The organism is Kluyvera sichuanensis, assembly GCF_014218705.1.
Classification (GTDB): Bacteria; Pseudomonadota; Gammaproteobacteria; order Enterobacterales; family Enterobacteriaceae; genus Kluyvera; species Kluyvera sichuanensis.
Window position 1 is genome coordinate 1 of sequence record NZ_JABBJF010000026.1, and the last position, 57,671, is coordinate 57,671.

The following is a 57,671-nucleotide window of genomic DNA, read 5'->3' on the forward strand; positions in this document are numbered from 1 at the left end:
GATGGTGGGGCGTGCAGGATTCGAACCTGCGACCAATTGATTAAAAGTCAACTGCTCTACCAACTGAGCTAACGCCCCGAGTGGTGGGTGATGACGGGATCGAACCGCCGACCCCCTCCTTGTAAGGGAGGTGCTCTCCCAGCTGAGCTAATCACCCGATACTGCGCTGGATACTATCTACTGCTTTCACCGTGCCCACCATAAATGATGGTGGGGCGTGCAGGATTCGAACCTGCGACCAATTGATTAAAAGTCAACTGCTCTACCAACTGAGCTAACGCCCCGGTGGTGGGTGATGACGGGATCGAACCGCCGACCCCCTCCTTGTAAGGGAGGTGCTCTCCCAGCTGAGCTAATCACCCGATACTACGCTGGATACTGCTTTAAGTGGTGGGTCGTGCAGGATTCGAACCTGCGACCAATTGATTAAAAGTCAACTGCTCTACCAACTGAGCTAACGACCCACTTTTTTCGCCACTTTCAGGATGTTTGATATCCCTTGGCAACGGCGGCATATATTACTGAATTCAGAATTCAGCGCAACAAATATTTCGACAAAGATCACTTAACTGCTTATGTTTCATGCGGCAAGACCAGAAATAAAACAATTTCTGGTCTTACTTCGCGCATTACAGCCCACTAAGACGTTTTTGCGCCTGTTTTGCACCATCGGTACCTGGGTATTTGCTGACAACCTGCTGGTATACCGCTTTTGCTTTAGCGGTATCACCCTTGTCCTGCATGATGACCCCAACCTTAAACATCGCGTCAGCCGCCTTTGGCGACTTCGGATAGTTTTTCACCACCGACGCAAAATAGTACGCCGCATCATCTTTTTTACCCTTGTTGTAATTCAGCTGCCCCAGCCAATAATTTGCATTCGGCTGGTAGGTTGAATCAGGGTATTTTTTGACGAAGTTCTGAAACGCAGCAATGGCATCATCCTGGCGAGCGTTATCCTTCACCAGCGCGATAGCCGCGTTGTAATCGGTATTGGCATCACCCGTCTGTACCGGCACACCAGAAGCTGCTGCAGGGGCATTACCGCCCGCAGATGCTGCTGGAGCCGCCGCTGCAGGCGCTGCACCGCTCTGGTCGCCCGTCGCTGGAGCTGCACCACCACCGCCGTTCAGGCTGTCAATCTGCAGCATAATCTGCTTTTGACGATCGACGACCTGATTCAGCTGGTACTGACTTTCCTGGATCTGTCCGCGGAGAGCGTCAATATCAGTCTGATTATCGGAGAGTTGCTGCTGGAGTTGGGTTAAAAGCTGACTGTGAGCGTTAGAAATACGCTCGAGTTGGGTGACACGGTCTTCGACCGAGCCTGAGCCGACACTACTGATTGGCGCCTGAGCAAAAGCGGCCCAGGGGGCCGCTATGCCAACCAGTAACGACAGACTCAACATGTGATGTCTGAAGTTACTGCTCATGCAATTCTCTTAGTAAACCAGTACGGCACGACGGTTTTTGGAGTAAGCCGCTTCGTCGTGACCCAGTACTGCAGGTTTTTCTTTACCGTAAGAAACGATGGAGATCTGGTCAGCAGAAACGCCTTTACCTTGCAGGTACATTTTAACAGCGTTTGCACGACGTTCACCCAGGGAGATGTTGTACTCAGGAGTACCACGTTCGTCCGCGTGACCTTCTACGGTGACTTTGTAAGATGGGTTGCTACGCAGGAAGTTAGCGTGAGCATCCAGCATCGCAGCGAAGTCAGAACGGATATCGTACTTGTCCAGATCGAAGTAAACGATGTTGTTCTGCTGCAGCTGCTGCATCTGAAGGCGAGCTTGCTCTTCAGAAGACATGTTGCCGCTACCGTTCGCATCCATACCAGTGCCGGCACCCAGCATGCCTTCGCCGCTCTGGTCATTGCTAGCGTTCTTGTTAGAAGAACATGCCGCGATTGCCATAACAGGCAGAGCGATCATCAGCCCTTTCAGCACTTTGTTCAGTTGCATTTCTATGATTCCTTTAGTAATCAATTAATTATTATTACAGATACGGCGACCAGGCAGGGAATTTGACCTGTCCATCAGTTGCCGGAAGACGCGCTTTGAAACGCCCATCTGTAGAAACCAGATTCAGCACGGATCCCATCCCCTGAGAAGAGCTGTAGATAACCATAGTGCCGTTAGGTGCCAGACTTGGCGTTTCGTCCAGGAACGTTGACGACAGTACTTGTACGCCACCCGCTACCAGATCCTGCTTAGCAATGTGCTGCTGGCCGTTAGCCGAGCTGACCATTACCATAAACTTGCCGTCGCTGCTGACATCAGCATCCTGGTTCTGTGAACCTTCCCAGGTAATACGCTGCGGAGCACCGCCGTTGACGTTAACTTTATACACCTGTGGACGACCGGCCTGGTCAGACGTAAATGCCAGGTTCTGGCTGTCCGGGAACCAGGTTGGTTCAGTGTTGTTGCTGCGACCGTTGGTCACTTGACGAATCTGACCAGAGCCCAGGTCCATCACGTACAGGTTCAGGCTACCGGTTTTCGACAGTGCGAATGCCAGTTTAGAACCATCAGGCGAGAACGCTGGCGCGCCGTTGTGCTGCGGGAACGAGGCAATCTGACGCACTGCGCCGTTAGCCAGGGTCTGCACCACCAACGCTGAGCGACCGCTTTCGAAGGTCACATAAGCCACTTTAGAACCGTCCGGAGACCATGCTGGAGACATCAGCGGCTGCGGAGAACGGTGAACCACGAACTGGTTGTAGCCGTCGTAGTCAGAAACGCGCAACTCATACGGGAACTGGCCGCCGTTGGTCTGAACAACGTAAGCAATACGGGTACGGAACGCGCCTTTGATGCCCGTCAGCTTCTCGAACACTTCGTCACTGGCAGTGTGACCGGCATAACGCAGCCACTGCTTGTTAACTTTGTAGGTGTTCTGTGCCAGCACGGAGCCAGGGGCACCGCCGGTATCCACCAGTTGATAAGAGACATTATAGCTGCCATCAGCGTTAGGGCTCACCTGCCCGACAACAACGGCATCAATGCCCAGCGCAGACCATGCGGCTGGCTGAACTTCCTGAGCGCTGCCCGGCTGCTGCGGCAGACGAGAACGATCTAATGGGTTAAATTTCCCGCTGTTACGCAGGTCGGCGCCCACAATGCCGCCGATATCTTCAGGCGCAGCACCTGGCCCCGCCCACTGGAAAGGAACGACACCAATTGGGCGTGCCGAGTCCACCCCCTGGGTGATCTCGATACGTACTTCTGCGTGCAGCACGGCTGCCCACAGCATCAGAAAACCAAACGCTACTCGTAATGCCTGCTTCATCATTTCTCCCTTATCCAGGCGGAAAGCCCACGATAATTTAGCAGAATGTTAACAAACTAAAATACACAAAACTACCAAAACCCTGCGACGATCTCGCCATTATTTTTCGCGTACTTCCGCGAAAAATAATTACTATGGCTTGAAGTCCAGCGGCGCATTTTTAAAGGTCTGCCAGATCGCTTGTGACGGCGGTTTCGGGAACTTGGTCATCCGGTTTGTCGCTGCCAGCATCTGCTGGCAGAACGCCGGATCGCCGCCTTCCGTCTTCACGCTGAGCACGGTGCCATCTTCAGCCAGGTTCACACGCAACGTACAGGTCTTCCCTTGATAGGTATCCCAGTCATACAGATGACCTTTGATCGCCGCCTGAACCTGAGCAATATAGGACGCAATTTCAGCCTGCGACGCACCGCCCTGCCCTGGCTTATTACCTTTAGCAGGAGAGTTACCACCTGCGCTACCGCTGGTATTGCCTTTCGGCGCATTCTTACCAGAGCTGAGATCACCCAGCAGGTCGTCAACGCCGGAAGAAGCAGCGGCTTTCTCAGCGGCAGCCTTTTTCGCGGCGGCGGCTTTGTCAGCGGCAGCTTTCTTGTCCGCAGCCGCTTTTTCAGCAGCGGCGGCTTTCTTATCTGCAGCCGCTTTGGCAGCAGCAGCGGCCTTATCGGCAGCGGCTTTTTCAGCGGCAGCAGCAGCCTTCTCGGCAGCAGCAGCGGCTTTCTCTTCCGCGGCTTTTTCAGCTGCCGCTTTCTTCGCTGCTTCGGCTGCCGCTTTCTTCTCGGCATCCGCAGCCGCTTTCGCGGCGGCAGCTTCGGCTACCTTTTTAGCATCGGCAGCCGCTTTCGCTGCTTCCGCTTCTGCTTTTTTCTGCGCATCAGCAGCGGCTTTTTTCGCAGCTTCTGCCGCGACTTTAGCCTGAGCATCGGCTTTTGCTTTGGCATCAGCGGCCGCTTTCACCGCCGCATCAGCTGCAGCTTTTGCCTGGGCATCCGCCTTCGCTTTTGCATCGGCCGCTGCTTTTGCCGCCGCTTCTTCAGCCTGCTTCTGCTGCTGCTGTGCTTCTTTGGCCGCTTCCTGAGCCTGCAAACGCTCTTTTTCCAGCGCTTTTAAACGTTCCTGTTCGGCAGCCTGTTTTTCACGTAACTCTTCAGCCTGCTGCTGAGCCTGCTTTTCACGTTGCTCTTGCGCACGTTTCGAGCTGGATTGCTGCTGCTGTTGACGATTATAGTTCTCAACGACCGCGCCGGGATCGACCATGACGGCGTCGATGGACGAACCGCCACCGCCGCCCGCAGAAGCCTCTATATGCTCATCGAACGAGCTCCAGATCAGCGCCGCAAACAGAATGACGTGCAGCACTGCTGAAATAATTATCGCTCGTTTAAGCTTGTCGTTTTGTTCGGTTGCCTTTGACACTCTCGGTTCCCAAAAACTGTTCACCCGTTACTTAATAACGCGCGCAACAGGCCGGAAGCGGCCTGTCACCCTGCGCGTTTGCGCGGCATATCGCAGGTTAAATTGGCTGAGTCATTAACCCGACCGATTTCACCCCGGCGCTGTGTAACAGGTTAAGCGCTTTAATTATTTCATCGTAAGGCACGTCTTTCGCGCCCCCAATTAAGAAGACCGTTTTCGGATTCGCCTGTAAGCGGCGCTGCGCTTCTGCAACAACCTGTTCAGGCGGCAGTTGCGGCATCTTCTCCTGACCGACGTTCACGCTGTATTGTCCAACACCGGACACTTCAACGATAACCGGCGGTTCATCGTTACTGCTTACCGCCTGCGATTCGGTTGCATCAGGAAGATCCACTTCCACGCTCTGCGTAATGATCGGCGCTGTCGCCATAAAGATCAGCAGCAGTACCAACAACACATCCAGCAGCGGAACGATGTTAATTTCGGACTTCAGTTCGCGACGCCCGCGTCCACGTGCTCTGGCCATGGCTTACCCCTTGTTGCTCTCGCTGACGGTAAAAGCCTGACGGTGCAGAATGGCGGTGAACTCTTCCATAAAGTTGTCGTAGTTCAGTTCCAGTTTGTTCACGCGTTGGTTCAGGCGGTTGTACGCCATAACCGCTGGAATTGCCGCAAACAGACCAATAGCGGTGGCGATCAGCGCTTCCGCGATCCCTGGTGCAACCATCTGCAGCGTAGCCTGTTTCACCGCGCCCAGCGCGATAAAGGCGTGCATGATCCCCCATACGGTACCAAACAGGCCGATATAAGGACTGATGGAACCCACGGTGCCGAGGAACGGAATATGCGTTTCCAGCGTTTCCAGTTCGCGGTTCATGGAGATACGCATCGCACGCGAGGCCCCTTCCACAATCGCTTCCGGCGCATGGCTGTTCGCACGGTGTAAGCGCGCAAACTCTTTAAAGCCGCTGTAGAAGATCTGCTCCGATCCCGCGAGGTTTTCGCGACGCCCCTGGCTCTCCTGATACAGGCGAGACAGCTCGATACCGGACCAGAATTTATCTTCAAACGCTTCAGCTTCGCGGCTTGCCGCGTTGAGGATGCGCGTTCTCTGGATGATGATGGCCCAGGAGGCGATTGAAAAACCAATCAAAATCAACATGATAAGTTTAACCAGAAGGCTAGCCTTCAGGAACAAATCAAGGATGTTCATGTCAGTCACTGCTTAAACTCCGCGACAATAGACTTGGGAAGCGCACGAGGCTTCATGATGAGTGGATCAACACAGACAATCAGGACTTCTGCTTCGTTCAGTACCTTATTCTCAGCGTTGACAATTCGCTGCGTGAACACCATGGAGGTACCACGCATTGATGTAATTTCTGTCTGGACTTCGAGCATATCGTCGAGTCGGGCAGCCGCAAAATACTCCAGCGTCATTTTACGCACAACAAAGGCCACCCTCTCCGCCAGCAGAACCTGCTGACTGAAGTGGTGGTGCCGCAGCATCTCTGTGCGTGCTCTTTCATAGAAAGCGACATAGCTAGCGTGGTAAACCACACCACCGGCGTCGGTATCTTCGTAATAGACCCGAACCGGCCATCGAAACAGCGTTGTATTCACTTTACATCCCAGTAATGCAAAAAATTTTTGGGTTTTTGAACTTCGCTACTATACGCGCGGGAAAGATGGTTTGGAATGGGGGGAAGTAAACGGAGAGTAAATTTTTATGGGCTTATGCAAGCCCATTATCATCAGGCGATAATTTTCAACGATAGAAGAAGAAAATCAAACCAGCCAGCAGTACCAGATCGGCGATGAGCGGACAAAAAATCCCCTGCCAGTGAACCGTACGCAGACGGAAGCCTACGCCGTGGATCACCCCTGCACACACTGACCACATCAACAAGAAACCGTGCCAGATTTCCAGTTCGCTGGTCTTCGCCGCGAAACGCGTCGGATCCCAGAAGATGCAGCCTGCCAGCAGCAGGGCCATAACAAGGGAAAGCGCCCGCAAGGGGCGCTTATCCATTATCGCGTATAACATTGCGATAACATTTTTCATCAGTGCTTTTCTTCACCCGCTTTGGTTGCTTCGACGTGCTCTAACGCCAGCGCGGTGATCACGCCGAATGCACAGGCAAGAAGCGTTCCCAAAATCCATGCGAAATACCACATATTCAGCTCCTTACTTAGTACAGAGAGTGGGTGTTGCGTTCGATGTCTTCTTTGGTGATGCGACCGAACATTTTCCAGTAACACCAGGTGGTGTAGGCCAGAATAATCGGCACGAAGACAGCGGCGACATAGGTCATCAGGTTCAGCGTCATCTGGCTAGACGTCGCATCCCACATGGTCAGGCTCGCGTTCATCATTGTGCTGGAAGGCATAATGAACGGGAACATAGCAATACCAGCGGTCAGGATAATGCACGCCAGCGTCAGTGAGGAGAACAGGAACGCCCACGCGCCTTTATCCGCCTTGGTGGTCAGGATAGTCAGCAGCGGCAGCACCACGCCCAGAGCAGGAATCGCCCACAGCGCTGGCATGTTGTTGAAGTTCACCATCCACGCACCGGCTTCACGCGCCACTTCCTTCGTCAGCGGGTTAGACGGGCCGGAGTGATCCAGAACCGATTTCACCACATAGCCATCAATGCCGTAGTAAACCCAGACGCCCGCCAGTGCGAAGCACACCAGGGTTACCAGCGCCGTCACCATAGAGACGTTGCGGGTACGCAGGTGCAGTTCGCCCACGGTACGCATCTGCAGGTAGGTTGCGCCCTGCGTCAGGATCATCGCGACGCTAACAATACCCGCCAGCAAACCAAACGGGTTCAGCAGCTGGAAGAAGTTACCGGTGTAGTACAGACGCATGTATTCATCGACGTGGAACGGTACGCCCTGCAGCAGGTTACCGAACGCGACGCCAATCACCAGCGGCGGCACGAAGCTACCGATGAAGATGCCCCAGTCCCACATGTTGCGCCAGCGGGTGTCTTCAATCTTAGAGCGGTAGTCAAAACCGACCGGACGGAAGAACAAGGACGCCAGCACCAGAATCATCGCCACATAGAAGCCGGAGAAGGCAGCGGCATACACCATCGGCCACGCAGCGAACAGCGCGCCACCGGCGGTGATGAGCCACACCTGGTTACCGTCCCAGTGCGGAGCGATGGAGTTAATCATGATTCGACGCTCGGTGTCGTTACGACCGAGGAAGCGGGTGAGCATGCCCACCCCCATGTCGAAGCCATCGGCGACGGCAAAACCAATCAGCAGAATGCCAATCAGTAGCCACCAGATAAAACGCAATACTTCATAATCGATCATTTGACGACTCCTGTCTTAGCGTGCCGGCTGAGCGGTAGGCTGCTCATAGTGGTAACGACCGGTTTTCAGGCTGCTAGGTCCACGGCGAGCGAATTTGAACATCAGGTACAGCTCCGCCACGAGGAACAGGGTGTACAGGCCGCAAATCAACACCATCGAGAAGATCAGGTCGCCCGCGGTCAGGCTGGAGTTCGCGACTGCCGTCGGCAGCACCTCACCAATCGCCCACGGCTGACGGCCGTATTCCGCCACAAACCAGCCGGATTCGATAGCAATCCACGGCAGCGGAATCGCGTACAGCGCGGTGCGCAGCAGCCATTTTTTCTCGCCAATCTTGTTACGAATGACCGTCCAGAAGGAGGTCGCAATAATCAGCAGCATCAGGATGCCGCAGCCCACCATGATACGGAACGCAAAGTACAGCGGCGCAACGCGTGGGATAGAATCTTTGGTTGCCATCTGGATCTGTGCTTCAGTCGCATCAGATACGTTCGGCGTATAGCGCTTCAGCAGCAAACCGTAGCCCAGGTCTTTCTTCACGTGGTTAAACTCATCGCGAATGGCCTGGTCGGTAGAGCCGCTACGCAGTTGCTCAAGCAGTGCATACGCCTTCATACCGTTACGGATACGCTCTTCGTGCTGCACCATCAGATCTTTCAGACCGGTAACCTGCTTATCAACAGAACGGGTCGCGATGATGCCCAGCGCGTAAGGAATTTGAATGGCGAAGTGGTTTTCCTGCGCATCCTGGTCAGGAATACCAAACAGGGTAAAGGCGGCCGGTGCTGGCTGCGTTTCCCACTCGGCTTCAATCGCAGCCAGTTTGGTTTTCTGTACGTCACCCATTTCGTAACCGGATTCATCACCCAGAACGATAACGGAGAGGATAGCCGCCATGCCGAAGCTGGCTGCAATCGCGAAGGAACGCTTAGCGAAGGCGAAGTCACGGCCGCGCAGCATGTAGTAGGAGCTGATACCGAGAACGAACATCGCGCCGCAGACGTAGCCAGATGCCACGGTATGGACGAATTTCACCTGAGCGACTGGGTTCAGGACCAGCTCGGAGAAGCTGACCATTTCCATACGCATGGTTTCGAAGTTGAAATCAGATGCAATCGGGTTCTGCATCCAGCCGTTCGCCACGAGGATCCACAGTGCAGACAGGTTGGAGCCCAGGGCTACCAGCCAGGTCACCGCCATGTGCTGGACTTTACCCAGACGATCCCAACCGAAGAAGAACAGACCTACAAAGGTAGATTCGAGGAAGAAGGCCATCAGACCTTCGATGGCCAGCGGCGCACCGAAGATATCGCCCACGTAGTGGGAATAGTACGACCAGTTAGTCCCGAACTGGAACTCCATGGTCAGACCGGTAGCCACACCCAGCGCAAAGTTGATACCAAACAACTTGCCCCAGAACTTGGTCATATCTTTATAAATCTGTTTGCCGGAAAGGACGTAAACCGTTTCCATGATTGCCAGCAGGAACGCCATACCGAGCGTTAGCGGAACAAACAGGAAGTGGTACATCGCGGTCAAGGCAAACTGTAAGCGCGACAGTTCGACTATATCTAACATCATGACTCCTTGCTCATCGCATGAAGACTCCGAGAATGAACCCGTAGACCGGGATTCAAACACATGCCCCAATACAAATTGATTTGTCCCCTTCCCTACAACCGCCCCTTGGTGAGCACCGGAAACAGCCATAAGCGAAAGTTACAAACGTGTTAATAAAAAACTCAATTGATCCCTAAAATATATTACGCTGTAAAACCCTTACAATAAACAGGTTTTTATTGGAGAAGTTTTACGTTTTTCGACGGTGATCAATTTATAGCGAATCAAGCATTATCCAGCCAGTTTGATCCACGACAATTTAGCCGTTTTAGCCACCGATAGCCAGTGATTACATATTGATTTAAATCAACTTAACGCGAGATTGTTAATTATGTTTTTAATTGAATATTATGATGAACAAAATGTTAACGATGTGTTTTTAATTTGACTTTGATGGTTATCAAATGAAGTGAAATTAGACGTGGAGGTAATTAGATTTAACCTTGCCAGGTGCGAATAAGCACAATTCCCCCGTATAGTTTAAAGTAGACCGTCCCTCATTTTTTTCCACATCGCACATTGCATTATGATGCAAATAACATTTCATTTACTTTAAATATTAATAAATTAACATTTGTAGATATCAGCGCCGTTTCCACCCTGCTGACAAATGATTTTGTTCGGCTATTGTTTGCACAAAAAAAAGGCGACAGTAACTGACGCAGATAAAATTAACCCACGTGTACAACGTTGCAACAATCTGGGAGGGGGAACGACAAAAAAAAGGCCACCCAAGGGCGGCCAACCATGTCGAAACAAGACATATAAGGCTCCCTCTTCCCTGTATGCAGCGGGAATTCAGTGAGGGAGCAGAGAGGATTACTTAATGACGGACTTCAGCGCTTCACCGATGTCAGCCAGGCTGCGAACGGTCTTCACGCCAGCGGCTTCCAGGGCAGCAAATTTCTCATCAGCGGTACCTTTACCACCGGCAATGATGGCACCTGCGTGGCCCATACGCTTGCCTTTTGGCGCGGTAACGCCTGCGATGTAGCCAACAACCGGCTTGGTGACGTGTTCTTTGATGTAGGCCGCCGCTTCTTCTTCCGCGCTACCACCGATTTCACCGATCATCACGATCGCTTCGGTCTGCGGGTCTTCCTGGAACAGCTTCAGGATATCGATGAAGTTAGAGCCTGGGATCGGGTCGCCGCCGATGCCCACACAGGTAGACTGGCCGAAACCGTAGTCAGTGGTCTGCTTAACCGCTTCGTAAGTCAGGGTGCCGGAACGGGAGACGATACCCACTTTACCTGGCTTGTGAATGTGACCCGGCATGATGCCGATTTTGCATTCGCCCGGGGTGATAACACCTGGGCAGTTCGGGCCAATCATGCGCACGCCGGCTTCATCCAGTTTCACCTTCACGGTCAGCATATCCAGCGTAGGGATACCTTCGGTGATGGTGATGATCAGTTTGATGCCTGCATCGATAGCTTCCAGGATGGAGTCTTTGCAGAATGGTGCTGGAACGTAGATAACGGTGGCGGTTGCGCCCGTTGCTTCTACCGCTTCACGCACGGTATTGAACACTGGCAGGCCCAGATGAGTGGTGCCGCCTTTGCCTGGGGTTACGCCGCCAACCATCTGCGTACCGTAAGCAATCGCTTGTTCGGAGTGGAAAGAACCCTGGCTACCGGTGAAGCCCTGGCAGATAACCTTGGTGTTTTTATCGATTAAAATGGACATTATTTCCCCTCCACTGCGGCAACAACCTGCTGTGCTGCGTCCGTCAGACTTTTCGCTGCAATAATATTCAGGCCGCTGTCAGCCAGTTTCTTCGCGCCGAGTTCGGCGTTGTTGCCTTCCAGACGAACAACAACCGGGACGTTAACGCCCACTTCTGCTACCGCGCCGATGATACCGTCAGCGATCAGGTCGCAACGTACGATACCGCCGAAGATGTTAACCAGAACGGCTTTAACATTGTCATCAGAGAGGATGATTTTAAACGCTTCAGTCACGCGCTCTTTGGTTGCGCCGCCGCCAACGTCCAGGAAGTTCGCTGGTTCGCCGCCGTGCAGTTTAACGATGTCCATGGTGCCCATTGCCAGGCCCGCACCGTTAACCATGCAACCGATGTTGCCATCAAGCGCAACGTAGTTCAGTTCCCACTGTGCAGCCTGCGCTTCACGCGGGTCTTCCTGAGACTGGTCACGCATTTCGCGCAGGTCAGCCTGACGGAACAGTGCGTTGCCGTCAGCGCCCAGTTTGCCGTCGAGGCAGATCAGGTCGCCCTGCTTGGTCACGACCAGCGGGTTGATTTCGATAAGCGCCAGGTCGCGCTCCAGGAAAATCGTTGCCAGACCCATGAAGATCTTGGTGAACTGCTGAACCTGTTTACCTTCCAGACCCAGTTTGAACGCCAGTTCACGACCCTGGTAAGGCATTGGGCCTGCCAGCGGATCCAGCGCAACTTTGTGGATCAGGTGCGGGGTTTCTTCCGCCACTTTTTCAATTTCTACGCCGCCTTCGGTAGAGGCCATAAAGACCACGCGACGGGAGCTACGGTCAACAACCGCGCCCAGGTACAGTTCTTTACCGATGTCGGTCGCGGCTTCAACCAGAATCTGGTTAACCGGCTGGCCGTGTGCATCCGTCTGGTAGGTTACCAGGCGTTTGCCCAGCCAATGTTCTGCAAAAGCGCGAATGTCTTCTTTAGAGTTTACGACCTTCACACCGCCCGCTTTACCGCGGCCACCAGCGTGAACCTGACATTTCACTACCCACGGGCCAGCGCCGATTTTTGAAGCGGCTTCTTCTGCTTCACGCGGAGTAGTACAGGCATAACCCACCGGAGCCGGTAAGCCATAGCGGGCAAAGAGTTGTTTTGCCTGATATTCATGTAAGTTCATGTGTTCTATCCATCCTATAAAATGTTGTTGAGTTGTTGTCTGGAACTCTGGTGGGCCTCCCGGCGTCACTCCGTTCGGCCGGGCTACAATTTCGTAGCCCGGCCGAGCGAAAGCGACGCCGGGGTTATCCCAAACCTACACGTCCAGCAGAAGACGGGTTGGATCTTCTAACAGCTCTTTAATTGCCACCAGGAAGCCTACAGACTCGCGCCCATCGATCAGACGGTGGTCATAGGACAGTGCCAGGTACATCATCGGCAGAATTTCCACTTTGCCATCAACCGCCATAGGACGGTCTTTAATGGCGTGCATACCCAGAATCGCGCTCTGAGGCGGGTTGATAATCGGGGTAGACATCAGGGAACCGAAGACGCCGCCGTTGGTAATAGTGAAGTTACCACCGGTCAGATCTTCGACAGTCAGTTTGCCGTCGCGGCCTTTCAGCGCCAGCTCTTTAATGTTCTTCTCAATGTCAGCCATGCCGAGTGCATCAACGTCACGCAGGACTGGGGTCACCAGGCCACGCGGCGTAGACACCGCCATGCTCACATCGAAGTAGTTGTGGTAAACCACGTCTTCGCCATCGATAGACGCGTTCACTTCTGGGTAGCGTTTCAGCGCTTCAACTACGGCTTTCACGTAGAAGGACATGAAGCCCAGACGGATACCGTGACGTTTTTCAAACGCGTCACCGTACTGCTTACGCAGGTCCATGATTGGTTTCATGTTGACTTCGTTGAAGGTCGTCAGCATCGCGGTAGAGTTTTTCGCTTCCAGCAGACGCTCAGCTACGCGTTTACGCAGACGGGTCATCGGAACACGTTTCTCGGAGCGACCTGCCAGCGGTGCAACCGGCGCTGCAGCAACCGCAGCCGGTGCAGCAGCGGCTTTCGCTGGTGCTTTCGCCAGATGTTTTTCAACGTCTTCACGGGTCAGACGACCGCCAACACCGGTGCCTTTAATTGCGCTGGCATCGAGGCTGTGCTCAGCCAGCAGGCGACGGATCGCCGGGCTCAGCGCATCGTTGTTCTGTTCTTCCAGTGAAGCCTGTTGGCGCTGAGCCGGAGTCGACTCTTTGCTTTCAGATTTCGCGCTGGTTTCTTTACCACCGCTGTTGCCTTCACGCAGGCGACCCAGGATTTGACGGGAGGTGACGGTAGTACCTTCATCTTCCAGAACGGCATCCAGAATGCCATCCGCCGACGCCGGTACTTCCAGTACCACTTTGTCAGTTTCGATTTCTACCAGCACCTCATCACGAACTACCGCATCGCCCGGTTTTTTGTGCCAGGTTGCTACGGTCGCATCTGCTACGGATTCAGGCAGGTCAGGGACCAGAATATCTACGCTACTCATTTTGTATCCTTAATTAATCGACGTTCAGCGCGTCATTGACCAGATCTTGTTGCTGCTTCTGGTGAACGGACATATACCCTACCGCCGGCGAGGCGGAGGCTGGGCGACCTGCGTAACGCAGACCAGCACCAAATGGAATCACATCACGGAAATGATGTTGGCTGCAGTACCATGCGCCCTGGTTAAGCGGCTCTTCCTGGCACCAGACAAAATCATGCACGTGAGCATAAGCTTTCAGCACTTCTTGTACCGCCTGGTGCGGGAACGGATACAGCTGTTCGATACGCACGATAGCGACATCTTTCTGGTCGTTCTTGCGACGCTGTTCCAGCAGGTCGTAGTAAACCTTACCAGAACACAGCACGACGCGTTTCACGACTCTAGGATCCAGCTCATCAATCTCCCCGATGGCCGGCATAAAGGTGCCGTTTGCCAGTTCGTCCAGCGTAGAGACCGCCAGCGGGTGACGCAGCAGAGACTTCGGCGACATGACCACCAGCGGACGGCGCATCCCGCGCAGCGCCTGACGACGCAGCATGTGATAAACCTGTGCCGGGGTGGACGGTACGCAAACCTGCATGTTTTGCTGTGCGCAAAGCTGCAGATAACGTTCCAGACGCGCAGAGGAGTGCTCCGGACCCTGACCTTCATAACCGTGTGGCAGCAGCATAACCAGACCGCACATACGGCCCCATTTCTGCTCGCCGGAGGAGATGAACTGGTCGATAACCACCTGCGCACCGTTGGCGAAGTCGCCGAACTGGGCTTCCCAGATGGTCAGGGTGCGTGGCTCAGCCGTCGCGTAACCATATTCGAATGCCAGGACCGCTTCTTCAGACAGTACGGAGTCCCACACCTTAAATACGCCCTGCCCGTTATGCACGTGCTGCAGCGGGGTGTAGGTGGAACCGTTAGACTGGTTATGGATAACCGCGTGACGGTGGAAGAAGGTGCCGCGACCGGCATCTTCACCGGACAGACGGACTGGAATGCCTTCATCGACCAGCGTGGCGTACGCCAGGTTTTCCGCGCCGCCCCAATCGAACAGCTTCTCGCCCGCCGCCATTGCCTGACGGTCGCCGTAGATTTTCGCTACGCGAGATTGCATTTCAATGGCATCAGGTACGGTACTGATACGGTTAGCCAGCTCCTGCAGGCGCTTCATCTCAACCTTGTTCGGGTAGCTTTCGTCCCACTCATGGTTGAGGTATGGCGACCAGGTAAAGGAGTGCAGGTTCATTGGACGCCACTCTTTCACCACGCATTCGCCCGCGTCCAGCGCATCGCGATACAGGTTAACCATCTCGGTGGCATCTTCCAGCGTCGCGACTTTGTCCGCTTCCAGCTTGTCAGCATAGATTTTACGCGGGGTCGGATGCTTTTTGATTTTCTGGTACATCAGCGGCTGGGTTGCGCTTGGCTCGTCGGCTTCGTTATGGCCGTGACGGCGGTAGCACACCAGGTCGATGAACACATCACGTTTAAAGGTGTTACGGAAATCCAGCGCCAGACGGGTAACGAAAGCCACAGCTTCCGGGTCATCCGCGTTCACGTGGAAGATTGGCGCCATCACCATCTTACCGATATCGGTACAGTATGGCGTTGAACGCGCATCCAGCGGGTTAGACGTGGTGAAGCCCACCTGGTTGTTAATCACGATGCGAACGGTACCGCCCACTTCGTAACCACGCGCTTTGGACATGTTCAGGGTTTCCTGAACCACGCCCTGACCGGTTACCGCGGCGTCGCCGTGGATGGTAATCGGCAGAACTTTATTGCTACTTGGCTCGTCCAGACGGTCAAGGCGCGCACGGACGGAACCGATAACCACTGGGCTTACGATTTCGAGGTGCGACGGGTTAAACGCCAGCGCCAGGTGTACCAGGCCACCTTCGGTTTCGATGTCGGAGGAGAAGCCCATGTGGTACTTCACGTCACCGGTGCCGAGGTGTTCTTTATGCTTGCCGGAGAACTCGTCGAACAGCTCCTGGGACTGTTTACCCAGAACGTTGATCAGCACGTTCAGACGACCGCGGTGCGCCATACCCAGCACCACTTCACGGGTACCGCTCTTGCCCGCATGGCGGATCATCTCTTTGAGCATCGGTACCAACGCATCGCCGCCTTCCAGCGAGAAGCGTTTTGCGCCTGGGAATTTCGCGCCCAGGTAGCGCTCCAGACCTTCTGCCGCAGTCAGTTCACTCAGGAAGCGTTTTTTCTCTTCTGCAGTAAAGGTGGCATGCCCCGCTTCAAAACGCTGTTGGATCCAACGTTTCTCTTCGGTGTTCGTGATGTGCATGTATTCCGCGCCGATGTGGCCGCAGTAGGTCTGTTTGAGAGCATCAATCAGATCGCCGAGCTTCATCGTGTCTTTGCCGATGGCGAAAGAACCTACGTTAAAGCTCTCCTGGAAGTCGGCCTCAGTCAGATCGTGGAAAGCGGGATCTAAATCAGCCACTTTATCCTGCTGCCACAGTCCCAGCGGATCGAGGATCGCGTTCTGGTGACCACGGAAGCGATAAGCGTTGATAAGCTGCAGGACTTTAACCTGCTTCGCATTCGTGTCAGGGTCGGAAATCGAAGAAGAGTAACGTGAGGCATCCTTCGCCAGACGACGGAAATAATCACGTGTTTTGGAATGAAATTGATCCGGTTTGACTCCGGTACCAGGTAACTGCTGGAACATTGAACGCCAGTGAGCGTCGACAGAGTCAGGATCGGTTAAGAAGTCTTCATAGAGCTGTTCTATCCAACTCTGGTTCGCGCCAGAGAGGTAAGAAGAGTCCAGCCAGGCTTTCATTGCGCCGTTCTGCATCGTGATCCCTTAAGCATCTTATGCTTATTTCGCCGTGGATAACTACGACGTACGCCGATATAGCACACGTCCCAGGGTTCACTTGCGAGCTCTTGTATTTGCACTGGCCCGCGAAGGAACCTTTAGAAACTGTCTTAAGCGCTTTGCGCTCACCCTTTCTCATGAGAGAAAGCAGATTTGGCAGTTTTTAAAGGTTTCCTGCATGTTATCCCCTCTCCTTATGGGAGAGGGGAACAGGGTATTACGCACTACGTTGCAGCAGCATCGACTTAATATGGCCGATGGCGCGCGTCGGGTTCAGCCCCTTAGGACATACACTGACGCAGTTCATGATGCTATGGCAGCGGAATACGCTGAAAGCGTCACTTAACCCTTCCAGGCGGCTGTCGGTTTCGGTATCGCGGCTATCAATCAAGAAGCGATACGCAGCCAGCAGGCCTGCCGGGCCGATAAACTTGTCCGGGTTCCACCAGAACGACGGGCAAGAGGTCGAACAGCATGCGCAGAGAATACACTCGTACAGACCATCGAGTTTCTCACGCTGCTCTGGCATCTGCAGATGCTCACGAGCCGGAGGATTTTGCCCATTATTCAACAAGTAAGGCTTAATCTTCTCATACTGTGCGTAGAATTGCCCCATGTCTACCACCAAATCGCGGATAACCGGCAGACCAGGCAGTGGACGGATAACAATTTTCTTGCCCGGCTGATTCAGCGCGGAGATCGGCGTGATGCACGCCAGACCGTTTTTCCCGTTCATGTTCAGGCCGTCAGAACCACATACCCCTTCACGGCAGGAGCGGCGGAACGACAGGCTTGGATCTTTTTCTTTCAGCTGCATCAATGCATCCAGCAGCATCATGTCGCGACCTTCTTCCGCTTCCAGGGTGTAATCCTGCATGCGCGGAGCATCGTCAACGTCCGGGTTATAACGATAAACTGAAAACTCGAGTTTCATAATCCTGTCTCCGCATTAATAAGTACGAATCTTCGGCGGGAATGCCGGACGCAGTTTCGGTTCCATATTGACGCTACGACGCGTCATGGATTCCGACTCTGGCAGATACAGGGAATGGCACAGCCAGTTTTCATCATCACGATCCGGGAAGTCGAAGCGGCTATGTGCGCCACGGCTTTCGGTACGGAAGTTTGCAGACACCGCGGTGGCGTAAGCCGTTTCCATCAGGTTATCCAGCTCCAGACACTCTACGCGCTGGGTGTTGAATTCGCTTGAGGTGTCATCCAGACGGGCATTTTTCAGACGCTCGCGAATCGCTTTCAGCTGCTCAAGACCTTTGGCCATCGCATCGCCTTCACGGAATACCGAGAAGTTATGCTGCATACATTCCTGCAGCGCTTTGCGAATTTCGACCGGGTCTTCACCGTCACGGTTACCGTTCCAGCGATTCAGACGTTCCAGAGAAGCGTCAATCTCTTCTTCGGTCGCGTCGCGCAGTTCGCCCTGTTCAGCGATGGATTCCTGCAGATGCAGGCCAACCGCACGACCGAAGACCACCAGGTCAAGCAGCGAGTTGCCACCCAGACGGTTCGCACCGTGAACGGATACGCAGGCAATTTCACCTACCGCGAACAGACCAGGAATCACCACGTCTTCGCCTTGCTCATTCACGGTCAGTGCCTGGCCGCTCACTTTGGTCGGAATACCGCCCATCATGTAGTGGCAGGTTGGGATAACCGGGATAGGTTCTTTAACCGGGTCAACGTGTGCGAAGGTACGAGACAGTTCCAGGATACCCGGCAGACGGGATTCCAGCACTTCTTTACCCAGGTGATCCAGCTTCAGCTTGGCGTGTGGACCCCATGGGCCGTCACAGCCGCGACCTTCACGGATTTCGATCATGATGGAACGCGCCACCACGTCACGACCCGCGAGGTCTTTCGCGTTCGGCGCATAACGCTCCATGAAGCGCTCGCCGTGTTTGTTCAGCAGATAACCACCTTCACCACGGCAGCCTTCTGTCACCAGAACGCCCGCGCCGGCGATACCGGTTGGGTGGAATTGCCACATTTCCATATCCTGCACCGGAACACCGGCACGGATAGCCATACCAACACCGTCACCGGTATTGATGTGGGCGTTAGTGGTGGACTGATAGATACGCCCTGCCCCGCCGGTTGCCAGCACGGTTGCACGGGCTTTGAAGTAAACCACTTCACCGGTTTCGATACACAGCGCGGTACAACCCACCACTGCGCCATCGGCATTTTTCACCAGGTCCAGCGCATACCACTCGGAGAAAATAGTGGTGTGGTTTTTCAAATTCTGTTGATAAAGCGTGTGCAGCAGGGCGTGACCGGTACGGTCAGCTGCCGCTGCGGTACGTGCCGCCTGCTCGCCGCCGAAGTTTTTCGACTGGCCGCCAAACGGACGTTGATAGATGGTCCCATTCTCCAGACGGGAGAACGGCAGGCCCATATGATCCAGCTCCAGAATCGCTTCCGGGCCGGTCTTACACATGTATTCAATAGCGTCCTGGTCACCGATGTAGTCCGACCCTTTTACGGTGTCGTACATGTGCCATTCCCAGTTATCTTCATGGGTATTACCGAGCGCAACGGTGATACCACCCTGCGCAGATACGGTATGGGAACGGGTCGGGAACACTTTAGACAGCAGCGCACAAGTCTGGCCGCTTTGGGAAATTTGCAGCGCCGCGCGCATACCTGCGCCACCGGCACCAATCACAACAGCATCAAATTCTCTGACTGGCAGTTTCATCACACACCCCACACCGCAACAAATCCATAGATAACGTAAACCAACAGGGCCACAACAATAACCAGTTGCAGCGTCAGGCGCAGAGCCAGTGGTTTAACGTAGTCGGTTAACACCTGCCACATGCCGATCCAGGCATGAATCAAGATTGAGACCAGAGCCAGCAGGGTGAACACTTTGGTGAACGCAGAGGCAAAGAAACCGCTCCAGATTTCCCAGGTCACTTCACCGTGCGTCGCAAAAAAGCCCACCATGTAGATGATGTACAGAGTCAGGACAATAGCGGTGGCGCGGACGAGGATGAAGTCATGTACGCCGTTGCGTCCTAATGCTGAGGCGTTGCTTACCATACGAGGACTCCTGCAAGAATTGAAAGCACGACAGTAATAACAAAAGAGATTTTCGCAGAGCGCTGACCGGCTTCGAGAGTTTCTTCGATATAACCGAAATCCATTAACACGTGACGAATACCCACAACCGCATGGTACGCCAGCGCAGTGAGGATGCCCCACATAATGAATTTAACGAAGAAGCTGCTCATGATGGAGGAAGCGGTCTGGAAGCCTTCCGGGGAGGAGAGACTGGTGCCCAGCAACCATAGCAGAATACCGACCGCCACAAACGTGATCACACCGGATACGCGATGGAGAATGGACGCTATCGCTGTTATAGGGAACCGGATTGTTGTCAAATCCAGATTGACAGGTCTTTGTTTTTTCACATTTCTTATCATGAATAACGCCCACATGCTGTTCTTATTATTTCCTTCCTCCGGTCCGCAGGCGGGTCAAGCAGCGTCCTTTCTATAACTTCGCGTCATGGTTAAATCTGCTCACAGATGCTAAATCGACACGTTAAAACGCTGGGTGGCTCGGGATTGCAGGGTATTCCGGAGACCTGGCGGCAGTATAGGCTGTTCACAAAATCATTACAATTAACCTACATATAGTTTGTCCGGTTTTATGCAGAACAGTGATCATGCTCACGATTAAAACAATTTTTTAAAAATTAATCACGTGATTTGACAAATATTAAACATTATTGTTACAACCATCACCTGTAAAAGCATATAATGCTCAAAAGTTATGGGGTCACTCTTTCACCTGATAATAAGTTATGTAACAGTGTGACGGTATTGACCGAACTTATCAGGACAGTTATTAGTGTTGTACAGGTTTGAATCATCGGATTGCTAAGACCCTGATTTGCTGTTGTTTCACTGTAGATTAGACGTGCACCGTCAAGCGCCCTTGCTCTGTACCCTCGCGTTATCTTTACCGCAGAGCCGTGAGCCAAATAACAAACTGGCAACGTCGAACTATGTTTTGAATTGCAAATCCGGCATCCAGCAGTCTTAAGCAAAAAGGCGCTAAGGAGACCGTAAATGGCTGATACGAAGGCAAAAATCACTCTATCGGGTGATACTGCTATTGAACTGGATGTGCTAAAAGGCACGCTCGGTCAGGATGTTCTTGATATCCGTAGTCTGGGTTCGAAAGGCATTTTTACCTTTGACCCTGGTTTTACCTCTACCGCATCTTGCGAGTCTAAGATTACTTTTATTGATGGCGACGAAGGGATCTTGCTGCACCGTGGCTTCCCTATCGATCAGCTAGCCACAGAATCTAACTATCTCGAAGTGTGCTACATCCTGCTGTACGGTGAAAAACCGTCCCAGGCTGAGTTTGACGAGTTCACCACTACCGTGACTCGCCACACCATGATCCACGAGCAGATCACTCGCTTATTCCATGCGTTCCGTCGCGACTCTCACCCAATGGCGGTGATGTGCGGTATTACCGGCGCACTGGCAGCGTTCTATCACGACTCCCTGGATGTAAATAACCCGCGTCACCGCGAGATTGCTGCATTCCGCCTGCTGTCGAAAATGCCGACCATGGCCGCGATGTGCTACAAATATTCCATCGGTCAACCGTTCGTCTATCCACGTAACGACCTCTCCTACGCCGGGAACTTCCTGCGTATGATGTTTGCGACTCCTTGCGAAGATTACGAAGTGAACCCGGTTCTGGAACGCGCGATGGATCGTATTCTGATCCTGCACGCTGACCACGAGCAGAACGCGTCCACCTCTACCGTCCGTACCGCTGGCTCTTCTGGTGCTAACCCGTTCGCCTGTATCGCTGCCGGTATCGCTTCTCTGTGGGGGCCAGCACACGGTGGCGCCAACGAAGCAGCACTGAAGATGCTGGAAGAGATCAGCTCCGTTGAGCACATCCCTGAGTTCGTGCGTCGTGCGAAAGATAAGAACGACTCTTTCCGTCTGATGGGCTTCGGCCACCGCGTGTACAAGAACTACGACCCGCGTGCCACCGTGATGCGTGAAACCTGTCACGAAGTGCTGAAAGAGCTGGGTACCAAAGATGACCTGCTGGAAGTGGCGATGGAGCTTGAGCACATTGCGCTGAACGACCCGTACTTCATCGAGAAGAAACTGTATCCGAACGTCGATTTCTACTCCGGTATCATCCTGAAAGCGATGGGTATTCCATCGTCCATGTTTACCGTTATCTTCGCGATGGCGCGTACCATTGGCTGGATTGCTCACTGGAACGAAATGCACACCGACGGCATGAAGATTGCGCGTCCTCGTCAGCTGTACACCGGCTACGAGCAGCGTGATTTCAAATCAGATCTCAAGAAGTAATCGAGAGTTTGAAAGTCAAAAAGCGCCTGCGGGCGCTTTTTTTATGGCTGCGGTGTGGTGATTTTCCCGGGGTCGCTGCGCTCACCCGGGCTACAGCCATGCATCCTGGTCGTTTTCACAACCTAATGCTGACACCCCGGGCACCAATAAAACGGCCTTGAGGAGAGCATCGTCTTTTCAATCACCCCACCGCAGCGCTCGCACGTTTCGCCATCGCGATGAAACACCTTGAAGCGAAATAGCGCGCCGTGGTGTTTATTATCATCCACCTGCCCGCGCGTGTTGTAGGAGAGTCGAGGAATATCGAGCAGCGCATGCGACAGCGCCTCGAGCTGCTGTTCATTGAGCTGCGACGCTTTATGGTTGCCGGTTAAGCCAACCTGCCAGAGGATCTCAACCCGCAGATAGTTACCCAGCCCCGCAAGAAACGCCTGATCCAACAGCAAGCCGGAGAACTGGCGGTTGCGAAATTTTGCCGACAGCAGCCGCGTTTTTACCACCTCGGGCGTTAAGGTCATATCAAGCACGTCTGGCCCAACGCGTAGTAAAAACGGGTGCGTTTTCACCTGCCCTGGCGTCAGCATCTCAATATCGGACGCGCTGTAGAGCAGAATCGCTTTATCCGCCGTTTGTAATTTAACCCGCAGTACCCGCGTGGTTTCGGGCATCTCCCCGGCGTTAACCACTCGCCACACGCCGTAGAGCTGATTGTGGCTATAGAGGGTCAGACCACCGGAAAAATGGGTCAGCAGCGCTTTACCGCGCGTTTCAACGTGGGTGACATGCTGGCCGATCAGGGTGGGTGCATAAGAGGATAATTCGGGGTACGCAAACCAGACCTCGGTCAACGGTTTGCCCTGAATCGCCTTTTCCAGGCTGTCCGCCGCCCGGCGGATCTCTGGACCTTCAGGCATAGTGATTGCTCCCTTTCGATCGTCAAGGCAACAATATTATCAATAATACGTTTGGCTCGCACACGGCGTGTCGAATAAAAAGAATGGGTGCATGAGGATAGCAACAACACCGCAAAGTGGCGGGGATGACTCCCCGCCGGCGCTCTTACTTAACAGATTCGTAAGCTGTGAAGACAGCGAGCTCCGCATGGCCGGTTCGGAGCCGTACCTCGCAGAGATCTTCCCTTGTGACCAGCACCACCAGAATGGCGGTGATACAGATAACAATCAGGGCGATAACCATCGCCTTTGGCTGCTTCATAGCCTACTTCTCCTTGACCCGAAGGTCGGTAAGAGACTATCTTTATGATGCTGCTTCATAATAGATGGCCTCAGATTAATGTTTAACGTCCTGCAAGACGTTGAAAGTTAACTGGGGCTTTTCTCTATCTGCCTTTCGGCTAATGCCTGAGACAAATAGCCTCAAGCACCCGCCGAAAGTGTACTGCAATTTCCGTCCGTTTCAGCCTTGATGAATTCCGAATTACCGGCGGGTTTGTCGGCACTCACTCAACAACATCATGCCCTTACCTGAATGCCCTGCGCGAGAAATTCGCGCCGCAGACGGCGAGCAAACGCCAGCGCATGCGCGCCGTCACCGTGCAGGCAGACCGTTTCCGCCGTTACATTGGCCCACTGGCCGTCTACGGTACTCACACGCCCACGCTGCACCATCTCCAGCGTTTGTGCCAGCGCCTGCTCTTCATCGCTAATCAGCGCTCCCGGCTGGCTGCGCGGCACCAGAGCACCGTCAGACTGATAGCCCCGGTCAGCAAACACTTCCTGACGCGTGGCGAGTCCGTGGCGCGATCCGGCGCGAATCAGCTCACTTCCTGCCAGGCCGACCAGAATCAGCGTCGGATTCACCGCAAACACCGCCTTAGCAATAGCATCCGCTAATGCCGGGTCTTTGGCGGCCTGGTTATAGAGCATGCCGTGCGGCTTCACGTGATGCAGTACACCGCCTTCAGCCTGGACTATCGCCGACAGGGCGCCAATTTGGTACAGCGTCTGGGCGTAGACCGTTTCCGGCGGCAACTGCATCGCGGTGCGGCCAAAATTATCCCGGTCGGGGAAGCTCGGATGCGCCCCCACGGCCACGCCATTTTGCAGCGCCGCGCGCGCGCAGGTCAGCATCATCCCGGCATCGCCTGCATGAAAGCCGCAGGCGATGTTGGCCGAGGAGACCAGCGTCAGCAGTTCAGCATCGCTGGCCGCGCCTTCGCCAAGGTCGGCGTTGAGATCAATCATCATCATTAAGCCGCCAGGTGAGCTGTTCCAGATAGCGCTGCTGGTCATGACGCGCTTTGAGCGCCTCTTCCAGCGTACAGCGAATGAAGTGAATGGGCTGCCCGAGGGGAATTTGCGCCAGCTGGAACATATCCGCCTCAATAATACAGGCAATACGCGGATAACCACCGGTGGTCTGGGCATCGTTCATCAGCACGATAGGCTGACCGTTATGCGGCACCTGCACCACGCCGGGCACCAGACCATGAGACACCAGCTCACGGGCGTTATCACGCACCAGCGGTTGCCCTTTCAGGCGGTAACCCATCCGGTTGCTCTGCGGGCTTAAGTGCCACGGCGAGCGCCAGAAGGTCTCCTGCGAGGTCGTATCAAATTCGTGATACTCCGGCCCCGGCAAAGCGCGAATACGGTTGCTGGCGATAAGCGGTTTAACGCCACGCGGCTCGCGGAACGTACGCACGGGCTTCCCCAGCGGCAGCACGTCGCCATCCTGCAGACGACGGCCTTCAAAGCCGCCTATGCCAACGTTAAGATCGGTACTGCGCGAACCCATCACGGCAGGAACATCAATGCCTCCCGCCAGCGCCAGATAGCTGCGAATACCGTGCTGCGGGCGCTTGAGCGTGAGCGTCTGGCCGGTTTTAGCCCAGTGTCGCCAGCCGCTCCATACCGCCTCACCGTCCAGCGTCGCTTCGCAGCCCGCGCCCGTCAGCGCAAACCAGCCGTCGCGGGCAAAGGTAAACGTCGCCATACCGAGGGTTATCTCCAGCGCAGCGGCGTTGGCATCGTTGCCCACCAGCAGGTTGGCGGTCATCAGCGCCGGTTTATCCAGCGCCCCGCAGCGGCTCACGCCGAACTGCCGTAGCCCATCGCGCCCCGCGTCCTGCACCGAGGTATACATGCCTGCACGAATCACCTTCAGCATATGCCCTCCTTTTGCGGCACGAAGCGCACCGTGTCTCCGGGGCGCAGTAATATCGGCTCTTCACGATTGGGCGAGAACAGCGGCAGCGACGTGCGGCCAATCAGCTGCCAGCCGCCCGGCGTGGACAACGGATAAATACCGGTTTGCTGGCCGCCAATGCCCACCGAGCCGGCAGGCACTTTCAAACGCGGCTCCGCGCGGCGCGGCATGGCCAGCGAAGCTGGCAGCCCGCCAAGGTAGGGAAAGCCCGGCTGGAAGCCGAGGAACCACACCACGTAGTCCACCGACGCATGCAGCTCCACCACCTGCTTCGGGGTAAAGCCGCTAAGGCGGGCGACCTCGGTCAGATCCGGCCCCTGTTCACCGCCATAAATAACGGGAATATCGATCGCACGGGAATCCGGCTCCAGAGCTTCACTCTCTTCCCACCAGCGCTGGAGCCGTTCAATAGCATCCAGCGCCAGAGTCTGCGGATCGGTTAATGTCACCGTGATATTATTCATACCAGGAATGACGTCTACCACGTCCGGTAATGTCGCCACTCGCTGGGCCAAACGCCATACCCGCTTTTGCGCCGCCAGCGTCACCGGCGGCTCCAGCTCCAGTACGACAGCCGTTTCACCTAACAGATAACAACGCGCTCGCTGCACTTTATTCCCTCATCATCAGGCCGGATTGGGGATGTCCACAAAGGTCACATCCAGATCGGTCGTTTCGGTGAGCCACTCGCTCAGCGCGCGAATACCACCGCGTTCCGTGGCGTGGTGGCCCGCTGCATAAAAGTGTAGCCCCTGCTCGCGGGCGGAATGAATGGTCTGCTCTGAAACCTCACCGGTAATAAACGCATCAACGCCAAAGCGTGCCGCGCTGTCGATAAAGCCCTGACCGCCGCCGGTACACCAGGCCACGCGCGAGACTTTATCCGGCCCGGTATCCCCGCTCCACAGCGGTTTACGCCCCAGTCGAGCTTCAATCCATGAGGCCAGTTCCAGCCCCGATACCGGCATCGAGAGTTCGCCCCACGGCACCAGTGGTTCGATCTCACCCATCACGTTGATACCGAGCAGCTGCGCCAGCTGTACGTTGTTACCCAGCTCCGGGTGCGCATCCAGCGGCAGGTGCCAGCCATACAGGTTGATGTCGTTCTCCAGCAGCGCTTTCAGACGATTGCGCTTCATGCCGCGGATGACCGGCGACTCCCCTTTCCAGAAGTAACCGTGGTGCACAATCACCGCATCCGCCTGCTGGCGCACGGCTTCGTCAATCAGCGCCTGGCTGGCGGTCACGCCAGTCACAATCTTCTGTACCATTTCACGCCCTTCGACCTGCAGGCCGTTAGGGGCGTAATCGCTGAAGGCGGCGCTGTTGAGTTTTTCATTAATCAGTTGTTCTAGTTCGGTATTTTTCATCATCGCTCTCTTCAATATTGATGCCTTACTACAGGATAAAATAGCGTCACTGACGCATTACGTCGATACACAATTCGTTAACCTTCACCTGATACCGCTTAACTACGCGCAATAAATGCTTAAGTAACACGATTTGTCTGTTTTTGTGTGACCGAAATCATGTATATTTATGCAACCATACCGCATATTACAAAGATAATACGATTCTCTTCGTATTATTACATAAATGAAACAAAGCCTTGCGTAGCGTGATGTTGCCGGGTTTCGAGGTCAAATGTGCAATGAATAAATCACAATCGCAGCCAAAGGCAATTTACTACGTCGTCGCGCTGCAAATTTGGGAATACTTTAGTTTCTATGGCATGCGCGCGCTGCTGATCCTGTATCTCACCAATCAACTGAAATACAACGACACCCACGCTTACGAGCTGTTTAGCGCTTACTGTTCATTAGTTTATGTGACGCCAATCCTCGGTGGCTACCTGGCGGATAAAGTCCTCGGCAACCGCATGGCCGTCATGCTGGGCGCGCTGCTGATGGTTATCGGCCATATGGTGCTCGGGGCCAGCGAAGTGGCGCCGATGTTCCTGTACCTGTCGCTGGCGATTATCGTCTGCGGCTACGGGCTGTTTAAATCGAACATCAGCTGCCTGCTGGGCGAGCTCTATGAACCTACCGACCCACGTCGCGATGGCGGCTTCTCGCTGCTTTACGCGGCAGGTAACGTCGGCTCCATCGTCGCTCCTATCGCCTGTGGTTTCGCCCAGGAACAGTATAGCTGGGCAATGGGCTTCACCCTCGCCGCAGTAGGCATGCTCGCCGGTCTGGTTATCTTTATCAGCGGCCGTCGCCACTTTGCCCACACCGCTGGTGTGAACAAAGAAGTGCTGTGCGCGAAGAAATTCCTGCTGCCGAACTGGGGCTGGCTGCTGGTTCTGCTGGTCGTTGCACCGCTGTTTATCACCGTACTGTTCTGGAAAGAGTGGTCGGTCTATGCGCTGATTGTCGCGTCTATCATCGGCCTGGTGGTGCTGGCAAAAATTTATCGTCGTGCAGAAACTGCCGAGCAGCGTAAAGACCTGCGTCTGATTGTTGTGCTGACCTTCTTCAGCCTGCTGTTCTGGGCGTTTGCTCAGCAGGGTGGCAGCTCCATCAGCCTCTATATCGACCGTTTCGTTAACCGTAACGTGCTGGGCTATGAAGTGCCGACCGCGATGTTCCAGTCGGTAAACGCCTTTGCCGTGATGCTGTGCGGGATCGTGCTGGCCTGGCTGATTAAAGAGAAAGTGACCAACAACCGCGATCTGCGCCTGTGGGGCAAATACGCGCTGGGCCTTGGCCTGATGAGCGCAGGTTTCTGCATTCTGACCCTGAGCGCACGTCTGTCCGCAAGCTACGGTCACTCCTCCATGCCGCTGATGCTGCTGGGGCTGTCGGTGATGGGCTTTGCCGAGCTGTTTATCGACCCGGTGGCGATGTCGCAGATCACCCGCATCCAGATCCCGGGTGTGACCGGCGTGCTGACCGGCATCTATATGCTGCTCTCCGGCGCGGTGGCAAACTACGTGGCGGGAATTATTGCCGACCAGACCTCTCAAGGTTCGTTCGACTCTGCGGGCGCGGTGGATTACTCCATCAACGCCTACATTGATGTGTTCAGCGAAATCACCTGGGGCGCGCTGGCCTGTGTCGCCGTGGTGCTGGTTATCTGGCTGTACCATTCGATGAAAGTTCGCTCCCGCCGCCTGGCAGCCGAAGCGTAACCCCATCCTGTAGCCCGGACGAGGCGTGTAAACGCCGACGCCGGGGATTCCCCGGCGTCACGTCGTTCGGCCGGGCTACTGAAGATGCTTCGCCGCTTCATAGGCAGCAAGCGTCGCTACCCTCGCCTCAGCGTGATCGACAATCGGTCGCGGATAGTGAATCTCAACGCCCTGCTTTTCCGCCCACGCCCACGGCTGGTGAATCGCCTTATCCGGCACCTCGGCTAACTCCGGTAACCACTCACGGATAAACGCCCCACGCTTATCAAAGCGCTCGCCCTGGGTAGTGGGATTGAAGATACGAAAATAGGGCGCCGCGTCCGTTCCGGTTGAGGCCGCCCACTGCCAGCCACCGTTGTTAGCCGCCAGACAGCCGTCCACCAGCTGCGACATAAAGTAGCGTTCACCCTGCCGCCAGTCGATCAACAAATCTTTGACCAGGAAGCTGGCGACAATCATCCGCAGCCGATTATGCATCCAGCCCGTTGCATTAAGCTGCCGCATTGCCGCATCAACAATCGGGTAGCCGGTACGCCCCTCCTGCCAGGCGATAAGCGCGTCTGACGGCTCGCGCCAGCGCACGCGATCGGTCCAGCCAATAAACGGACGATGCTTGCAAAGCCGAGGGAAGTTGGTCATCAGGTGACGATAAAACTCGCGCCAGATAAGTTCGTTCAGCCAGACGCTGCCCGCACCGCCGTTCAGCGCCTCTGGCTGTTCTGCCAGAAGTCGGTACAGGCACTGACGTGGCGAAAGCACACCGACAGCGAGGCAGGCCGACAGGCGGCTGGTGCCTTCAATTGATGGGAAATCACGCTGAGCCTCGTATTCACCCGCGCCTTCCTGACAAAAACGACGCAGCTGGCCAATCGCCGTCTTTTCGTCAGGCGGGAACAGCGCCGGGTCAAACGACTGTTGGGGATAGTGAAAATGGAGTGTTGCAGCATCGGCCACCGCCGGAGCAGACCGCACCTCGGGGGCCCGCACGCATTCGGGCATGTGCTCTTTTAAGCGCCGCAGCCAGGCGTTTTTATACGGTGTGAAAACTTTATACATTTCGTGATTGCCGGTCATCACCGCACCGGGCGGCAGGATCACGCTATCATCAAAGCCCTGACACACCGTGTCGGTCAGCGCTCGCTCTACGGCGGCGTCACGCTGACGCTCATTGAATTCGTATTGGTAGTTATAAAAAAGCTGCGTGACCTGGTGCTGCTGGCACACCGTTTTGACGACCTCGACGCTGGCGGCAAAGTCGGCCACCTCATGGAATATCAGCGGGATATTTTTCTCTGCCAGCGAGCGGCGCAGCGCGTTCAACTGCGCGGCAATATAGGCGGCCTGGCGTGGTGCCATACTGTGCGTAGCCCACTGTTCTGGAGTGGCGATAAACAATGCCAGCACCTGCGCATTGGGATCGCGGCAGGCGGCGGCAAGGGCAAAATTGTCGTGCAGTCGGAGATCGGCGCGAAACCAGACCAGATGGGTAAACATAAACATCCTGAATGTATTCAACGAATACTTTCATCTTACACCAAATGTCAGGAGGACAAATGCGGGTCGTTGTGCCCTCCCGGAGTCGGCGCATTCGCGCCTCGTCCGGGCTACCTGAAAACAAAAAAGCCGCCCTGGTAAGGACGGCTTTGTAGCCCGGCCAAGCGCAGCGCCGCCGGGAATGGCACGACACTATCAATAGAAGTCGCAGGCGGCCTCTTCAGCCTGTGCCATCCATACCGGCTTATCGCTGGTCTTCGACCATACGCGGTGCAGGTAGCTGTAGAAGCGGGCACGGTCTTTCCAGAACAGCATCACCGGTAATGCGACGATCCCCGCCACCACGGCGAAAGTACGACGTAACAATACGATGTGTGCAGGATATTTTCTATACAGGTCCATATTCTCTCCCCTAAGTTGGCCGGCAACGCACGCCGGAAAATGAAGCTCAGTAATCTGACTAAAAGAGTACCGTTATTTGTGTAATTTTACTACTCATCCGACCACTAATTTTTGTGCATTTAGTGTTTATTTACATTCATGCCGTAACTGAGTTACATGATTGTTAAATTAATACTAACCATTAGTTAAATTGTGGATTACGGTCATTTTTATACTTTTTTTACACCCCGCCATTCTATTTTTGCGAAATCTTTGCACCCAAAAACCTACGCTTAGCCCATCAACTGAACCATCCGGAGGTGGATTGTGACTACAGGCGTAATAGCCGGCACGGTGCTGGTGTTCCTGTTACTGGCGTATCTGGTTTATGCCCTTTTCAAGGCGGAGGCGCTGTAATGGCTGCTCAAGGATTTTTACTCGTTGCCAGCTTCCTGCTGGTGCTGTTTGTTCTTGCCCGCCCGCTTGGCAAAGTGCTGGCTGGGATGATTAACAACACGCCGCTGCCGGGGCTTGCCCGCTGTGAAAGCGGGCTCTGGCGCATCATGGGCATTTCCGGTCAGGAGATGAGCTGGGGGCGATATACCATTGCCATCCTGCTGCTGAACCTGGTCGGGCTGTTGGTGCTGTTTGCCATGCTGATGCTAGAGGGCGTGCTGCCGCTGAATCCACAAAACCTTCCGGGGCTGTCATGGCATCTGGCGCTCAATACCGCCGTTAGCTTTGTCAGTAACACCAACTGGCAATCCTATAGTGGTGAAACCACCCTGAGCTACTTTAGCCAGATGGTAGGCCTGACGGTGCAGAACTTCCTCTCTGCCGCCACCGGGATTGCCGTGCTGTTCGCGCTGGTGCGCGCTTTTGCCCGCCATAGCGTGAATACGCTGGGCAATGCCTGGGTCGATATCACCCGTATCACGCTGTGGTTGCTGCTACCGATTTCCCTGCTGCTGGCCCTGTTCTTCATCCAGCAAGGGGCGTTACAAAACTTCCTGTCCTACCAGCCATTTACCACCATTGAGGGCGCGCATCAGTTGCTACCAATGGGGCCGGTAGCGTCTCAGGAAGCCATTAAAATGCTCGGCACCAACGGCGGCGGCTTCTTTAACGCCAACTCCTCACATCCGTTTGAGAACCCGACGGCGCTGACCAACTTTGTGCAGATGCTGGCGATTTTCCTCATCCCTGCCGCACTGTGTTTTGCCTTTGGTGACGCGGTGGGTGATAACCGTCAGGGCCGCGCCATCCTGTGGGCCATGACGCTTATTTTCATCATCTGCGTTGCAGTGGTGATGTGGGCTGAAACTCGCGGTAACCCGCACCTGCTCGCCTTCGGTGCCGACAGCAGCATCAATATGGAAGGCAAAGAGAGCCGCTTTGGCATTCTGGCCAGCAGCCTGTACGCCGTGGTGACCACCGCTGCCTCATGCGGTGCGGTCAACGCAATGCACGACTCCTTTACCGCACTGGGCGGCATGATCCCGCTGTGGCTGATGCAGATTGGTGAAGTGGTCTTCGGCGGCGTGGGTTCTGGCCTCTACGGCATGCTGCTGTTCGTCCTGCTGGCGGTATTTATCGCCGGGCTGATGATTGGCCGCACCCCGGAATACCTCGGTAAAAAAATCGACGTGCCGGAAATGAAGATGACCGCGCTGGCGATTCTGGTTACCCCAACGCTGGTGCTGCTCGGCACAGCGCTGGCGATGATGACCGATGCAGGCCGCAGCGCGATGGCGAACCCCGGTTCGCACGGCTTTAGCGAAGTGCTGTACGCCGTGTCGTCGGCGGCAAACAACAACGGTAGCGCCTTTGCCGGTCTTAGCGCCAACACGCCGTTCTGGAACTGTCTGCTGGCCGCGTGCATGTTCCTCGGCCGCTTCGGGGTGATTGTGCCAGTGCTGGCGATTGCCGGTTCATTGGTGAGCAAAAAAATTCAGCCCGCCACCTCAGGCACCCTGGCGACCCACGATGCGCTGTTTATCGGCCTGCTGATGGGGACCGTGCTGCTGGTCGGCGCCCTGACCTTTATTCCCGCGCTGGCGATTGGCCCTGTTGCGGAACATCTTTCCCTGTTTTGAGTGATGCGGAGCTATTGGTTATGAGTCGCAAACAACTGGCCCTGTTCGAACCGTCTCTGGTTCGCCAGGCGTTGATCGATGCCGTGAAAAAACTGAGCCCGACCATTCAGTGGCGCAACCCGGTGATGTTTATCGTCTGGGTAGGCAGCGTGCTCACCAGCGGACTGGCCGCCGCCATGGCGCTGGGCACCCTGCCCGGCAATGCGTGGTTTAGCGGCGCTATCGCGCTGTGGCTATGGTTTACCGTGCTGTTCGCCAACTTTGCCGAAGCGATGGCGGAAGGCCGCAGCAAGGCGCAGGCGAACAGCCTGAAAGGGGTGAAGAAAACGGCGTTTGCCCGCAAACTGCGCGAAGCCCGCTACGGTGCCGCGATGGATCACGTTCCGGCAGATGAACTGCGCAAAGGCGACGTGGTGCTGGTCGAAGCCGGGGATATCATTCCCTGCGATGGTGAAGTCATTGAGGGCGGCGCATCGGTGGATGAAAGCGCTATTACCGGGGAATCAGCTCCGGTTATCCGTGAGTCCGGCGGCGACTTTGCTTCGGTGACCGGTGGGACGCGCATCCTCTCCGACTGGCTGGTCGTGCGCTGCAGCGTGAACCCTGGCGAAACCTTCCTTGACCGGATGATCGCCATGGTCGAAGGCGCGCAGCGTCGTAAAACGCCTAACGAAATTGCCCTGACCATCTTGCTGGTCGCGCTGACTATCGTGTTCCTGCTGGCGACCGCCACCATCTGGCCGTTCTCCGCCTGGAGCGGTACGCCGATTAGCGTCACCGTGCTGGTCGCCCTGCTGGTGTGCCTGATTCCGACCACCATCGGCGGCCTGCTTTCCGCCATCGGCGTGGCCGGGATGAGCCGTATGCTCGGCGCCAACGTGATCGCCACCAGCGGTCGTGCGGTCGAAGCAGCGGGCGACGTTGACGTGCTGCTGCTGGATAAAACCGGCACCATCACGCTCGGTAACCGTCAGGCTTCCCAGTTCCTGCCAGCCGATGGCGTGGACGAAAAAACGCTGGCCGATGCCGCGCAGCTGTCATCGCTGGCGGACGAAACGCCGGAAGGCCGCAGCATCGTGGTACTGGCGAAACAGCGCTTTAATCTGCGCGAGCGGGATCTGCAAACGCTGCATGCCACCTTCGTACCCTTTACCGCCCAAAGCCGCATGAGCGGGATCAACATTGACAACCGCCTGATTCGTAAAGGCTCCGTCGATGCTATCCGCCGCCATATCGAAAGCAACGGTGGCAGCTTCCCGCAGGATGTGGAGCAGAAAGTGGAGAGCGTTGCCCGCCTGGGTGCCACCCCACTGGTGGTGGCTGAAGGGGCGCGGGTACTTGGCGTGATATCCCTGAAAGATATCGTCAAAGGCGGCATTAAAGAGCGCTTCGCTCAGCTGCGCAAAATGGGTATCAAGACGGTGATGATCACCGGCGACAACCGTCTCACCGCCGCCGCCATCGCCGCCGAAGCGGGCGTGGATGACTTCCTGGCCGAAGCGACACCGGAGGCCAAACTGGCGCTGATTCGTCAGTATCAGTCCGAAGGCCGCATGGTGGCGATGACCGGCGACGGCACCAACGATGCCCCGGCGCTGGCGCAGGCCGACGTGGCGGTAGCAATGAACTCCGGGACCCAGGCAGCGAAAGAGGCTGGCAACATGGTGGATCTGGACTCGAACCCCACCAAGCTGATTGAAGTGGTGCATATCGGTAAGCAGATGCTGATGACCCGTGGTTCGCTGACCACCTTCAGTATTGCCAACGACGTTGCCAAGTACTTCGCCATTATTCCGGCGGCGTTCGCGGCAAGCTGGCCGCAGCTGGGCGTGCTCAACATCATGCACCTGCACTCGCCAGACTCGGCGATTCTGAGCGCGGTGATTTTCAACGCCCTGATTATCGTCTTCCTGCTGCCGCTAGCGCTGAAAGGGGTGAGCTACCGTCCGCTCTCCGCCTCGGCGATGCTGCGCCGTAACCTGTGGATTTACGGTGCGGGTGGTCTGGTTGTGCCGTTTATCGGCATCAAAGTTATCGATTTACTGCTGACCCTGTTGGGTCTGGTCTGAGGAAATAGACATGTCTGCATTACGTCCTGCCATCGTGATTTTTCTGTTCCTGACGCTTATCACCGGGGGGCTCTACCCTCTGCTGACCACCGCGCTGGGGCAGTGGTTCTTTCCGGCACAGTCGGGAGGGTCGTTGATTATCGAAAACCATGAAATTCGCGGATCGTACCTGATCGGGCAGAACTTTACCGATCCCCGCTATTTCCAGGGCCGCCCTTCGGCGACGTCGGACTCCCCGGATAACCCGATGGCATCCGGCGGCAGCAACCTGGCGGGCAGCAACCCGGCGCTGGATAAACAGTTTACCGACCGCATCACCGCGCTGCGCGCCGCTAACCCGGAAGCCAGCCGCGAGGTGCCGGTGGAACTGGTTACCGCCTCCGCCAGCGGGCTGGACCCTAACCTGACGCCAGCCGCCGCGTTGTGGCAGGTGCCGCGTATCGCCAAAGCGCGCAACGTCCCGGCAGAGTGGCTGCGTAAAGAGGTCGAAGCGGCGACAAACTCTCCGCTGCTCGGCTTTCTCGGACAACCTGTGGTAAATATTACTAAGCTGAATATGGCGCTGGATGCCCACAAGGATAACTGATGATGACCGACGAGCCGCTGCGTCCCAACCCGGATCGCCTGCTGGAACAAGCCACCGAAGCTCACCGCGGCAAGCTGAAGATTTTCTTCGGTGCCTGTGCTGGCGTGGGAAAAACCTGGGCGATGCTGGCCGAGGCGCAGCGTCTGCGGTCGCAAGGGCTGGATATTCTGGCGGGCGTGGTGGAGACGCACGGGCGTAAGGAGACCGCCGCGATGCTCAGCGGTCTCACTCTCCTGCCACCAAAGCGCAGTGCCTATCGTGGGCGCTACGTTTATGAGTTCGACCTCGATGCCGCCCTCGCCCGCCGTCCGGCGTTGGTGTTAATGGACGAACTCGCGCACAGCAATGCGCCCGGCTCACGCCACCCTAAACGCTGGCAGGACATTGATGAACTGCTGGAGGCGGGCATCGATGTTTTCACCACCGTTAACGTTCAGCACCTGGAAAGCCTCAACGACATCGTCAGCGGCGTAACCGGCATTCAGGTACGCGAAACGGTGCCTGACCCCTTTTTTGATGCCGCCGATGAGGTGGTGCTCGTCGACCTTCCCCCGGACGATCTGCGCCAGCGCCTGAACGAAGGAAAGGTCTATCTTGCCGGGCAGGCCGAACGCGCCATCGAGAACTTTTTTCGCAAAGGTAACCTGATTGCCCTGCGTGAACTGGCGCTGCGCCGCACCGCCGACCGCGTGGACGATCAGATGCGTGCCTGGCGCGATGGCCAGGGGCAAGAAAAAGTCTGGCACACCCGCGATGCCATTTTGCTGTGCATCGGTCACCACAGCGGCAGCGAAAAGCTGGTGCGCTCTGCTGCCCGGCTGGCGGCCCGCCTTGGCAGCGCCTGGCATGCCGTCTATGTCGAAACCCCGACCCTACACCGACTGCCTGAGCCGCAGCGCCGAGCCATTCTCAACGCCTTGCGTCTGGCGCAGGAGCTGGGCGCTGAAACGGCCACGCTTTCAGAGCCATCGGAAGAGGCTGCAGTCATCCGCTACGCGCGCGAGCACAACCTTGGCAAAATCGTGATTGGCCGCCAGAAAAAGCGCCACTGGTGGCGAGGTGAACGCTTTGGCGAACGCATCTCCCGCCACGCGCCAGAGCTGGATCTGCTGGTCGTCGGCGTCGATGAATCGCCCCTTCCCCTGCCGGAGCGGGCGCGCGATCAACGGCCGTTTATGGATAAGTGGCGGGTGCAGATCCGCGGCTGCCTGGTGGCACTGGGGCTGTGTGCCGGTATTACGCTGATTGCCGATCAATTTCTGATGGCCTTTGAGGCCGCCAACCTGGTGATGCTGTATCTGCTGGGCGTGGTGATCGTCGCGCTGTTTTACGGCCGCTGGCCGTCGGTGCTCGCCACGGTGATTAACGTGGTTAGCTTCGATCTCTTTTTCATTGCCCCGCGCGGGACGCTCGCCGTCTCTGACGTGCAGTACCTGCTCACTTTTGGCGTGATGCTCACCGTGGGTCTGGTTATCGGTAATCTCACCGCCGGCGTGCGCTATCAGGCGCGGGTGGCGCGCTATCGCGAACAGCGCACGCGCCATCTTTATGAGATGTCCAAAGCGCTTGCCGTGGGTCGCAACACCCACGATATCGCCCACACCTGCGAGCAGTATATTCGCACCACCTTCCATGCGCGCAGCCAGGTACTGATGCCGGATGAACAGGGGAAGCTGACGTCGCTGACCCACCAGGAAGGTATGACGCCGTGGGATGACGCCATCGCTCACTGGAGCTTTGATAAAGGGCTGCCAGCGGGGGCGGGAACCGATACCCTGCCCGGCGTACCGTACCTGATCCTGCCCCTGCGTAGCGCCGATAAAACCCACGGGCTTATCGTGGTCGAGCCCAATAACCTGCGCCAGTTGATGATCCCCGAGCAGCAGCGGCTGCTGGAAACCTTCACCCTACTGGTCGCCAGCGCACTGGAACGCCTGGCGTTGACCGAAAGTGAGGAGCAATCGCGACTTATCAGCGCCCGCGAAAGCCTGCGCAATTCACTGCTGGCGGCGCTTTCTCACGATCTACGTACGCCGCTGACCGTGCTGTTCGGTCAGGCGGAAATCCTGACGCTCGACCTTGCCAGCAGTGGCTCACCGTACGCCCCGCAGGCCAATGAAATTCGCCAACACGTGCTCAATACCACGCGACTGGTCAATAATTTGCTGGATATGGCGCGGCTGCAATCGGGCGGCTTTAATCTGAATAAAGAGTGGCTGACGCTCGAGGAAGTGGTCGGTAGCGCGCTGCGTATGCTGGAACCAAGCCTTAACGGTCGGCATATCGCCCTCTCCCTCCCCGACCCGTTGATGCTGGTCCACATCGACGGCCCACTGTTTGAACGTGTGCTGATTAACCTGCTGGAAAACGCCGTGAAGTATGCCGGTCACGACGCCGAGATAGGTATCGCCGCCGCTACCAAAGATGACCATCTGTTGCTCGACGTCTGGGACAGCGGCCCGGGCATTCCCGGCGGGCAGGAAGAGCATATTTTTGCCAAGTTTACCCGTGGGCATAAAGAGTCCGCGATCCCCGGCGTCGGCCTGGGGCTGGCTATCTGCCAGGCGATTGTCGATATTCACGGCGGGACGCTCTCCGCCAGCAACCGCCCGGAAGGCGGCGCCTGTTTTCGTGTTACACTTCCGTTAGAACAACCACCTGAACTTGATGAGGGACACGACGGCCTGTGACCAGCGTTTTAATTGTTGAAGATGAACAAGCGATCCGCCGTTTTCTGCGCACCGCGCTGGAAGCGGATGAACTGCGCGTTTTTGATGCCCCTACGCTCCAGCGAGGCCTGCTGGAAGCCGCGACGCGCAAGCCTGACCTGATCATTCTCGACCTCGGCCTGCCCGACGGGGACGGGCTGGATTTTATCCGCGACATTCGTCAGTGGAGCCCGGTACCGATTATTGTGCTGTCGGCGCGCAGCGAAGAGAGCGATAAAATTGCCGCGCTCGACGCGGGCGCAGATGACTATCTCAGCAAACCTTTTGGTATCGGCGAACTTCAGGCTCGTCTGCGCGTCGCGCTGCGACGTCATGCGGGCAGCCAACCGAACGACCCGATCGTCACGTTCTCGGATACCACCGTCGACCTTGCCGCCCGTCGTATCACGCGCGGCGGTGAAGAAATTCACCTCACCCCTATTGAGTTCCGCCTGCTGGCAGTGCTGCTCAACAATGCGGGGAAGGTGCTCACCCAACGCCAGCTACTCAATCAGGTCTGGGGGCCAAATGCTGTGGAGCATAGTCACTATTTGCGCATTTATATGGGGCACCTGCGCCAGAAGCTGGAAATAGATCCCGCGCGCCCTCAGCATTTATTAACCGAAACCGGAATTGGCTATCGGTTTATGTTATGAATACTTATTCATAATTCTTGCTTTCTTCAATTATTATTCCATAAATACATTAACCCTAAGCCGCGAAATATTACCGCGGCGTCACCACCGTTATTTAAACTAAATATTAAACAGTTTATTTACAACATTGAAACAATACAGCATTTAATCCTGGCATCACCCCTACCAATAATGGATAATTTCACTATTGATCTTGTTATGTTGATCATCCTCACAGTTTTAAGACCATTCAGAGATAAAATGACTCCGCTTTAAGATATTCATCGAAGGTATACGAAATGGAAAACAATAACCGATTGATGCCTCATATTCGACGGACAACACATATTATGATGTTTGCCCATCGCAATAGTTTCGATTTTCACTTCTTTAACGCCCGATAAGTCTCCTGACTTCGGGCGCCTCGCAGTTATTCCCTGCTAATACGGGCTTACGCCTGTAGCCAGCGCTCGCTCTGACAAACCCATACCCTAGGGTATAAAGCTTCCGGCCACCGGACCGGCTGGGTTTGCCACATTCCAAAAAAGCTCACGCCCTGACGTTATTGTCAGCGAGATCGTTTTGCTTTTTTTCCGGCGATATCAATTTCTCATTCGGGAAATTGAGGGACTGCTATTACCTAAAATAAAGAGATGAAAAATGTCTGAATTAAAAATTGCCGTAAGCCGTACTTGCCCGGACTGTTTTACTACTCAGCGTAGTATTATCAATACCTGCGACACTCACTTTATTGATGTTGCTGCTGCCGTATTATCTATTGAAGACGTTGAGTGTGGTAAACTCGATGAAATAGACGCGACGGGTTATAACCTGCCAGTATTTATTGCTATTAATAAAGACCAAATTGTTCCCGCCGAATATCTCTCACGTATTCAAGGGGTATTTGAGCATGACGAAACCCGCAACGACTTCTATGGTCGCCAACTGGAATCGGCGGCACACAAGTATGAAGTGAATCTGCGCCCACCGTTCTTTAGCGCGCTGGTCGATTACGTCGCGCAGGGTAACAGCGCGTTTGACTGCCCAGGGCATCAGGGTGGTGAATTCTTCCGTCGTCACCCTTCCGGCAACCAGTTTGTTGAATACTTTGGCGAAACCCTGTTCCGCTCTGACCTTTGCAACGCCGACGTGGCAATGGGTGACCTGCTGATCCACGAAGGCGCGCCGTGCATTGCGCAGCAGCACGCGGCCAAAGTGTTTAACGCTGACAAAACTTACTTCGTCCTGAACGGTACCTCTTCTTCTAACAAAGTGGTGCTGAATGCCCTGCTCACTCCGGGTGACCTGGTGCTGTTTGACCGCAACAACCACAAATCCAACCACCACGGCGCGCTGTTACAGGCGGGGGCCACGCCAATTTATCTGGAAACCGCACGTAACCCGTACGGCTTTATCGGCGGTATCGACGCCCACTGCTTTGAAGAGCGCTATCTGCGTGAACTGATTGCTGAAGTCGCACCAAACCGCGCGCGCAATCAGCGTCCTTTCCGCCTGGCGGTCATTCAGCTCGGCACCTACGACGGCACGATTTATAACGCTCGTCAGGTGGTGGATAAAATTGGTCATCTTTGCGACTACATTCTGTTCGACTCCGCGTGGGTCGGCTACGAACAGTTTATTCCGATGATGGCCGACTGCTCGCCGCTGCTGCTTGAGCTTAACGAAAACGATCCAGGGATTCTGGTCACCCAGTCGGTGCATAAACAGCAGGCGGGCTTCTCTCAGACTTCGCAAATTCACAAAAAAGATAGCCATATCAAAGGCCAGCAGCGCTATGTTCCGCATAAGCGTCTTAATAACGCCTTTATGATGCACGCCTCCACCAGCCCGTTCTACCCGCTGTTTGCCGCGCTGGACGTGAACGCCCGCATGCATGAAGGTCAGGCAGGCCGCAACATGTGGATGGACTGCGTCTCCAACGGTATCGAAGCGCGTAAGCTGATCCTCGATAACTGCCACCATATTCGCCCGTTCGTGCCTGCCGAGATTGACGGTAAACCATGGCAGTCCTGGCCGACCGAGACCATTGCTAACGATCTGCGTTTCTTCCACTTTGTCCCAGGCGAACGCTGGCACGGTTTTGAAGGCTACGCCGAACATCAGTACTTTGTCGACCCATGCAAATTGCTGCTGACCACGCCGGGCATCAACGGTGAAGGTGAATATGACACCTTTGGCGTACCGGCAACCATTCTGGCGAACTACCTGCGCGAGCACGGCGTAGTACCGGAAAAATGCGACCTCAACTCCATCCTGTTCCTGCTGACGCCAGCGGAAGATATGGCCAAGTTGCAACAGCTTGTGGCTCTGCTGGTTCGTTTCGAAACGCTGCTGGAAGCCGATGCGCCGCTGCAAGAGGTTCTGCCATCGCTCTACGGCCAGCATAAAGACCGCTATGCCGGTTACACCCTGCGCCAGCTGTGTCAGGAAATGCACGATCTGTACGCACGCCACAACGTGAAACAGCTGCAAAAAGAGATGTTCCGTAAATCACACTTCCCACGCGTCAGCATGAACCCGCAGGATGCCAACTACGCTTACCTTCGTGGTCAGGTTGAGCTGGTACCGCTGTCAATGGCAGAAGGCAAAATCGCCGCCGAAGGTGCTCTGCCGTATCCTCCAGGCGTGCTGTGCGTTGTTCCTGGGGAAATCTGGGGTGACTCCGTTCTGCGTTACTTCAAAGCCCTGGAAGAAGGCATCAACCTGCTGCCGGGCTTCGCGCCAGAGCTGCAAGGGGTTTATATCCAGGAACACGACGGCCGCAAAGAAGTGTGGTGCAACGTGATTGAGACTCAGCAGCCGCAGCCTGCCCTGCTGAAAGGGGAGAAATTATGAGCAAAGCCAACAATAAGATGGGTGTTGTTCAGCTCACCATCCTGACGATGGTGAACATGATGGGCTCCGGGATTATCATGCTGCCCACCAAACTCGCTGAAGTCGGCACCATCTCCATTATCTCCTGGCTGGTCACCGCCGTCGGTTCGATGGCGCTGGCCTGGGCCTTTGCAAAATGCGGGATGTTCAGTAAGAAATCCGGCGGCATGGGCGGCTATGCGGAGTATGCCTTTGGTAAGTCGGGCAACTTTATGGCCAACTATACCTACGGGGTTTCGCTGTTGATTGCCAACGTCGCTATCGCGATTTCGGCAGTGGGTTACGGCACCGAGCTTTTCGGTGCCGCGCTGAGCCCGGTGCAGATCGGGCTCGCCACCATTGGCGTGCTGTGGATCTGTACCGTGGCTAACTTCGGTGGTGCGCGCATTACCGGGCAGATCAGCAGCATCACGGTATGGGGCGTCATTATTCCGGTCGTCGGTCTGTGCATTATCGGCTGGTACTGGTTCAGCCCAACGATGTACGTCGAATCCTGGAACCCGCACCACGTGCCGTTCTTTAGCGCCGTAGGTTCTTCTATTGCGATGACACTGTGGGCGTTCCTCGGTCTGGAATCCGCCTGTGCCAACGCCGAAGTGGTGGAGAATCCGGAACGTAACGTGCCAATCGCCGTGCTCGGCGGGACGCTCGGGGCAGCGGTGATTTACATCATTTCCACCAACGTGATTGCCGGTATCGTGCCAAACATGGATCTGGCTAACTCCACCGCGCCGTTCGGTCTGGCCTTCGCGCAGATGTTTACCCCGGAAGTCGGGAAAGTGATCATGGCGCTGATGGTGATGTCCTGCTGCGGTTCGCTGCTCGGCTGGCAGTTCACCATCGCCCAGGTATTCAAATCCTCGGCGGACGAAGGCTACTTCCCGAAAATCTTCTCCCGCGTCAGCAGTGCCGACGCGCCGGTTCAAGGGATGCTGGTTATTGTGGTTATTCAGTCCGGGCTGTCGCTGATGACCATTAGCCCGTCGCTGAACAATCAGTTCAACGTGCTGGTTAACCTGGCGGTGGTGACCAACATTATTCCGTACATCCTGTCGATGGCTGCGCTGGTCATCATCCAGCGGATGGCTAACGTGCCGGTGAACAAAGCGCGCGTCGCCAACTTCGTGGCCTTTATTGGCGCGATGTACAGCTTCTATGCGCTCTACTCTTCCGGCGAAGAAGCGATGCTGTACGGTTCCATTGTGACGTTCCTCGGCTGGACGCTGTACGGCCTGGTGTCACCACGTTTCGAATTGAAAAACAAACACAGTTGATCGTAGCCCGGGCGAGGCATTTATGCCGACCCCGGGGCAGCACAAAGTCCATAAAAAAAGGGAGCCAGTCGGCTCCCTTTTTCTTACCTAATCACTCAGGCGTTTTTCAGCACTTCGCTAACAATCTCTACCGCTTCTTTCTCAATCTGCTTACGGTGTTCAGCACCGAGGAAGCTTTCGCAGTAAATTTTGTACGCATCTTCGGTACCGGATGGACGCGCCGCGAACCAGCCGTTGTCGGTCATCACCTTCAGACCGCCGATGGACGCGCCGTTACCCGGTGCCGCCGTCAGACGTGCGGTAATCGGGTCACCTGCCAGGGTGCTCGCGCTCACCATCTCTGGAGAGAGCTTAGACAGCGCCGCTTTCTGTGCGGAAGTGGCGCTAGCCTGCAGACGGTTGTAGCTTGGCGCACCGAAACGAGCAGCCAGTTCGTTGTAGTGCTCCTGCGGGTTCTTGCCGGTGACAGCGGTGATTTCCGCCGCCAGCAGGCACATGATGATCCCGTCTTTATCAGTAGACCACGGCGTACCGTCGAAACGCAGGAACGAAGCGCCCGCGCTCTCTTCGCCGCCGAAGCCGAAGCTGCCGTCGAACAGACCGTCAACGAACCATTTGAAGCCAACCGGCACTTCTACCAGCTTACGCCCCAGGTCGTTCACCACGCGGTCAATCATCGCGGAAGAGACCAGAGTTTTACCGACGGCAACCTCTTTGCCCCACTGCGGACGATGCTGGAACAGATAGTTGATCGCCACTGCCAGATAGTGGTTAGGGTTCATCAGGCCAGCCGGCGTGACGATACCGTGACGGTCGTAGTCAGGGTCGTTAGCAAACGCCAGATCGAACTTATCACGCAGCGCCAGCAGGCCCGCCATCGCGCACTCGGAGGAGCAGTCCATGCGGATTGCGCCATCTTTATCGAGGTGCATAAAGCGGAAGGTCTGGTCAACGTGGTCGTTAACGATGGTCAGGTTCAGGTTGTAGTGCTTAGCGATACGCTTCCAGTATTCGATACCGGAGCCACCCAGTGGATCAACGCCCAGGGTCAGACCGGCTTTCTGGATAGCCGCCATATCGACGATATCCGCCAGCCCTTCAATGAACGGCTGAACCAGATCGACTTCTTTCACGTGGCCGGAAGCCAGCGCAGCGTCGTAAGCAATACGCTTCACGCCCGCCAGGTCGGCTGCCAACAGCGCGTTCGCGCGATCTTCAACCACTTTGGTGACGTTGGTATCAGCCGGGCCACCGTTTGGTGGGTTGTACTTGATGCCGCCGTCTTCCGGTGGGTTGTGGGATGGCGTAATCACGATCCCATCAGCCAGCTTACCGCCTTTCTTGTTGTGTACCAGGATAGCATTGGATACCGCCGGAGTCGGCGTAAAGCCATTGTCTTCCTGGACAATGACATCTACCCCGTTTGCCGCCAACACTTCGAGAACGGAGATAAACGCTGGCTCAGAAAGCGCGTGTGTATCCTTCCCGACATAGCATGGGCCCGTAATTCCATTTTTCGCGCGCTCTTCCGCGATCGCCTGAGCAATGGCCAGAATATGCTTTTCGTTGAAGCTGTGACGACCCGCGCTCCCACGGTGGCCGGACGTACCGAACTTCACCGCATGTTCCGGGTTGCTCACGTCAGGCTGCAGCACGTAGTACTGCGCCGTCAGTTGGGCGACGTTGATCAAATCACTCTGCTGTGCAGGTTGTCCTGCACGGGTATGGTTTGCCATTGCCTGGTCCTTCTTATGCAAGGGTTAGATTGTCAGTATTAGATAGTACCGCAAACCTTCTCAATCAATTCCGCTGGGAATTGCATTGATTGCATGATGTGTTCGACCATGCTGCATTTACGGCCTGTATTGGTATTAGTAATGACCCAGTATGGCGTATCCGGTACCTGTTTTGGTTTTGTCTGGTTGCCGTTTTTGAGCAGCGTCTGCTCATCAGCAGCAAAATAGACGCGGGTACGACCGTGAAGGGATTCGGTAGCCTCGGCAAACGCCTTGTTGTCCAGAGCGTACAGCGTGGTCAGTACCAGCATGAAGCGGTTAACCGCTTTCTTCTGTTCTGCATACTCATCAGAGAGCAGCAGCTCACGCATAGCACGGACTTTATCTTTGGCGGTTTTTACCGTTTTCACGTCAGCAACGGGGGCAGCAGCCGGGGCCGGAGCGGGAGCCGGTTCTGCTTTGACGACCGGCGCAGCAGCAGTCGCCACGGGCTGAGAAGCGGCGGAGAATTTCAGCATACGCCGTAAAATGTCGGACGCGCTCTCGCCAATGTGCAGAGTGTGAGCCGCAATATAGCGATAGAGCTCGTCATCAACTTCGATCGTTTTCATCTTAATCCGGTGCGATAATTTTTCTGAATACAATTCATTGGGATTATAAAGTCAAAACCCAACAGCGGGTAGCGCCAAACCAGGAAGACAGCAAAATTCGGATGAGTTCCTCTCTTGCCCCTGAGCGTTAGAATGTCCAACATGATACCCTAACCCGACAATGCGAAAAAAAGAACTTTGCTATGAAATTGAATGTCCGAGCGCAAACTGCACAAAACCTGCACAATAATTCTCCCATCGTTCTCGTCCACGGCCTGTTTGGTAGCCTGGATAATCTGGGCATCCTGGCCCGCGACCTGGTTGCCGACCACGATATTCTCCAGGTAGACATGCGTAATCACGGCCTCTCACCGCGCGCCGATGAGATGACCTATCCCGCTATGGCTCAGGATCTGCTCGATACGCTCGATGCCAACGGCATTGAAAAAGCGACGGTTATCGGCCATTCCATGGGTGGTAAAGCGGTGATGGCGCTCACCGCATTGGCCCCTGAACGCATCAACCGACTGGTAGCGATTGATATTGCCCCGGTCGATTACCATGTCCGCCGTCATGATGAGATCTTTGCTGCTATTAATGCAGTAACCAGTGCCGGGGTGGCCACCCGCCAGCAGGCCGCAACGGTGATGCGTGAGTACCTTAAAGAAGAAGGCGTGATTCAGTTCCTGTTGAAATCCTTCGTCGACGGCGCCTGGCGTTTTAACGTACCGGTGCTGTGGGAGCAATACCCGCATATCGTTGGTTGGGAGACCATTCCGGCCTGGGACCACCCTGCCCTGTTCATTCCTGGCGGCAATTCGCCGTACGTGACCGAAGCCTATCGTGACACACTGCTGGCTCAGTTCCCACAGGCAAAAGCGCACGTTATCGCTGGCGCGGGTCACTGGGTTCATGCCGAAAAACCGGAAGCGGTACTGCGAGCCATTCGCCGTTATCTCGCCGAGTGATTAAAAATGCATCGACCGCGCGCCAGAATGGCCGTGGTCGTTGGCGTGTGGGCCCCACTGATGTATGATTGCGCGCTGTCTGCACCGGGCACCGCCCGGTAGCTTGTTTCCCCGAAGTCACTCAGAACCATGGCAAAAGAACAAACGGACCGTACGACCTTAGATTTGTTCGCAAATGAGCGTCGGCCGGGAAGACCAAAAACCAATCCGCTTTCGCGTGACGAACAGCTGCGCATTAATAAGCGTAATCAGTTAAAACGCGACAAAGTGCGCGGTCTGAAGCGCGTGGAGCTGAAGCTGAATAACGAAGCCGTTGATGCGCTCAACGAGCTGGCGACTGCCCGTGATATGAGCCGGAGTGAACTCATTGAAGAGATTCTGATGAGCCAACTGGCCCAACTGCACGGACAGGGGAAAGTCTGAAAAATCCCCCAAAATACGCTTTCATGTAGCAGAGTGTGCAGTCCGGCACGATAGCGGTTTCCGCGCACCTCTCTGTTCTGCTATGATTGCCCTTATCTGTGGGCAATAAGCCACCACCATATCATTAAGTTTCAAGAGGTTATTTTACTCATGGCAATCGTTGGCATCTTTTTCGGTAGCGATACCGGAAACACCGAAAATATCGCAAAAATGATTCAAAAACAGCTTGGTAAAGATGTCGCTGACGTTCACGACATTGCCAAGAGCAGCAAGGAAGATCTGGAAGCATTCGATATTCTGCTGCTGGGTATCCCAACCTGGTACTACGGTGAAGCACAGTGCGACTGGGATGATTTCTTCCCTACGCTGGAAGAAGTGGACTTCAACGGTAAACTGGTTGCGCTGTTTGGCTGCGGCGACCAGGAAGACTACGCGGAATACTTCTGTGACGCACTGGGCACCATCCGCGACATCATTGAGCCGCGTGGCGCAACCATCGTCGGCCACTGGCCGACCGCAGGTTACCATTTCGAAGCATCCAAAGGTCTGGCGGATGACGACCACTTTGTGGGTCTGGCTATCGACGAAGACCGCCAGCCAGAACTGACCGCCGAGCGCGTTGAGAAATGGGTTAAGCAGGTTGCAGAAGAGCTGCACCTGGATGAGATCAAAAACGCCTGATTATCCTGCGGCACGATGATGAATCGTGCCGCATTAATAGGTAAAAGCAATTAAAATAATAGCTACAATTTTTTAACTTTTGAGCGCATACCTGTACAATATCTTCTGATTTAGCGCGGTCTCATCGCCAGTTTGTCGGTGAAGCCTCGTTTTTGAAAGCTTAGTTTACCCGGCTCTTGCTGTTTTCATTTCAATAGGGTCATTCTATAATGAGACGCATTAATTCGGGTGCATTCTCTGTGATACTTTCGCTGATGGAAGTTAATCGTTTAGCAACAGGACAGATTCCGCATGACTGACAATAACACCGCATTAAAGAAGGCTGGCCTGAAAGTCACACTTCCACGGTTAAAGATTCTGGAAGTCCTTCAGGAACCGGATAACCACCATGTCAGCGCGGAAGACTTATACAAACGCCTGCTCGACATGGGTGAAGAGATTGGTTTAGCCACGGTTTACCGCGTACTGAACCAGTTTGATGACGCCGGTATCGTGACCCGTCACAATTTTGAAGGCGGTAAATCCGTTTTTGAACTGACCCAGCAGCATCACCACGATCACCTGATCTGCCTCGACTGCGGCAAAGTGATCGAGTTCAGCGATGATTCCATTGAAGCTCGGCAGCGTGAAATCGCGTCGAAGCACGGTATCCGCTTAACGAACCACAGTCTTTATCTTTATGGTCACTGCGCTGAAGGCGACTGCCGTGAAGATGAACACGCACATGACGCGGTAGCAAAATAAGCGTACCGCGCTTCTCGAAAACCAGCCTAAGCGCTGGTTTTTTTATGCCCTGCTTTTACGATAGCCATAAAAAAACCGCTGCAAGCAGCGGTTTTTCGTTGTCAGCATAAGCTTATTTCTGTGGCGCGTTGTTACTGCGAATTTCCTGCCAAATCTTATCGCAGTTCTTCGCTACCGCTTCGTCATTGCCCATTTTTCTGGCGTTAATGCATTTCTGGTAATCAATGACGCGCACGCTTTCCTGATTCGCAAACTGCTCGTGCGCTTTCTCTTGCTTCAGCACGTTCAGCACACTCTGGCAGGCCTGAATTTTATCCGGATTGCCTTCTGCGGTGTTAATACAGGCGCTGTAAGCATCCTTAAGCTTGCTATCTTCCTTCGGTGCAGGAGATTGGGCACAGGCGGTTAATCCAGCAGCCATCAGCGCAATAATAATCAATTTTTTCATACGATGAGCCTCTTAACAGCGGCAGAGGTCTCCCCCTGCCGCGTTAGCATCAGAAAATAGTGAACGGTGCGATAACCATGAATTTCACGTCACGCTCATCCTGGAACATGTTGTTGTAACCTGCATCGCCCATATTAAGATTGGAGTGATTGTCATACTGGGTGAAGTGCAGTTTGAACATCGTTCCTTTCGCACGGCCATCCTGTACAACATAGGCAGCATCAAGGCTGTACGAGGATTCTTTCAGACGCTGGCTTTGATCGTAGATTTCAGCGGAGCTTGGTTTAGCATCCCAGCCGTAGACATATGATGCCCCGACGGACCAACCCGGCAGGTCCCAATTACTTAAGTCGTACATGGCGCCGAAGAATACCGCTTTTTCGCCGTTGGCGTTGAAGTCAGAACGGTTATCCCACCAGATATCCAGACGACCGTTAGACGATGCATAGGTAGGAGTCATACGCTGCAGGAAGTAACCCTGGTTACCTTCTGCACGCACCCAGGTGCCTTCCAGGCGTAAATCAACCTGACCGACTTTGTAGCCGAAGGTTAATGCCTGTAACCATGCCATTCCATCGTAAAGGTCGTTAGCCAGCGCAACATCATCTTTCGTTGTCAGATTTTTTTGGTCGCTGACTTTGTCATGCGCGCCATAGAACTGATAGCTGGTGGTTAATGGATTACCCACGACATCAAATTTATAGGATGCCTTAGCGAAATACTGGTCCATATATCCCTGAGCCTGGCCAAAGGCAGCTTCAAGCACCAGATCGTTTTTAAAGTCATACTTCAGGCCCAGAGAGTGTAAATAATCCACTTTCTTTTTACGGTCGCCCTGGTAAAAATTATCCATTTCCAGGTGCCACGGAGCCTTGTACTGATCGGTCCACATGTATGAGAAGCTCAGCGCGCCAGCATCACCGTAGTCGAAGTTAGCGCCGGCTTCAGCACCCTGATAGGTGCCAGGCATAAAGCTCCAGTGCGGAGCCAGCAGCGTTTGGCCGGTTGGCTGGATATAACCAGCACGTGCCCAGGTAGGACCATATTTAAATTTAGCTGCCGCTTTATAAAGGCTGATACCGCTTTTATCGCCAGACCAATCTTCATCGTATGCTTTATTGCTCGCGGAGAAGGCAATTTCGTTCGGGTGAGCACTACCGTTATTCTCTGCCATTTCAATCGCGGTAAACGCCGCAATATCAATACCGAACATGTCAGCCGCGTAGCCAGACTGGAAGTCGAGGTTGGCGTTCCAGGTGGAGTGGGAAAGGTTGGTTTTATATTTACCGTGGTCATCTACATCTTTACGGTCACGCTCACGCTGCCAGTAATAGATGCCGCCGGTCATTGTAGAATCGTCGATGAAGCCTTCTGCCTTTGCTTCCGGAGTCATCATAAAGCCTGACATTGCTGTCACACCGGCGATAGCCAGCGCCAGCGTACTACGTTTGCCACTAAACGTACGCATAGTTATATCCTCTTTGACTTTTAAAAATGCCGCTGCAAAGCAGAAGGCAAAAAAATAAAACTGATAAAAAGGTACTGCTAAAAAATTGTGTTTCACTACACCTACAGACTATTTTTCGCGACGCGAATTATCAATCCTTTTCCGCAACGAGAGTGCAGGATTATGACAAAGCGCACATATTTGGTTTCCGTTTGTAACAGAGTGCGTTACTGCAATATCTCCACGCCAAGCCTTGCCAGGCCTGAGAAAAGTACGAATGAGACCGTTTACATTAGATTTTTGTAACAAGCGGGATTAAAAGCGTGGGGATACTTAGAGGTAGAATAATTGCATTAATTCGCTTCGCGAAACTATAAGAGGTCGTATTTTTTCATCCGAAAGTAACATTATCATCCAGTGAAAGAGAACCTCTCGCGGCAGGCCAAAAAAAACGCCGCAAGCGCGGCGTTTTTATCAGGGAAAGGAATCAACCTACCCAGGTATCACGCAGACCGACGGTGCGGTTAAAGACCAGCTTCTCAGCGGTGGTATAACGACTGTCGAGGCAGAAGTAACCCTCACGCTCGAACTGGAATGCTTTACCGGCCTCAGCAGCCTGCAGAGACGGCTCAGCGTAGCCCTGCTTGATAACCAGTGACTCTGGGTTCATCACCGACAGGAAGTCTTCTGCGGCGCCTGGATTCGGCACGCTGAAGAGACGGTCATACAGACGAATTTCAACCGGCAGCGCATGTGCCGCGCTCACCCAGTGAATCACGCCCTTCACTTTACGACCATCGGCCGGATCTTTGCTCAGAGTATCCGCATCGTAGGTACAGAAGATGGTGGTGATATTGCCTTCCGCATCTTTCTCCACGCGCTCTGCTTTCACCACGTAGGCGTTACGCAGACGGACTTCTTTACCCATCACCAGACGCTTGTACTGCTTGTTGGCTTCTTCACGGAAGTCTGCGCGGTCGATCCAGATCTCTGCACTAAACGGCACTTCACGGCTGCCCATTTCCGGTTTGCTCGGATGGTTAGGCATAGTCACCAGCTCGCTTTCGCCCTGCGGGTAGTTTTCGATAACCAGTTTAACCGGGTCGATAACCGCCATCGCACGCGGAGCATTTTCGTTGAGATCTTCACGAATGCAGGATTCCAGGGAAGCCATCTCAATGGTGTTGTCCTGCTTGGTCACGCCGATGCGCTTACAGAACTCACGGATAGACGCGGCGGTGTAACCACGACGACGCAGACCGGAGATGGTCGGCATACGCGGGTCATCCCAGCCTTCTACGTGCTTTTCCATCACCAGCTGATTCAGCTTACGCTTGGACATCACGGTGTATTCCAGATTCAGGCGCGAGAATTCGTACTGGCGCGGATGAACCGGAATCGTGATGTTATCCAGCACCCAGTCATACAGACGACGGTTGTCCTGGAATTCCAGCGTACACAGGGAGTGCGTAATGCCTTCCAGCGCATCGCTGATGCAGTGGGTGAAGTCGTACATCGGGTAGATGCACCACTTGGTGCCGGTCTGGTGGTGATCGGCAAATTTGATGCGATACAGCACCGGATCGCGCATCACGATAAACGGTGACGCCATATCGATTTTCGCGCGCAGGCAGGCAGTGCCTTCGGCAAAACCGCCGGTACGCATTTTTTCGAACAGCGCCAGGTTCTCTTCTACGCTGCGATCGCGGTATGGGCTGTTTTTGCCCGGCGCGGTCAGCGAGCCGCGATATTCGCGGATCTGCTCAGGCGTCAGTTCATCGACGTACGCCAGACCTTTGTTGATCAGTTCTACCGCATAGGCATGCAGCTGATCGAAGTAATCAGAGGAGTAGCGAACGTTGCCAGACCAGTGAAAACCTAACCATTCGACGTCGTTTTTGATGGACTCAACGTATTCGATGTCTTCTTTGACTGGGTTGGTGTCATCGAAACGCAGGTTGCACTGGCCCTGATAATCTTGCGCAATGCCGAAGTTCAGGCAGATAGATTTCGCGTGACCGATGTGCAGATAGCCATTCGGCTCCGGCGGAAAACGGGTATGCACCGTGTTGTGCTTACCGGTAGCCAGATCTTCATCAATGATCTGACGAATAAAGTTAGTCGGGCGGGCTTCAGCCTCACTCATCGTAGATTCCTCAAAGCGTAAACAACGTATAACGGCACATGATCTTATAAGCCGCGCTTCTAGACAACTATTAGTTGCACAAAAAAAGCGATGGAATAACGAATGTGGGGGAATTTGCGGCAAAAAAAAGCGGCGGAGGAACGCCCCCGCCGCTTAAGGCACTTAACTCACTTTACTCAGGAGCAGTTACTTACCTTTAATCTCATACAGTGGTGTTTGACCGGCAACGACATGACCTTCGGCTTTAATCACCAGACCACCGAAATCATCGCTGTTGCTGCAAACAACCGGGCTAATCATGGAGCGCGCATTGGCGTTCAGGAAGTCCAGATCCATTTCCAGGATTGGCTCACCCGCTTTCACTTCTGCACCCTCTTCAACCAGACGTTTGAAGCCTTTACCTTCCAGCGCAACGGTATCGATACCCATATGGACAACGATTTCCGCGCCTTTGTCAGTTTCCAGGCAGAACGCGTGGTTGGTGTTGAAGATTTTCACGATGGTGCCCGCTGCTGGGGAAACCACGGTTTTATCCGTTGGTTTTACCGCCACACCGTCACCGACCGCTTTGCTGGCAAAGGCTTCATCAGGAACCTGCTCCAGCGCAACCACATCACCGGTAATCGGAGAAACCAGGGTTTCTACGGTCGCGGCGTTAGCCACCGCCTGCGGTTTTGCTGCCGCTGGCGCTGCTGGTGCTGCACTTTCCGCTGCTGCTGCGGCAACCGGGCCACGAGCAACCACTTTCTTCATCGCGTCGCCGATAGATTCGGCTTTCGCACCCACGATAACCTGGATGGTTTGTTTGTTCAGTTTCACCACACCGGAAGCGCCCAGACGTTTACACATCGCATCGCTCACCTTCGCGGAGTCGCCTACGGTCAGACGCAGACGGGTAATACAGGCATCAATCGCTTTCAGGTTGTCAGTACCGCCAACCGCTGCAATGTAGTTAGTTGCCAGCTGATTCAGACCTTCTTCGGTGTTGCTGTTCGCTTCTTCCGTCACCACGCTGTCGTCTTTATCTTCACGACCCGGCGTTTTCAGGTTGAACATGCGGATAACTACGCTGAACAGGACGAAGTAGATAACGAAGAACACCAGACCCATTACCACCAGCATCCAGACGTTCTTACTTGCTGCCGGCAGGCTGTACATCAACACGTAGTCGATAGCACCTGCGGAGAAGGAGAAGCCAGCGTGGATACCCAGCAGCGTCGCGATAAACAGGCTCACGCCGGTCAGAATCGCGTGCAGGAGGTACAGTAACGGCGCCAGGAACATGAACAGGAATTCCAGCGGCTCGGTAACACCGGTCAGGAACGCTGTGATCGCAACGGACAGCAGCATACCGCCAACCATTGGACGACGCGCTTTCGGTGCTGCGAAGTACATCGCCAGCGCCGCACCCGGCAGACCAAACATCATGATTGGGAAGAAGCCGGACATGAACATACCCGCAGTGCCGTCACCCGCGTAGAAGCGGTTAATGTCACCATGGAAGACCGCACCGGCCGCGTTGGTGAACTCACCAATCTGGAACCAGGCGATGGTATTCAGCACCTGATGCAGACCGGTTGGGATCAGCAGACGGTTGATGAAACCAAAGATACCGGAGCCCAGCGCGCCAGCGCCTACGATCCACTCACCACCTGCGTGGATGGCGTTCTGCACCGGTGGCCAGACATAGCCAAAGATGGCTGCCAGCACCAGACAGAAGAAGCCAGTGGCGATTGGCACAAAGCGTTTGCCGCCGAAGAAGCTCAGGAAGTCAGGCAGTTTGATACCCGCCCAACGGTTATAAACGGCACCGCCGACCAGACCGGTAATGATACCCGCCAGGACACCCATGTTAATGGCTGGGTTGATGGTGACCATTGCTTTAGTGAGAACGAAATAACCGACTGCGCCCGCCAGTGCTGCCGCACCCGCGCTGTCTTTAGACCAGCTGGATGCCACACCGATGGCGAAAATCAGCGCCAGGTTATCAAAAATGGACCCACCCGCTTGCGCGATGAAAGGCACGTTCAGTAAATCTGGCTGACCAAATCGCAGCAACAGCGCCGCTACTGGCAACACGGCGATAGGGAGCTGTAACGCCCTACCTAACCGCTGGAAAAAACCTAAAATATTCATCTTATTCCCCCTACGACACCCCGATACGGCTCATTTAAGCCATTTTTTTATTGTGCAAAAAAGCATGACACTGCGATGTCTTGTAAACTGCAATCACAACTCTAAGGCTTATGAGTGTGTGGAAGTTTAATTCGTATCGCAAATTAAAAACGTGTTTTTTGTGACTATAGTCACCAAATATTGTTCTCACCACTCCCTTTTACTGGCTAACCATGAAAACTTATTTTATCATTCAAAAAATCAAAACGGATTGCTCCCTGACGATGCAAACAGGTTACGCTTAAAGAGTGCACGGAGATGCCATCCGCCAACTTCTTATATTTTACATTTTGAGGTGAAGAATGAGACTGATTCCTCTCGTTAACGCTGAACAAGTCGGCAAATGGGCTGCCCGCCACATCGTTAACCGCATCAATGCTTTTAAACCTACCGCAGACCGTCCGTTTGTCCTCGGCCTACCAACCGGCGGCACCCCGCTGGCGACCTATAAAGTTTTAGTTGAAATGCATAAAGCGGGCCAGGTGAGCTTTAAGCACGTCGTCACCTTCAACATGGACGAATACGTTGGGCTGCCAAAAGAGCATCCGGAAAGCTACTACAGCTTCATGCACCGCAATTTCTTCGACCACATTGATATCCCAGAAGAAAACATCAACCTGCTGAACGGCAACGCGCCGGATGTTGACGCAGAATGCCGCCGTTATGAAGAAAAAATTCGCTCTTACGGCAAAATTCACCTGTTTATGGGTGGCGTGGGCAACGATGGTCACATCGCGTTCAACGAACCGGCGTCTTCACTGTCTTCCCGTACCCGTATCAAAACGTTGACGCATGAAACCCGCGTCGCTAACTCCCGTTTCTTTGACGGCGACGTTGCGCTGGTACCAAAATACGCGCTGACCGTTGGCGTTGGTACGCTGCTGGATGCGGAAGAAGTGATGATTCTGGTGCAGGGCGCGACGAAAGCGCTGGCGCTGCAGCAAGCGGTTGAAGGTAACGTCAACCACATGTGGACCATCACCTGTCTACAACTGCATCCGAAATCGCTGATCGTCTGCGATGAACCTTCTACCATGGAGTTGAAGGTCAAGACCCTGAAATATTTCAATGAATTAGAAGCTGAAAATATTAAAGGTCTGTAATGTCTTACCGTCCCGTAGCCTGCTGCGGGACAAAATTTTAGAACACCGGGGGTCGTAATGTATGCATTAACCCATGGCCGAATTTATACCGGCCACGAAATTCTGGATGACCATGCGATTATCGTCGCCAATGGCCTTATTGAACGTATTTGCCCACTGGCCGATGTACCAGCGAACGTCGAACAGCGTTCCGTTAATGGCGCCATTCTCGCCCCTGGTTTTATCGACGTTCAGCTCAACGGCTGCGGCGGCGTGCAGTTTAACGACACCGCTGAAGCAGTCTCCGTTGAAACGCTGGAAATCATGCAGAAAGCCAACGAGAAATCGGGCTGCACCAACTATCTGCCAACGCTTATCACCACCAGCGACGACCTGATGAAACAGGGCGTACGCGTGATGCGCGAATATCTGGCGAAGCACCCTAACCAGGCGCTGGGGCTGCACCTTGAAGGCCCATGGCTGAATCTGGTGAAAAAAGGCACTCACAACCCAAGCTTCGTGCGTAAACCCGACGCTGAACTGGTGAAGTTCCTCTGCGATAACGCCGACGTAATTACCAAAGTGACCCTGGCACCAGAAATGGTCGCACCGGAAGTCATCACCGCGTTGGCAAATGCCGGTATCGTGGTTTCTGCAGGCCACTCCAACGCCACGGCGCAAGAAGCACGCGTAGGTTTCCGTGCGGGTATCACCTTCGCGACGCACCTGTTTAACGCCATGCCTTATATGTCAGGCCGTGAACCTGGTCTGACCGGCGCTATCCTGGATGCAAACGAAATTTACTGCGGCATCATTGCTGATGGCCTGCACGTGGATTACATCAATATCCGTAACGCCAAACGTCTGAAAGGCGATAAGCTGTGTCTGGTGACCGACGCCACCGCTCCGGCAGGTGCCAATATTGATCAGTTCATTTTTGCTGGTAAAACAATATACTACCGCAATGGACTCTGTGTTGATGAAAACGGCACACTGAGTGGATCATCGCTGACGATGATCGAAGGCGTTCGTAATCTGGTTGAGCATGCCAATATTGCGCTGGACGAAGTGCTGCGCATGGCAACGCTCTACCCTGCCCGCGCGATTGGCGTTGAGAAACATTTTGGTAGCATCGCGCCTGGCAAGGTCGCCAACCTGACCGCATTCACGCACGATTATAAAATCATCAAGACCATCGTTAATGGCAACGAGGTCGTTACTGAGTAAGAGAAAGTATGACACCAGGCGGACAAGCTCAAATTGGTAATGTTGACCTCGTAAAACAGCTTAACAGCGCGGCCGTATACCGCCTGATTGACCAGCATGGGCCAATCTCGCGTATTCAGATTGCCGAGCAGAGCCAGCTTGCTCCCGCCAGCGTGACCAAAATCACGCGTCAGCTCATTGAGCGCGGATTGATCAAAGAAGTCGATCAGCAGGCCTCCACCGGGGGCCGCCGCGCTATCTCGATTGTCACCGAAACCCGCCATTTCCACGCCATCGGCGTTCGTCTGGGTCGTCACGACACCACCCTCACGCTGTACGATCTGAGCAGTAAAGCGGTTGCTGAAGAGCACTACCCGCTGCCGGAACGCACCCAGGAGACGCTGGAGCACGCCCTGCTGAACACTATCGGCACCTTTATTGAATCGTGCCAGCGTAAAATCCGTGAACTGATCGCCATTTCAGTGATTCTGCCTGGCCTGGTTGACCCGGAGAGTGGCGTCATCCGCTACATGCCGCACATCCCAGTGGAAAACTGGCGTTTGGTCGAAGCGCTGGAAAAACGCTTTAACGTCACCTGCTTTGTCGGCCACGACATCCGCAGCCTGGCGCTGGCAGAGCACTACTTTGGTGCAAGTCAGGATTGTGAAGACTCCATTCTGGTGCGCGTACACCGCGGTACCGGTGCGGGAATCATCTCTAACGGGCGTATTTTTATCGGCCGTAATGGCAACGTCGGGGAAATTGGTCATATACAGGTCGACCCGCTCGGCGAACGCTGCCACTGCGGTAACTTTGGCTGCCTGGAAACCGTCGCCGCCAACGCCGCCATCGAGCAGCGCGTGCGCCACCTGCTGGAACAGGGATACCAGAGCCGCGTCACGCTCGATGACTGCCACATCAAAACCATCTGCAAAGCCGCCAATAAAGGCGACGCGCTGGCCACCGAGGTGATTGAGCACGTGGGCCGTCACCTTGGTAAAACCATCGCCATTGCCATTAACCTGTTTAACCCGCAGAAAGTGGTGATTGCCGGTGAGATCATCGAGGCTGACCGCGTGCTGCTACCCGCTATTGAAGGTTGTATCAACACTCAGGTTTTAAAGGCTTTTCGCAAAAACCTGCCGGTGGTGCGCTCAACCCTCGATCACCGCTCCGCGATCGGCGCTTTTGCACTGGTTAAGCGTGCAATGCTCAACGGTATCCTGCTGCAACATTTGTTGGAAGGCTAGACCTAAGAGGCAATGCTGGGGATAACGTGTATAATTACGCCTCTTTAAAAACAAACGCCAGGTAGTCCATGACCATTCAGAATGTAATCTGTGATATTGACGGTGTGCTGATGCACGACAACGTTGCCGTGCCGGGCGCGGCAGAATTCGTCGCTCGCGTGCTGGATAAAGGTATGCCGTTCCTCTGTCTGACCAACTACCCTTCACAGACGGGTCAGGATTTGGCGAACCGCTTCGCCACCGCAG

Annotated in this window: 53 protein-coding genes and 5 tRNA genes (1 of these 58 running past the window's edge); 20 read left to right on the forward strand and 38 right to left on the reverse strand. The window is 54.7% G+C overall.

The annotated features are described in order from the left end of the window. Positions 1-2 precede the first annotated feature (2 nt). The 24 genes from HII27_RS20605 to sdhC all read right to left on the reverse strand — a co-directional run bounded on the left by HII27_RS20605 (position 3) and on the right by sdhC (position 20,170). Positions 3-78: transfer RNA gene (locus HII27_RS20605), tRNA-Lys, on the reverse strand. A 3-nt stretch (positions 79-81) separates the two neighbouring features. Continuing rightward, positions 82-157, reverse strand: a tRNA-Val gene (locus HII27_RS20610). A 51-nt stretch (positions 158-208) separates the two neighbouring features. Then, positions 209-284, reverse strand: a tRNA-Lys gene (locus tag HII27_RS20615). Positions 285-286: 2 nt separating this feature from the next. Continuing rightward, positions 287-362 (reverse strand) — tRNA-Val (locus HII27_RS20620). A gap of 26 nt (positions 363-388) precedes the next feature. Continuing rightward, positions 389-464: transfer RNA gene (locus HII27_RS20625), tRNA-Lys, on the reverse strand. Positions 465-629: 165 nt separating this feature from the next. Then, positions 630-1,433, reverse strand: coding sequence for a cell division protein CpoB (gene cpoB / locus HII27_RS20630; protein WP_185669326.1), 804 nt, complete (start codon positions 1,431-1,433; stop codon positions 630-632). A gap of 9 nt (positions 1,434-1,442) precedes the next feature. Beyond that, positions 1,443-1,964 (reverse strand): peptidoglycan-associated lipoprotein Pal, encoded by a 522-nt coding sequence (gene pal / locus HII27_RS20635; RefSeq protein WP_185669327.1) that lies wholly within the window; start codon positions 1,962-1,964, stop codon positions 1,443-1,445. A 34-nt stretch (positions 1,965-1,998) separates the two neighbouring features. After that, positions 1,999-3,291 carry a Tol-Pal system beta propeller repeat protein TolB gene (tolB, locus tag HII27_RS20640; RefSeq protein WP_185669366.1) on the reverse strand — a complete coding sequence of 431 codons (1,293 nt, stop codon included), beginning with the start codon at positions 3,289-3,291 and terminating at the stop codon, positions 1,999-2,001. Between the two features lie 132 nt (positions 3,292-3,423). After that, on the reverse strand, positions 3,424-4,707 hold the full coding sequence (gene tolA, locus HII27_RS20645; RefSeq protein WP_185669328.1) for a cell envelope integrity protein TolA: 1,284 nt from the start codon (positions 4,705-4,707) through the stop codon (positions 3,424-3,426). Positions 4,708-4,804: 97 nt separating this feature from the next. Then, positions 4,805-5,233: a colicin uptake protein TolR gene (tolR, locus tag HII27_RS20650; protein ID WP_035892731.1), complete on the reverse strand. Its 429-nt coding sequence runs from the start codon at positions 5,231-5,233 to the stop codon at positions 4,805-4,807. Positions 5,234-5,236: 3 nt separating this feature from the next. Then, entirely contained in the window at positions 5,237-5,929 is a 693-nt protein-coding gene (gene tolQ / locus HII27_RS20655) for a Tol-Pal system protein TolQ (RefSeq protein WP_185669329.1), read from the reverse strand. Further along, positions 5,926-6,330, reverse strand: a complete 405-nt coding sequence (gene ybgC, locus HII27_RS20660; RefSeq protein ID WP_035892730.1) for a tol-pal system-associated acyl-CoA thioesterase — start codon at positions 6,328-6,330, stop codon at positions 5,926-5,928. The genes tolQ and ybgC overlap by 4 nt, the downstream gene beginning before the upstream one ends. 145 nt (positions 6,331-6,475) lie before the next feature. Continuing rightward, entirely contained in the window at positions 6,476-6,772 is a 297-nt protein-coding gene (ybgE, locus tag HII27_RS20665) for a cyd operon protein YbgE (RefSeq protein WP_035892729.1), read from the reverse strand. Next, entirely contained in the window at positions 6,772-6,885 is a 114-nt protein-coding gene (gene cydX / locus HII27_RS20670; protein ID WP_003858598.1) for a cytochrome bd-I oxidase subunit CydX, read from the reverse strand. Before cydX ends, ybgE begins: the two co-directional genes overlap by 1 nt. 14 nt (positions 6,886-6,899) lie before the next feature. Further along, positions 6,900-8,039, reverse strand: a complete 1,140-nt coding sequence (gene cydB, locus HII27_RS20675; RefSeq protein WP_185669330.1) for a cytochrome d ubiquinol oxidase subunit II — start codon at positions 8,037-8,039, stop codon at positions 6,900-6,902. A 15-nt stretch (positions 8,040-8,054) separates the two neighbouring features. Beyond that, on the reverse strand, positions 8,055-9,617 hold the full coding sequence (gene cydA, locus HII27_RS20680) for a cytochrome ubiquinol oxidase subunit I (protein WP_185669367.1): 1,563 nt from the start codon (positions 9,615-9,617) through the stop codon (positions 8,055-8,057). An 861-nt stretch (positions 9,618-10,478) separates the two neighbouring features. Beyond that, entirely contained in the window at positions 10,479-11,348 is an 870-nt protein-coding gene (gene sucD, locus HII27_RS20685) for a succinate--CoA ligase subunit alpha (RefSeq protein WP_166514885.1), read from the reverse strand. Continuing rightward, a complete protein-coding gene (gene sucC, locus HII27_RS20690; protein ID WP_003022927.1) occupies positions 11,348-12,514 on the reverse strand; it encodes an ADP-forming succinate--CoA ligase subunit beta in 1,167 nt (388 codons plus the stop codon). The genes sucD and sucC overlap by 1 nt, the downstream gene beginning before the upstream one ends. A 135-nt stretch (positions 12,515-12,649) precedes the next feature. After that, positions 12,650-13,870, reverse strand: a complete 1,221-nt coding sequence (odhB, locus tag HII27_RS20695) for a 2-oxoglutarate dehydrogenase complex dihydrolipoyllysine-residue succinyltransferase (RefSeq protein ID WP_185669331.1) — start codon at positions 13,868-13,870, stop codon at positions 12,650-12,652. A 13-nt stretch (positions 13,871-13,883) separates the two neighbouring features. Beyond that, positions 13,884-16,685, reverse strand: coding sequence for a 2-oxoglutarate dehydrogenase E1 component (sucA, locus tag HII27_RS20700; protein ID WP_185669332.1), 2,802 nt, complete (start codon positions 16,683-16,685; stop codon positions 13,884-13,886). 241 nt (positions 16,686-16,926) lie between these two features. Beyond that, on the reverse strand, positions 16,927-17,643 hold the full coding sequence (sdhB, locus tag HII27_RS20705) for a succinate dehydrogenase iron-sulfur subunit SdhB (protein ID WP_035892722.1): 717 nt from the start codon (positions 17,641-17,643) through the stop codon (positions 16,927-16,929). Between the two features lie 15 nt (positions 17,644-17,658). Next, positions 17,659-19,425, reverse strand: coding sequence for a succinate dehydrogenase flavoprotein subunit (gene sdhA / locus HII27_RS20710; protein WP_185669333.1), 1,767 nt, complete (start codon positions 19,423-19,425; stop codon positions 17,659-17,661). Next, positions 19,425-19,772 carry a succinate dehydrogenase membrane anchor subunit gene (gene sdhD / locus HII27_RS20715; protein WP_185669334.1) on the reverse strand — a complete coding sequence of 116 codons (348 nt, stop codon included), beginning with the start codon at positions 19,770-19,772 and terminating at the stop codon, positions 19,425-19,427. Before sdhD ends, sdhA begins: the two co-directional genes overlap by 1 nt. Next, positions 19,766-20,170, reverse strand: a complete 405-nt coding sequence (gene sdhC / locus HII27_RS20720) for a succinate dehydrogenase cytochrome b556 subunit (RefSeq protein ID WP_185669335.1) — start codon at positions 20,168-20,170, stop codon at positions 19,766-19,768. Before sdhC ends, sdhD begins: the two co-directional genes overlap by 7 nt. A gap of 324 nt (positions 20,171-20,494) precedes the next feature. Between sdhC and HII27_RS27625 the strand changes: the two genes are divergently transcribed. Then, positions 20,495-20,602 (forward strand): hypothetical protein, encoded by a 108-nt coding sequence (locus HII27_RS27625; RefSeq protein ID WP_438268729.1) that lies wholly within the window; start codon positions 20,495-20,497, stop codon positions 20,600-20,602. Positions 20,603-20,806: 204 nt separating this feature from the next. Beyond that, positions 20,807-22,090 (forward strand): citrate synthase, encoded by a 1,284-nt coding sequence (locus HII27_RS20725; RefSeq protein WP_185669336.1) that lies wholly within the window; start codon positions 20,807-20,809, stop codon positions 22,088-22,090. A gap of 122 nt (positions 22,091-22,212) precedes the next feature. Here the strand turns inward: HII27_RS20725 and nei are convergent, their stop codons facing one another. From nei to HII27_RS20755, 6 genes are all read right to left on the reverse strand, one after another. Next, positions 22,213-23,004, reverse strand: coding sequence for an endonuclease VIII (gene nei / locus HII27_RS20730; protein WP_185669337.1), 792 nt, complete (start codon positions 23,002-23,004; stop codon positions 22,213-22,215). A gap of 145 nt (positions 23,005-23,149) precedes the next feature. Then, positions 23,150-23,305: a Hok/Gef family protein gene (locus HII27_RS20735; RefSeq protein ID WP_185669338.1), complete on the reverse strand. Its 156-nt coding sequence runs from the start codon at positions 23,303-23,305 to the stop codon at positions 23,150-23,152. Positions 23,306-23,562: 257 nt separating this feature from the next. Then, on the reverse strand, positions 23,563-24,297 hold the full coding sequence (gene pxpA / locus HII27_RS20740) for a 5-oxoprolinase subunit PxpA (protein ID WP_185669368.1): 735 nt from the start codon (positions 24,295-24,297) through the stop codon (positions 23,563-23,565). Beyond that, complete coding sequence (pxpC, locus tag HII27_RS20745; protein ID WP_185669339.1) at positions 24,287-25,219, reverse strand: 5-oxoprolinase subunit PxpC; 933 nt, start codon at positions 25,217-25,219, stop codon at positions 24,287-24,289. Before pxpC ends, pxpA begins: the two co-directional genes overlap by 11 nt. Then, a complete protein-coding gene (gene pxpB / locus HII27_RS20750; RefSeq protein WP_185669340.1) occupies positions 25,213-25,869 on the reverse strand; it encodes a 5-oxoprolinase subunit PxpB in 657 nt (218 codons plus the stop codon). The genes pxpC and pxpB overlap by 7 nt, the downstream gene beginning before the upstream one ends. 15 nt (positions 25,870-25,884) lie before the next feature. After that, positions 25,885-26,628 carry a type 2 GTP cyclohydrolase I gene (locus tag HII27_RS20755; RefSeq protein ID WP_185669369.1) on the reverse strand — a complete coding sequence of 248 codons (744 nt, stop codon included), beginning with the start codon at positions 26,626-26,628 and terminating at the stop codon, positions 25,885-25,887. 281 nt (positions 26,629-26,909) lie between these two features. Here HII27_RS20755 and dtpD point away from each other — a divergent pair, with 281 nt between their 5' ends. Further along, a complete protein-coding gene (gene dtpD, locus HII27_RS20760) occupies positions 26,910-28,391 on the forward strand; it encodes a dipeptide permease DtpD (RefSeq protein WP_185669341.1) in 1,482 nt (493 codons plus the stop codon). A gap of 75 nt (positions 28,392-28,466) precedes the next feature. Here the strand turns inward: dtpD and phrB are convergent, their stop codons facing one another. After that, a complete protein-coding gene (gene phrB / locus HII27_RS20765; protein WP_185669342.1) occupies positions 28,467-29,885 on the reverse strand; it encodes a deoxyribodipyrimidine photo-lyase in 1,419 nt (472 codons plus the stop codon). Positions 29,886-30,080: 195 nt separating this feature from the next. Next, positions 30,081-30,287 carry a YbfA family protein gene (locus HII27_RS20770; RefSeq protein ID WP_035892708.1) on the reverse strand — a complete coding sequence of 69 codons (207 nt, stop codon included), beginning with the start codon at positions 30,285-30,287 and terminating at the stop codon, positions 30,081-30,083. A gap of 306 nt (positions 30,288-30,593) precedes the next feature. Here HII27_RS20770 and kdpF point away from each other — a divergent pair, with 306 nt between their 5' ends. From kdpF to potE, 9 genes are all read left to right on the forward strand, one after another. Beyond that, positions 30,594-30,683, forward strand: a complete 90-nt coding sequence (gene kdpF, locus HII27_RS20775) for a K(+)-transporting ATPase subunit F (protein ID WP_035892707.1) — start codon at positions 30,594-30,596, stop codon at positions 30,681-30,683. After that, a complete protein-coding gene (gene kdpA / locus HII27_RS20780) occupies positions 30,683-32,362 on the forward strand; it encodes a potassium-transporting ATPase subunit KdpA (protein ID WP_185669343.1) in 1,680 nt (559 codons plus the stop codon). Before kdpF ends, kdpA begins: the two co-directional genes overlap by 1 nt. Before the next feature lie 20 nt (positions 32,363-32,382). Beyond that, positions 32,383-34,431 (forward strand): potassium-transporting ATPase subunit KdpB, encoded by a 2,049-nt coding sequence (gene kdpB / locus HII27_RS20785; RefSeq protein WP_185669344.1) that lies wholly within the window; start codon positions 32,383-32,385, stop codon positions 34,429-34,431. 10 nt (positions 34,432-34,441) lie between these two features. Continuing rightward, complete coding sequence (gene kdpC, locus HII27_RS20790; protein ID WP_185669345.1) at positions 34,442-35,017, forward strand: potassium-transporting ATPase subunit KdpC; 576 nt, start codon at positions 34,442-34,444, stop codon at positions 35,015-35,017. A gap of 2 nt (positions 35,018-35,019) precedes the next feature. Further along, complete coding sequence (gene kdpD / locus HII27_RS20795) at positions 35,020-37,707, forward strand: two-component system sensor histidine kinase KdpD (protein ID WP_185669370.1); 2,688 nt, start codon at positions 35,020-35,022, stop codon at positions 37,705-37,707. Beyond that, positions 37,704-38,381 carry a two-component system response regulator KdpE gene (gene kdpE / locus HII27_RS20800; RefSeq protein ID WP_185669346.1) on the forward strand — a complete coding sequence of 226 codons (678 nt, stop codon included), beginning with the start codon at positions 37,704-37,706 and terminating at the stop codon, positions 38,379-38,381. The genes kdpD and kdpE overlap by 4 nt, the downstream gene beginning before the upstream one ends. A 278-nt stretch (positions 38,382-38,659) precedes the next feature. Further along, positions 38,660-38,764 carry a leader peptide SpeFL gene (gene speFL / locus HII27_RS20805; protein ID WP_106875989.1) on the forward strand — a complete coding sequence of 35 codons (105 nt, stop codon included), beginning with the start codon at positions 38,660-38,662 and terminating at the stop codon, positions 38,762-38,764. A gap of 256 nt (positions 38,765-39,020) precedes the next feature. Then, positions 39,021-41,216, forward strand: a complete 2,196-nt coding sequence (gene speF, locus HII27_RS20810; protein ID WP_185669347.1) for an ornithine decarboxylase SpeF — start codon at positions 39,021-39,023, stop codon at positions 41,214-41,216. Then, the gene (potE, locus tag HII27_RS20815) at positions 41,213-42,529 is read left to right on the forward strand and encodes a putrescine-ornithine antiporter (protein ID WP_185669348.1); all 1,317 of its coding nucleotides are present in this window, start codon (positions 41,213-41,215) and stop codon (positions 42,527-42,529) included. The genes speF and potE overlap by 4 nt, the downstream gene beginning before the upstream one ends. Positions 42,530-42,624: 95 nt before the next feature. Here potE and pgm read toward each other — a convergent pair whose 3' ends face one another. Beyond that, a complete protein-coding gene (pgm, locus tag HII27_RS20820) occupies positions 42,625-44,265 on the reverse strand; it encodes a phosphoglucomutase (alpha-D-glucose-1,6-bisphosphate-dependent) (protein ID WP_185669349.1) in 1,641 nt (546 codons plus the stop codon). A 38-nt stretch (positions 44,266-44,303) separates the two neighbouring features. Further along, complete coding sequence (gene seqA, locus HII27_RS20825) at positions 44,304-44,876, reverse strand: replication initiation negative regulator SeqA (protein ID WP_185669350.1); 573 nt, start codon at positions 44,874-44,876, stop codon at positions 44,304-44,306. Positions 44,877-45,058: 182 nt separating this feature from the next. On the opposite strand from seqA, the gene ybfF reads away from it, so the two are divergent. The 4 genes from ybfF to fur all read left to right on the forward strand — a co-directional run bounded on the left by ybfF (position 45,059) and on the right by fur (position 47,671). Then, the gene (gene ybfF / locus HII27_RS20830; RefSeq protein WP_185669351.1) at positions 45,059-45,823 is read left to right on the forward strand and encodes an esterase; all 765 of its coding nucleotides are present in this window, start codon (positions 45,059-45,061) and stop codon (positions 45,821-45,823) included. 129 nt (positions 45,824-45,952) lie between these two features. Beyond that, positions 45,953-46,246, forward strand: a complete 294-nt coding sequence (ybfE, locus tag HII27_RS20835) for a LexA regulated protein (RefSeq protein ID WP_185669352.1) — start codon at positions 45,953-45,955, stop codon at positions 46,244-46,246. Positions 46,247-46,396: 150 nt separating this feature from the next. Beyond that, on the forward strand, positions 46,397-46,927 hold the full coding sequence (gene fldA, locus HII27_RS20840; RefSeq protein WP_061283436.1) for a flavodoxin FldA: 531 nt from the start codon (positions 46,397-46,399) through the stop codon (positions 46,925-46,927). A 291-nt stretch (positions 46,928-47,218) separates the two neighbouring features. After that, positions 47,219-47,671, forward strand: coding sequence for a ferric iron uptake transcriptional regulator (gene fur / locus HII27_RS20845; protein ID WP_185669353.1), 453 nt, complete (start codon positions 47,219-47,221; stop codon positions 47,669-47,671). A 112-nt stretch (positions 47,672-47,783) separates the two neighbouring features. Here the strand turns inward: fur and chiQ are convergent, their stop codons facing one another. The 4 genes from chiQ to nagE form a co-directional block, all read right to left on the reverse strand. Then, positions 47,784-48,119, reverse strand: coding sequence for a ChiQ/YbfN family lipoprotein (gene chiQ / locus HII27_RS20850; protein WP_185669354.1), 336 nt, complete (start codon positions 48,117-48,119; stop codon positions 47,784-47,786). A 49-nt stretch (positions 48,120-48,168) separates the two neighbouring features. Beyond that, complete coding sequence (chiP, locus tag HII27_RS20855) at positions 48,169-49,587, reverse strand: chitoporin ChiP (RefSeq protein WP_185669355.1); 1,419 nt, start codon at positions 49,585-49,587, stop codon at positions 48,169-48,171. 466 nt (positions 49,588-50,053) lie between these two features. After that, positions 50,054-51,712 (reverse strand): glutamine--tRNA ligase, encoded by a 1,659-nt coding sequence (gene glnS, locus HII27_RS20860; RefSeq protein WP_185669356.1) that lies wholly within the window; start codon positions 51,710-51,712, stop codon positions 50,054-50,056. A 186-nt stretch (positions 51,713-51,898) separates the two neighbouring features. Next, on the reverse strand, positions 51,899-53,848 hold the full coding sequence (gene nagE / locus HII27_RS20865) for a PTS N-acetyl glucosamine transporter subunit IIABC (protein ID WP_185669357.1): 1,950 nt from the start codon (positions 53,846-53,848) through the stop codon (positions 51,899-51,901). Positions 53,849-54,189: 341 nt separating this feature from the next. On the opposite strand from nagE, the gene nagB reads away from it, so the two are divergent. The 4 genes from nagB to HII27_RS20885 all read left to right on the forward strand — a co-directional run. Continuing rightward, a complete protein-coding gene (gene nagB, locus HII27_RS20870; protein WP_185669358.1) occupies positions 54,190-54,990 on the forward strand; it encodes a glucosamine-6-phosphate deaminase in 801 nt (266 codons plus the stop codon). 57 nt (positions 54,991-55,047) lie between these two features. Further along, complete coding sequence (gene nagA / locus HII27_RS20875; RefSeq protein ID WP_185669359.1) at positions 55,048-56,196, forward strand: N-acetylglucosamine-6-phosphate deacetylase; 1,149 nt, start codon at positions 55,048-55,050, stop codon at positions 56,194-56,196. An 8-nt stretch (positions 56,197-56,204) separates the two neighbouring features. Beyond that, positions 56,205-57,425 carry a DNA-binding transcriptional regulator NagC gene (gene nagC, locus HII27_RS20880; protein ID WP_185669360.1) on the forward strand — a complete coding sequence of 407 codons (1,221 nt, stop codon included), beginning with the start codon at positions 56,205-56,207 and terminating at the stop codon, positions 57,423-57,425. Between the two features lie 68 nt (positions 57,426-57,493). Beyond that, positions 57,494-57,671: the start of an HAD-IIA family hydrolase gene (locus HII27_RS20885; protein WP_106924677.1), read on the forward strand. The gene runs 575 nt beyond the window's last position; 178 of the gene's 753 nt are visible here — the first part of the coding sequence; its start codon is at positions 57,494-57,496; the stop codon falls past the right edge of the window.

Excerpts from the sequence above, each read along its gene's own strand:
- cpoB (WP_185669326.1), bottom strand. The coding sequence starts at position 1,433 with ATGAGCAGTAACTTCAGACATCACATGTTGAGTCTGTCGTTACTGGTT.
- pal (WP_185669327.1), bottom strand. The coding sequence starts at position 1,964 with ATGCAACTGAACAAAGTGCTGAAAGGGCTGATGATCGCTCTGCCTGTT.
- tolB (WP_185669366.1), bottom strand. The coding sequence starts at position 3,291 with ATGAAGCAGGCATTACGAGTAGCGTTTGGTTTTCTGATGCTGTGGGCA.
- tolR (WP_035892731.1), bottom strand. The coding sequence starts at position 5,233 with ATGGCCAGAGCACGTGGACGCGGGCGTCGCGAACTGAAGTCCGAAATT.
- ybgE (WP_035892729.1), bottom strand. The coding sequence starts at position 6,772 with ATGAAAAATGTTATCGCAATGTTATACGCGATAATGGATAAGCGCCCC.
- cydX (WP_003858598.1), bottom strand. The coding sequence starts at position 6,885 with ATGTGGTATTTCGCATGGATTTTGGGAACGCTTCTTGCCTGTGCATTC.
- cydB (WP_185669330.1), bottom strand. The coding sequence starts at position 8,039 with ATGATCGATTATGAAGTATTGCGTTTTATCTGGTGGCTACTGATTGGC.
- cydA (WP_185669367.1), bottom strand. The coding sequence starts at position 9,617 with ATGTTAGATATAGTCGAACTGTCGCGCTTACAGTTTGCCTTGACCGCG.
- sucD (WP_166514885.1), bottom strand. The coding sequence starts at position 11,348 with ATGTCCATTTTAATCGATAAAAACACCAAGGTTATCTGCCAGGGCTTC.
- sucC (WP_003022927.1), bottom strand. The coding sequence starts at position 12,514 with ATGAACTTACATGAATATCAGGCAAAACAACTCTTTGCCCGCTATGGC.
- odhB (WP_185669331.1), bottom strand. The coding sequence starts at position 13,870 with ATGAGTAGCGTAGATATTCTGGTCCCTGACCTGCCTGAATCCGTAGCA.
- sucA (WP_185669332.1), bottom strand. The coding sequence starts at position 16,685 with ATGCAGAACGGCGCAATGAAAGCCTGGCTGGACTCTTCTTACCTCTCT.
- sdhB (WP_035892722.1), bottom strand. The coding sequence starts at position 17,643 with ATGAAACTCGAGTTTTCAGTTTATCGTTATAACCCGGACGTTGACGAT.
- sdhA (WP_185669333.1), bottom strand. The coding sequence starts at position 19,425 with ATGAAACTGCCAGTCAGAGAATTTGATGCTGTTGTGATTGGTGCCGGT.
- sdhD (WP_185669334.1), bottom strand. The coding sequence starts at position 19,772 with ATGGTAAGCAACGCCTCAGCATTAGGACGCAACGGCGTACATGACTTC.
- sdhC (WP_185669335.1), bottom strand. The coding sequence starts at position 20,170 with ATGTGGGCGTTATTCATGATAAGAAATGTGAAAAAACAAAGACCTGTC.
- HII27_RS27625 (WP_438268729.1), top strand. The coding sequence starts at position 20,495 with ATGCTCAAAAGTTATGGGGTCACTCTTTCACCTGATAATAAGTTATGT.
- HII27_RS20725 (WP_185669336.1), top strand. The coding sequence starts at position 20,807 with ATGGCTGATACGAAGGCAAAAATCACTCTATCGGGTGATACTGCTATT.
- nei (WP_185669337.1), bottom strand. The coding sequence starts at position 23,004 with ATGCCTGAAGGTCCAGAGATCCGCCGGGCGGCGGACAGCCTGGAAAAG.
- HII27_RS20735 (WP_185669338.1), bottom strand. The coding sequence starts at position 23,305 with ATGAAGCAGCCAAAGGCGATGGTTATCGCCCTGATTGTTATCTGTATC.
- pxpA (WP_185669368.1), bottom strand. The coding sequence starts at position 24,297 with ATGATGATTGATCTCAACGCCGACCTTGGCGAAGGCGCGGCCAGCGAT.
- pxpC (WP_185669339.1), bottom strand. The coding sequence starts at position 25,219 with ATGCTGAAGGTGATTCGTGCAGGCATGTATACCTCGGTGCAGGACGCG.
- HII27_RS20755 (WP_185669369.1), bottom strand. The coding sequence starts at position 26,628 with ATGAAAAATACCGAACTAGAACAACTGATTAATGAAAAACTCAACAGC.
- dtpD (WP_185669341.1), top strand. The coding sequence starts at position 26,910 with ATGAATAAATCACAATCGCAGCCAAAGGCAATTTACTACGTCGTCGCG.
- phrB (WP_185669342.1), bottom strand. The coding sequence starts at position 29,885 with ATGTTTACCCATCTGGTCTGGTTTCGCGCCGATCTCCGACTGCACGAC.
- HII27_RS20770 (WP_035892708.1), bottom strand. The coding sequence starts at position 30,287 with ATGGACCTGTATAGAAAATATCCTGCACACATCGTATTGTTACGTCGT.
- kdpA (WP_185669343.1), top strand. The coding sequence starts at position 30,683 with ATGGCTGCTCAAGGATTTTTACTCGTTGCCAGCTTCCTGCTGGTGCTG.
- kdpB (WP_185669344.1), top strand. The coding sequence starts at position 32,383 with ATGAGTCGCAAACAACTGGCCCTGTTCGAACCGTCTCTGGTTCGCCAG.
- kdpC (WP_185669345.1), top strand. The coding sequence starts at position 34,442 with ATGTCTGCATTACGTCCTGCCATCGTGATTTTTCTGTTCCTGACGCTT.
- kdpD (WP_185669370.1), top strand. The coding sequence starts at position 35,020 with ATGACCGACGAGCCGCTGCGTCCCAACCCGGATCGCCTGCTGGAACAA.
- speFL (WP_106875989.1), top strand. The coding sequence starts at position 38,660 with ATGGAAAACAATAACCGATTGATGCCTCATATTCGACGGACAACACAT.
- speF (WP_185669347.1), top strand. The coding sequence starts at position 39,021 with ATGTCTGAATTAAAAATTGCCGTAAGCCGTACTTGCCCGGACTGTTTT.
- potE (WP_185669348.1), top strand. The coding sequence starts at position 41,213 with ATGAGCAAAGCCAACAATAAGATGGGTGTTGTTCAGCTCACCATCCTG.
- pgm (WP_185669349.1), bottom strand. The coding sequence starts at position 44,265 with ATGGCAAACCATACCCGTGCAGGACAACCTGCACAGCAGAGTGATTTG.
- seqA (WP_185669350.1), bottom strand. The coding sequence starts at position 44,876 with ATGAAAACGATCGAAGTTGATGACGAGCTCTATCGCTATATTGCGGCT.
- ybfF (WP_185669351.1), top strand. The coding sequence starts at position 45,059 with ATGAAATTGAATGTCCGAGCGCAAACTGCACAAAACCTGCACAATAAT.
- ybfE (WP_185669352.1), top strand. The coding sequence starts at position 45,953 with ATGGCAAAAGAACAAACGGACCGTACGACCTTAGATTTGTTCGCAAAT.
- fldA (WP_061283436.1), top strand. The coding sequence starts at position 46,397 with ATGGCAATCGTTGGCATCTTTTTCGGTAGCGATACCGGAAACACCGAA.
- fur (WP_185669353.1), top strand. The coding sequence starts at position 47,219 with ATGACTGACAATAACACCGCATTAAAGAAGGCTGGCCTGAAAGTCACA.
- chiQ (WP_185669354.1), bottom strand. The coding sequence starts at position 48,119 with ATGAAAAAATTGATTATTATTGCGCTGATGGCTGCTGGATTAACCGCC.
- chiP (WP_185669355.1), bottom strand. The coding sequence starts at position 49,587 with ATGCGTACGTTTAGTGGCAAACGTAGTACGCTGGCGCTGGCTATCGCC.
- glnS (WP_185669356.1), bottom strand. The coding sequence starts at position 51,712 with ATGAGTGAGGCTGAAGCCCGCCCGACTAACTTTATTCGTCAGATCATT.
- nagE (WP_185669357.1), bottom strand. The coding sequence starts at position 53,848 with ATGAATATTTTAGGTTTTTTCCAGCGGTTAGGTAGGGCGTTACAGCTC.
- nagB (WP_185669358.1), top strand. The coding sequence starts at position 54,190 with ATGAGACTGATTCCTCTCGTTAACGCTGAACAAGTCGGCAAATGGGCT.
- nagA (WP_185669359.1), top strand. The coding sequence starts at position 55,048 with ATGTATGCATTAACCCATGGCCGAATTTATACCGGCCACGAAATTCTG.
- nagC (WP_185669360.1), top strand. The coding sequence starts at position 56,205 with ATGACACCAGGCGGACAAGCTCAAATTGGTAATGTTGACCTCGTAAAA.